Raw genomic sequence first — 57,671 nt, 5'->3', positions numbered from 1 at the left:
TCGCCTGTTGGCCGACGATCCGATTGTTCAGAAGAACGGTCAGTTGTGACGCCTCCGGGGCGACGACGACGGCATTCTGATAGGCGAAGTTGAACTTTGCAGGCGCGGCGGCCTGCTCCGGCGTGATGTAGACCGACCACGACTTGCGATCATACTCGCCATCCAGGCCGAGCTTGGCGAACGGAACAACATATCTCCGAAGCGCGGCGCTTAGGCTTGATTGGACGGCAGGCAGAGGGGGTGGCGTGGCAGTTTGTGGGCGAGGCGCTTCCACCTGCGCGGGCGGCGGCTGAGCCGCGGCTGGCGGTGAGGCGGGTGCGATGGCGAATGGTGGCGTCGGGTTAGCAGCGGGTGCAGGCGGCGTGGAGGGTGTTTGCGGGCCGGTCGCCGGCGCAGGCGTGGCCGGTAATGTCAGGCGCGGCACCATCGGGGCGCTCCCTTGCTCACGCTCGCCCGACATGTCGAAGGGCGCGGTCTGTGCATAGGCAACCGCGGAGGCGGAAAGGAGAAACGCCAGGATTGATGTGATCTTCCTCATCAGTTTCCTGCCTTCGCGACCTGATGCGGGCGCTCGCTCTCAGATCTCGTGCTCCGGAAGAGGTACACGAGGCCACGGCTTGTCTGATAGAGCGAAAGGCCGAGAAACCAGATTGTTCCTCGAATGAGGCCTGGGTTATGGCGTCGCGCCTGCTGGAACTGTGTCCACTGATCGGAATTCGCAAAGATCAGGTCGGCGATCAGGCGGTGGTCGAGCGCGCGCTTCGGAATGTATTGGCAGCCAACGGCCAGGATCTCGCCGGACGGCTGGATATTGCGGACGATTAGGGGGAGTGTTTCCATGCTTGCGCCGCTATGAGGCTGAAAGCGAATTTCCCCCTCGGTCCCGATCACCATGGGATCCAGCTGCTTGTTGAAAACATGCAGTCGCGCGCCGTGCACCGACACGTCTTCGATCGATGCCGTGTACCACTTGCCACCGACCCCGAATTCACAACGCCGGTTCACACGCACGCGTCGGGACGCAGCCCGCTCGCCACGTTCGGACACGACCCCGAGGGCACAGCCGGCCATAATGAGGTTGATGACGTTCCAGCCACCGACCACCAAGGTCACATCGGCCTTATATGGCTCGGCATAGATGCGATAGATGGTCACCGCCAGAGCAATCAGCTGGACAGCAAAGATCACGAAGAACGGCCGGCTGATTTCCGATAAGCGGCTGACGGCAATCGACTCGTCCTTCGCCGTCACCTTGAAGGTTGGCTTGCGCGGATTGAGCATGACCGAAACCACCGCCGGGAGCAGGTGGACCGTCTGGACATACTCGTAGAGCTCCGAGATCCACGGCCAGCGGAAGGACCCGTAGAGGTAGTTCTGCATCATCAGGTTCACGAGCATATAGGCAAGCGTATAGGCCAGGAACTCGCCGCCCGATGCCGTGAAGATCTCAAGATCGAAGAAGAGATAGAAAAGCGGCGCGAACAGGAAAATCGTACGCGGGAAGGGGAAGAGCCAGAAGAGCGTCGACGACATATAGCAAAGGCGTTGCGGCAGTGTCAGGCCACGCTTCAGCAGCGGGAAACGGAAACGCAAGATCTGCATCATTCCCTGCGCCCAGCGGCTGCGCTGGCCGATGAAGCTCGCAAATGTTGCGGGCTGCAGCCCGGCGATCAGCGGCTTGTCCACATAGATGCTGTTCCATCCGCTGCCATGAAGCGCAAGCGCGGTTTCGCAATCCTCGGTGATGCTGATGCCGCTGAAGCCTCCCTGGGATTCGAGCGCCCTCCGGCTAAGGACGGCGGCTGAACCGCAGAAGAAGGCGGCATTCCATTTGTCGAGACCGCGCTGGATGATGCCGTAAAACATCTCGTTCTCGCTCGGCATCCTCTCGAAGGTTCTAAGATTTCGTTCGAGCGGATCCGGATTGATGAAGAAATGCGGGGTCTGGACAAGAAACAGCTTCGGATCGTCGTCGAAATAGCCGACGGTTTCGAGCAGGAAGTCGCGTGCCGGCGCGTGGTCCGCATCGAACACGGCGATCAGCTCGCCGCTTGATTGCTTCATTCCGTTGTTGAGGTTGCCCGCTTTGGCATGCTCATTGCGGTCACGCGTGAGGTAGCGGACGTCGAGATCCTCGCAAAGCTTCTTGAGTTCGTCATGGCGCGCCACCGCGGCCTGGGCTTCGAGAAGCTTGTTGGAATTGCGCTTCTGCAGTGTACCACCGTCATCCAGCAGCCAGACGTGCAGTCTTTCGGCCGGATAATCCATGGCCTTTGCCGCGGCCAGCGTGTTGGCGAGAAGGTGGGAGTCCTCGTTGTAGGAGGGGACGAACACGTCGACATGCGGAAACCGCTCTTCCTTGCTCGCGCGCGATGGACGCGGAGGCAAGGGCGTGGCGACGATGAACAGGCTGAGTGCCAACATCGCCACGCTATACATTTCCGCGAGATAGAGCAGCAGGCCAGGGATGAAATTTTCCGGCTGGTTGATCGGCGGCAGCGTATTGGTCGTTCGCCAATAGACATAGCGAAGAACGATGGAGGTGCCAAAGGCAAGCGCAATCAGTCTCCAGGTGCCTTCAGCCTTCAGCCCCTTGATGATCGCCATCACGGCGACGACAACAAAGCTCGCGATCAGCTGTGTCTGCAGGTTCACAGGCAATGTGATCAGAACGATCACGCACAGAGAAACGAAGGCCCACGTAATGATGCTTCGGGCTTTATGCATCAACATCCCTTTGACAATGCGGGCCGGGCGCTTAGGAACACCGCAGCCGTCTCACGTCTACTTCTTCTGGCACGCGGCCGTCATGGCCGAATCCCCTATGCACTCCGGTGACGGCACCGTCAGGCCGCTCGCCACCGCGGTTCTCGGTTGCGTCTGTTCGGCCGAAGGCGCGGCTGACATGTCTGGCTGCGGCAGACTGCTCGAGCCATCAGGCAACGGAACGCGAGGGCCGGTCGGCGGCGGCAATTGCACGGGCGCCTCCTCGACTCTCGGCTGAACGCTGCGTACGCGAACGACACGAGATTGGATTTCCGGACGGGCTGGTTCATAGCCAAAAGCCATCGGCGTGTTTCTATAGCCGCCCTCGTCTGGATAGATCGGATTGCCGGGGCGCCCGAGCGTCGGATCAGTGCCCTGCGGATGCCCGAACGGATTCCAGATTTCTCCATCCAGCATCCCAACGATCGTGTAGCCGTACATGATTCCGAGCAACTGTCTTTCGGTTGCCCGGGCATCACAGAGGCGCAACCGCACCTGGATCATTCCGAAGTTGCGCGCTTGCGTCTGCGCGGATCTGCTTGAGCGGATCTGCTGCCAGCCATAAATACAGGTATCGCCCGAACCGCTCAGGCCCGAGGCATAGCCGAACGGTCCATAGCTGTTTTGCAGATAAGTCGCCGAGCGCGTCATCTGCACGCCGGGAACGGCCGCAAAGGCTTCGCGGATTATCCCGTCCTCGCTGACCATCCTAAAGGAGGCGTTTCCGATGCCAGGATTGGCTCCTGATGCCCCAAAAAACTGCACCCCGAGAAAATTCTGACCGGACACGGAAGACGACGTGTAGAGCGAAATCGTCTGCTCTGTGCCATTGCCACGCTTGCGCTCGACGACACTGACGATCGAGGGACCACCAGGCGGGGGCAAGGCCAGCGCCCTTTCGGCGGGCACCGTCTCGGAGACGTTTGGGCGCCTGACATTTCCTGACGACTGACATCCGACCACAAGCCCGGCAAGCAGTGCCAAGCATGACGCCTTCAGTACACTGGACGTTTCGGGTCGCCGCAATCGTCTTTCCTCACGTCCATGCGAGATTACGCATTGGACTTCCGAATCAACGACCCTTGAGGCCGCTACCTATGGTAAACGACGATTATGGTTAACCCATAGTTAATGTGCGACAGCGAGTGTTGATCTGGGAAGGGAATGGCACTCGGTGCAGCTGTCCGGCAACGTCGTCGACGGATTCCGATCCTCGCGGTGTTCTCCGTCTGGCGTTGAACACGGTGTGTCGATCATCCTGGATAGACTGCGAAATCACCTCGCGAAACTGATTTGCATTTTATTAAACATGTAACCAAATCGCATTCTTCCTTGAGGACCGATTTGCTCTCCTGGCGCGTTAGACCGGCATCCGAAACGGAGTATGCGAGTAGTGGCAAAGATCCTTATCGTGGAAGATGAACCCCTCATTCGCTTCGTGCTGGCAGACCAACTGCTTGAGGAAGGTTACAGCGTCATCGAATGCGGGAACGTGCTTGAGGCGATCGCGGCACTTGGAGTGAACGATGACGTTGATGCGATCGTGACCGACGTGGAGATGCCTGGGGCACTCAACGGCCTGGATCTCGCGAGGCTCATCAAGGCGACAAAGCCGTTCATCCACGTCTTGGTGACGTCTGGTCGTGAAATCGATCTTACTGACCTGGATTGGGACGCGAGCTTCTTTCCCAAGCCTTACGATCTAAAGGCTATCGCCAACGAAATCGGGCGACGGGTCGGTTCCCACGCGTCGCGTTTTTTGCCGAAGCGGCCAAACGCTGCCAGATAGCGCGAGGATGTCGTGACCATCCTGAAGGTCATGCGGACGCGGAGTCTGGCTGCCCCCATACAATTGATGCCAGCGCCACAACAGAAGCGTTAGCGATCCTGGCGCGAGCTCTCAAATCCCTGACCCGTCGAGCTCCTGTGCGTCGTCGCCTTCCCAGGGTGAGGGCATCGACGCACGATTGAGATTGGCCGAGGGCATCGGCATCCAGCACTTCATTTCGGGCTCGGCATATTCAATGATTCGGCCTGGCGAGGAATCAGAGGCACGCCAGCCTTCCGCACCGAACTGATCGCCATTCGACCAATAGGCGAGGTCGACTTCTGCCGGCCCCTGTTCGGACTGGCGGATCGTGACGAGGATCCGACTGCCGTCTTTCGGCGCGCTTGCCATGTGACGCCAGCGGTCTTGCTCGTCCATCGTTCTCTCTCTCTCTGCCTTGCTGGAGGTTGCAAGTGTCGTCCCGCCATCGAAAACGGTCAACTCATTCTTTGTGGAATCCGTCCTCTATCGGATCTGCTGGTTTACGATCTCCACTGTGACGAAGATGAACGGTTGCGGAGGGGCGGGGGTGCACCAGCATGGTTTCACCTTTCTCACAAAAAAAGCTTGCCAGAATCTCCGGCTCCTCCCAGCAATACCCCGGCGACGGGTGCACTTACTGTCCGTCGAACGGACTTTCCGCCGCAGGAAATTGGCGATTTGATCGATTCGATTGTCAAAAAACCATAATTTGCTTGACCTAGATCGCACATTGACTCTCGGCCTTAAGAATTGGATCAACGCTGAATGCGCATAACCTATGTTTTCCTTGGTGCAGTTCTTGCAATCGTACAGCCTGCATATGCTGACGTCGCGTCTCCGCCTGTTTTGCAGCCGCAAAAGCAACAGGCACAAGCCGCTCAGCTAAGTGCGCAATTCCTCACGCGGTTCAGCTATAAACCCATTCCTCTTGACGACGCCTTGTCGGCCAAGGTCCTGGATCGGTACATCAAGTCCCTCGATCCGGACCACATGCTCTTTCTGCAAACGGATATCGACAAGTTCATGTCTGAACGGAACGAGATCGACGATTCCATCAAACGGGAGGACTTGAAGATCCCGTTTGCGATCTTCAACGTGTATGAGAAGCGCGTTGTCGACCGCATGAACTACGCGCGCACCTTGATTAAGCAGGACTTCGATTTCGGTGCGAAGGAAGATTTTTCCGTCCTGCGCGATAAGGAACCTTGGCCGCAGTCGGAAGCCGACAGCAACGAGCTTTGGCGCAAGCGCGTCAAAAGCGACTGGTTGCGGTTGAAACTAGGCGGTAAAGCCGACGCGGCTATTCGCGAGACGCTCGACAAACGGTACGCAAACACGCTCGAGCGCGCTTACAAGTACAAGAGCGACGACGTTTTCCAGTCGTTCATGGACGCCTATACGACCTCGGTCGACCCGCACACGGACTATTTCGGCGCGACCGCTTCCGCCGACTTCGATATCGCGATGAAGCTTTCGCTGGTTGGCATCGGTGCGGTGCTACAGGAACGCGACGACTACACGACAATCCGTGAACTCGTGCCTGGGGGGCCGGCGCAGCTATCCGGTAAACTCTCGGTCGGAGACCGCATCACCGGTGTCGGTCAAGGCAAGGACGGGGCGATAAAGGACGTGATGGGTACACGCCTCGATGAAGTCGTGCAATTGATACGAGGCAAGAAAGGCTCCGTCGTGCGCTTGGACGTCCTGCCGGCGGATGCCGGAGCAGATGCCACCCATCGCACTATCAGCCTGGTGCGCGACAAAATCAGCCTCGAGAAGCAGGCTGCCAGCAAGACCGTGCTGCCCGTGAAAGTGGGCGACGCCACGCGTAAAGTCGGGGTGATCACCCTACCGGCATTCTATGAGGATTTTGAAGCCAAGCGCAAAGGCGACAAGGACTATAAAAGCGCAACCCGCGACGTCGCAAAGCTTCTCGGCGAACTGGAGCAAGAAAAGGTCGACAGCGTTCTTATTGACCTGCGCAACAATGGCGGCGGCTCTCTAGACGAAGCGGTCGATTTGACCGGTCTGTTCATCGGCAAGGGTCCGGTCGTTCAACAACGCGGCAGCGACGGCAAGGTCGCGGTGAGACGCGCTGATTTTAAGGCGCCAGTCTGGACAGGCCCCGTGGGCGTCCTGATCAATCGCGGATCAGCATCGGCGTCGGAGATCTTTGCCGCGGCGATCCAGGATTACGGTCGAGGCGTGATCGTCGGCGAACCAAGCTTCGGTAAAGGTACCGTTCAAACCGTCGTCGATCTTGATGACATGGTTCGCAACAGCAAACCGGAATTCGGCGAGCTGAAAGTGACGATTGCCCAGTTTTTCCGGATCAACGGCGGTACGACGCAGCTGCGGGGCGTGACGCCTGATATCAGCTTGCCGGGGTTCTCGGATCCGACAAGCTTCGGCGAGACCAGTTATGATAACGCCCTGCCCTGGGCGCAAATCAAGCCTGCGAACTATACGCCGGCAAAGGTTGTAGCGGCATCGCTGCCGACGTTGCAAAGCCGCCATGATGCACGGGTCGAGAGCGACCCGGACTTCCAACGACTGTTGAAAGACATTGCTGACCTGAAGGCGCAGCGCGAGAAAGGGGTTATCTCCCTGAATGAAGCCGAACGTCGCAAGGAAGCGGCTGCTCGCGAGGAGCGGCTCAAGTCTCAAGCGCAAGCAAGCGATAGCGAAGATTCTGGTTCAGATGATGGACTGCAGTCAAACGAGCGCAGCCTGAGCGCTGATATTGCTATGGAAAATGCCCGCAAGAACGCAAAAGACGTCTTGCTGAACGAGACCGCCGCCATTCTTGCCGATGAGGCGGACTTACAAGGGAAGGCAAAGACTGCCGCAAAACTATCGGGAAGCACCGACGGAAAATAGCTCTATCCGATGGCGTGGCAGGCGATAAACCTAACCGAGTTCGGCAAGCGAGTTCTCGTGACTGCCTGCGGCCCCATCGGATACACTTGCGGCGGCCCGCGCTCGTAGCTCGCCGAACGGTAGGCGAAGCCGATTTTATCTTGAGCTGCATTGCTCTAAGCTGTCGGCTGAGCACTCCGTTGGGTTGGTGTATCATGGTCGGCCAGCTAACCATCAAGGTATTGGGCGAACTTAACGTCACGCAGCAGGGACAGCTTTTGCCTCTGCCGCAGTCAAAGAAAACCCGTGCCCTTCTTGCCTATTTGGCTGTCGTCGGAAGAGCCCAACGTCGCGAGCATCTTTGCAAGATGTTCTGGGAAGTTCCGGACGACCCTCGGGCTTCCCTAAGGTGGAGCCTTCACAAGCTGAGGCCAATCGTGAATACGGAAGGTCATGTGCGTCTGCATGCGGACCACAATTCCGTTCTCCTCAGCCCCCAGACGGTCGAGGTGGACTTCAAGGGTATGGCTTCTCTGAGGCCCGCGGACCTCGACCGCTTGGACACGGAGAGATTGGAGTCGCTTGCCGCGACATTTCGTGGTGAATTTCTCGATGGCCTATGCCTCCCGCACTGCCCAAACTTTGAAGCGTGGCGGCTATGTCACCGGGATATTACGCTTCGGGTGCGCATGGAGATTCTGCGCGCCCTTGTTCGACGCCTGCAAGACCGACCTGAGCGAGTAAACGTCTATTCCCTGGTGCTCGATCGCCTTACCAACGAGATTGCCGCCGTCGATCGCCCCGAACAGTGGCCGGAGCCTTCAGTCTCCGGCGTGAGCAACGGGTCTCGCGATGTCCCACTCCGGTCACTTCCACCTTCACAGCCTGGATCAGCTTTCATCTCGCGGAACTTTGAAACGGATGTCCCGTGGCCAGCAGTGACGCCCAGCAAAAGATCGCAGGAAATTCGCTTCTGCAAAACCGCGGATCGGGTAACAATCGCTTACGCGGTGTGTGGGCGGGGATCACCGATCGTAAGAGCCGCACATTGGATGTCGCATCTCCAGTATGATTGGGAAAGTCCGGTGTGGACGCATTGGATCGACGCCCTGTCGGAGAAGACGAAGCTGATACGCTACGACGAGCGCGGCACCGGACTCTCGGACTGGATTGCCGAGGATATCTCGTTTGCGGCGATGATTGCGGACCTGGAGAGCGTGGTCGACGCGGCGGGCCTCGATCGGTTCACGCTGCTGGGTGTATCGCAAAGCTGTGCCGTCTCCGTTGCCTATGCTGTCCGACACCCCGAACGGATTTCGGGGCTCATCCTGTACGGAGGATTTGTAAAAGGCTGGCGAAAGCGAAGCGACAGCCATGAGGTGGCAACGCATGAGGCAATGACCGCTTTGATCAGGGAAGGATGGGGTCAGAACAATCCGGTTTTTCGACATCTGTTCACTGCAATGTTCATTCCAGGGGCGGACGAGGTGCAGATGGATTGGTTTGACGAATTGCAGCACATTTCTGTGTCGCCCAGCAACGCAGGTCGCCTGCACGAGGCGTTCGGAGAGATCGACGTTTCGGATGTCCTGTCGCAGGTGACGATTCCGACGCTGGTCTTGCACGCAAGAAAAGACATGGTCGTTCCCTTTCAGTGCGGAAGGGAGTTTGCGACCGGCATCCCCGGGGCTCGATTTGTCGATCTCGATAGCGCCAACCACATTCTCCTCGCCAACGAACCCGCCTTTGAGCGGTTTGTTCGTGAAGTAACGCGCTTCGTCGCCGAAACAGCGTAGCCTTGTGACTGGCGCCTTGGCGCGCCAGACGGTCTTGGAGACGCTATCAACGAGTTTTGCTCCCGCCTCTCGTTCAAGCGCGATCGCACCCGAGGGGCGCCTTTTCAACGATCCGCCCGGCATTTTCAACGATTCCTCCCACACTCCTTCTCACGCCGGCAGAATAAAGTGCTTCCTACAGTTCTCGACGCTGACGAGGAGGCACGACGATGAAGGTTCACACTGTAACCGGCGGCGCAGGATTGCGACTGCATGTTCGCGAGTGGGGAAAAGAAGACGCTCCTTCGATCCTCTTCATCCACGGGTGGTCACAGAACCATCTCTGCTGGAAGAACCAGTATGAGAGCATGCTTGCCGAGGACTTTCGCCTCGTAGCCCTGGACCTGCGCGGTCACGGCATGTCGGAGGCCCCGCTCGAAACGGAGTATTATACCGAGCCGCAGCTTTGGGCCGACGATATCGCCGCTGTCGTGGATCAACTCAACCTCCGCAGTCCCGTTTTTGTGGGCTGGTCCTACGCCGGCTTCATTATTTGCGACTACCTCCGGGCCCATGGAACGGCGAAGGTTGCGGGCATCAACTTTGTAGGCGCGGCGACCACGCTCAATAAGGCAGCATTCGGCACCTTGATTGGCCCGGGCTTCCTTGATCATGTCATTGGTGCCACGAGCGAGGACCTGCCTGGCAACATCGAAGCAATCCGCAATTTCGTGCGCGGGTGTACGTATTCGCAACTGCCTTCTGAGGTATTCGAAACGGCGATCTGCTGGAACATGGCCGTGCCAGCGAAAATCCGGGCTGCGCTGCTCACCCGCGAGATCGATTCTGACGATGTACTGACCGCTCTTGCGGTGCCCATCCTTGTCACGCACGGCCAAGAGGACACGGTGATCCTGCCGGCGATGGGGCGGCACCTTCTAGCGTTATGTCCTGAAGCCACGGCATCGTGGTATGCGGCAACGGGGCACGCACCTTTTTTGGAGAACCCTACCAGGTTCAACGATGAGCTATGTCGTTTTGCAGATGACGCAAAGGTGTCCCGGGAAGGTATCTCTTCGAGGCTGGAAGGGAGCACATTGGCTGGAACAACTCCCGCTTTCAATCGCACTTGACCGCGCGGACGAGTTTCAGTTCCTCCAGCGGCGAAGGATACGGCACCAGTACACACACAGCTGGCTTCGAATGTCGGATAACTGGCGCGCCCTCGCGGCCATCCGACCTCACACGCCGCCTTCACCGTGCCGCCACTGACCGGTCTCGAAGCTTCCCGTTATCGATTCGACCGCCGCTTTTCGAAGAAGGCGGTTATGCCCGCCTGCGCCTCTGTGGTCTCCCAGCTATCTGCAAGCTGGGAAATCACGCTCTCGATGATCTCTTCCGTGATGGGCGGCGCAAGAGACAGCGCAAGGGCCTTGGCGCGTGTCGCTGCCTCCGGTGAGGCCGCGATGAATTCCGCGATCTCGAGGTCGACAGCACGGTCGAGGTTCGCAGCGGGAACAACAGAGGCGACGAGACCGATGGATTTGGCATGGGCAGCATCGAAGGTTCGACCGGAGACGAAGAGGGATCGTGCCGCAGGGCTGCCGATCCGCGCTACGACGTAAGGGCTGATCGTTGCCGGTATCAACCCAAGCCGAACTTCCGTCAGGCCGAAGCGCGCCGCCTCCGAGGCAATCACTGTATCGCAGACGCTGATCAGCCCGATACCGCCGCCAAAGGCGCTCCCGTGGACGCAGCCAATGAGCGGCTTCGGAAGCTCGTTCAGGGCCTTGAACATCATCGCCAGCCGCCGCGCTTCGGCGATTCTCTCCGCCCGGCTCGCCTTGAACTGGGCTCTTATCCACTCCAGGTCACCGCCGGCACAGAAGCTCTTGCCCGCTCCAGCAAGCACGACGACTCGCACCCGTCCATCCGACCCGAGCGCGCTTGCGGCCTCCGTCAACTCGTCGATCATTTCGGCGGACATGGCATTGTGCTTGTCCTCACGGGTGAGGGTAAGCCGCGCAACGCCGCGTTCGTCGATCGAAATCATCAGCGTTTTCGGCATTATGCCTCGCTCCTTAGGCTCTGGGCAAAATCGGCGGCCTCTTCCAGCTTCTCGGGCGCGAGCCCGGTCCGATAGCCCTTGCGGGTAAGGAACTCAGCGACAGCCAAGGTATCGACATTGCCCTTTGCGCCCGGAGCATAGGGGCAACCGCCCAATCCGCCGACCGACGCGTCGAAAACCCGCAGCCCGTGCTTCAAGGAAACCCCGATATTGTCCAAGGCCCAGCCGTCGGTGTCGTGGAAGTGACCCGCAAGCATCGTCGCCGGCGCACAGGAGAGGACCGTTACCAGCATCTGATCGACCTCTTCCGGTCGTCCCTTGCCGATCGTGTCGCCGAGACTGATCTCGTAGCAGCCCAATGCATGCAGGCTCTCGACGACGCGCGCCGTCGCATCCGGCGAAATGGCGCCCTCATAGGGACATTCGACCACGCAGCTGACATAGCCACGCATTGGAACGCCACGTGCACGGCTTGCTTCGGCAACCGGCTTGAAGCGTTCGATACTCTCGGCGATGGAACAGTTGATATTCTGTTGCGAGAAGCTCTCCGAGGCGGACGCAAAGATCGCGACTTCGTCCGCGCCCGCGGCCATTGCAGCCTCAAACCCCTTCATATTCGGGGTCAAAACGGCATAGCGGACCCCCGGCCTGCGCTTGATGCCGGCCATCACTTCGGCGGCGTCAGCAAGTTGCGGCACCCACTTCGGGCTGACAAAGCTCGTCGCCTCGATCCGCTCGAAACCACATTCCGAGATCATGTCGATGAGGGCGATCTTCGTCGCCGTCGGGATCAGGTTCTTCTCGTTCTGGAGGCCATCGCGCGGTGCCATCTCGACGATCGAGACGTCCCGGGGCAGCAATGACGATTCTCCGGGCTGCATCACGTCTCCTCTACCCGCAGCGTCAGAAGTACGGCGCCTTCGTCGACTTGCTGCCCTTCGCTCACCTCGACGGCTTCCACCGTCCCATCGCGGGCTGCGACAAGCGTCAGCTCCATCTTCATGGCTTCCATGACGACAAGCGCATCACCCTTGGCGACCTCCGCCCCCGAACTCGTCCGCACGATCTTCACAAAGCCCGGCATCGGCGCGATCAGTCTGTTGCCATCAGCAACATCCGTGGCACTGAAATCGAGCGGGTTACCGAGATGGAACACATGCGTTCGGTGGTCGACGCTGACGACCAGGTGATGCGCCGCCATACTGGCCTTGACCTGCACCTGCCGGGCATCGACCTCCACCCGGCAACCATCGTCCTGCCGGCTGACGATCTTCACGGGAATGACCCGCCGTCCATCATGCACGGCGAAGAAATCGAAACCCTTAGCCGCAATCCGTAGCGTTGAATGCCCTCCTTCATAGTTCAGAACGACGATGCGCTGCATCTCGCTCCAAAGCTGCCAATGTCCCAGCGTGAGCCAGGGATCGCCATCCGATGATCGCGCAAGCGTACCCAGTGACAACACGCCGGCAAGCGCGATCACCGTGTCCGCAGGCGGCTCAAGCGCGGTCAGAGATTGAAGATTGCGATCGATCAGCCCGGTATCCGGATGGCCAGCGACAAATTCGTCCTGCTCGCTCAATCTGGCGAGGAAGTCGAGATTGGTGGTGACACCGACGACATGCGAGCTCTGCAAGGCCCTGGTCAGTCGCAACAGGGCGACACTCCGGCTGGGCCCGTGTACGACCATCTTGGCGATCAGGGGATCGTAGTGAGCCGAGACGGTATCGCCCGGACGGATCCCGGCATCGATCCGCGCCGTAACCTCCGGAAAATCCAGATGCCTGATCGTCCCCGTCGCGGGCAGGAAGCCTTTGGCCGCATCCTCCGCGTAGATCCGGGCCTCGAAGGCCCAGCCATAGATCTCAAGCTCCGACTGCTTCTTCGGCAGCGGCTCGCCGAACGCCACACGCAATTGCCACTCGACGAGATCGACCCCGGCAATCGCTTCGGTAACGGCATGCTCGACCTGAAGGCGGGTATTCATCTCCATGAAATAGAAACGATCCGGCCAGAGGCCGTTCGAGACATCCGCGATGAACTCGACGGTGCCGGCACCACGATAGGAAATGGCACGCGCCGCGCGTACCGCGGCTTCACCCATGGCACGACGCATCTCCGGCGTCATTCCCGGCGCCGGCGCTTCTTCGATCACCTTCTGATGGCGGCGCTGGAGCGAACAATCACGTTCGAAAAGATGCACAACATTGCCGTGCCGATCGCCGAAGATCTGAACCTCGATATGGCGCGGGCGAATGAGGTAGCGCTCGATCAGAACGGCATCGTCGCCGAATGCGGCCTTCGCCTCTCGCCGCGCAGCAGCAAGTGCTTCGGGAAAATCCTCCTCGCTGTCGACGCGGCGCATGCCCTTGCCGCCGCCACCCGCGCGTGCCTTGATCAGCACGGGGTACCCGATCAGGGTCGCCTGATCGGCGAGAAACCCGTCGTCTTGTTCCTCGCCATGGTAGCCGGGAACGACCGGCACGCCCGACTGATCCATTAACGCCTTTGCGGCATCCTTCAATCCCATGGCACGAATGGACGACGGCTGCGGCCCAATGAAGACAATGCCGGCGGCCTCTACGGCTGCGGCGAAGTCTGCATTCTCCGAGAGAAACCCGTAACCAGGATGAATGGCTTCGGCGCCAGTTCGCTGCGCCGCAGAAAGGATCCGCTCGATCGAGAGGTAACTCTCCTGCGCGCTCGCGGGCCCCAGCCGAACCGCTTCGTCGGCCATCTCGACGTGCAGCGCCCCAACATCGGCATCCGAATAGACCGCCACCGTGGCGATCCCCATGCGCCTGGCGGTTCGGATCACCCGGCAAGCAATCTCGCCACGGTTTGCGATGAGAATTTTCTGGAACATCGCTACCTCACATCCGGAACAGGCCGAAGCGCGTCTCTTCAATCGGTGCATTCAGCGCCGCAGACAGCGAGAGACCGAGCACGTCGCGGCTCTTGGCCGGGTCGATCACCCCATCGTCCCATAGCCGCGCCGACGCGTAGAGCGGATGGCTTTGCCGTTCGAAAAGATCGAGCACCGGCTGCTTGAAACTGGTCTCCTCCTCCGGTGTCCATGGCGTGCCGGCACGGGAGAGCGCCTCGCCCCGCACAGTCGCAAGCACGCCGGCCGCCTGCTCTCCGCCCATGACCGAGATGCGGCTGTTCGGCCATGTCCAGAGAAAGCGCGGCGAGAAGGCGCGACCGGCCATCCCATAGTTGCCCGCACCGAAGGAACCGCCAACCAGCATCGTCACCTTTGGCACCCCGGTCGTTGCGACTGCGGTAACGAGCTTCGCACCATTCTTCGCGATGCCTTCGGTTTCGTATTTGCGGCCAACCATGAAGCCGGTGATGTTCTGCAGGAAGACGAGCGGTATCCTGCGCTGCGAGCAGAGCTCCACGAAATGGGCGCCCTTCAGGGCCGACTCGGAGAACAGCACGCCGTTGTTGGCGACAATGCCCACCGGGATACCATGGACATGTGCAAAGCCGCAGACCAGCGTCGTCCCGTAGCGCGCCTTGAATTCATCGAAACGCGAGCCGTCGACGATACGGGCGATAACTTCGCGCACGTCGTAGGGCACGCGCAGGTCGGCCGGGACGATCCCTGCGATTTCCGAGGGATCGAACAGTGGTGCCTCAACCGCCTGGCGCTCGACGCCACCCCCCTTGGATCGATTGAGATTGGCGACGGCGCGCCTCGCCAATGCCAGGGCATGCGCGTCATCTCGCGCAAGATGGTCTGCGACACCGGAGAGCCTTGTGTGCACATCGCCACCGCCAAGGTCCTCGGCCGAAACGACTTCGCCGGTTGCGGCCTTCACCAGCGGCGGGCCGGCGAGAAAGATCGTCCCCTGCCCCTCGACGATGATTGCCTCGTCGGACATGGCAGGCACGTAGGCACCACCTGCCGTACACGAGCCCATGACGACGGCGATCTGTGGAATTCCTGCCCCCGACATATTGGCCTGATTGTAGAATATCCGACCGAAATGATCGCGATCCGGAAAGACCTCGTCCTGATTCGGCAAGTTCGCGCCGCCCGAATCCACCAAGTAAATGCAGGGCAGATTGTTCTGGGCCGCGACTTCCTGCGCGCGCAGGTGCTTCTTTACCGTCATCGGAAAGTAGGTGCCGCCTTTGACGGTCGCGTCATTGCAGACGATCATGCAATCGCGGCCTGAAACGCGGCCGATGCCGGTTATCAGCCCAGCACCCGGCGCCTCATTGCCGTACATGCCGTGGGCTGCGGTCAATCCGATTTCGAGAAATGGCGTAGCCGGATCGAGCAGGGCGGCGATCCGATCCCGTGGTAGCATCTTGCCGCGGGCAACGTGACGCTCGCGCGCTGCAAGTCCGCCCCCATTCGCCGCACTCAAGGCTGCGTCCTCGATGGCACGGATAGCTTCGGCCATCGCCGCGCGATTTGTCCTGAAGCTCTCCGAATTCGTCGAAATCTGCGACTTCAAAACCGTCATTGTTCACCAGGATGGTTGTCGGATGAAACGTTCGGATCAGGCCGTTTCGGAAAAGAGCTCGCGGCCAATCAGCATGCGTCTGATCTCAGAGGTTCCGGCACCGATCTCGTAGAGCTTGGCGTCACGCAGCAACCGGCCGGCGGGATAATCGTTCGTGTAGCCATTCCCCCCGAGCGCCTGGATTGTCTCAAGCGCCAACAGCGTCGCCTTCTCGGCGGCATAAAGAATGCAGCCGGCAGCATCCTTGCGCGTCGTCTCGCCGCGATCGCAGGCCGCCGCAACCGCGTAGACATAGGCGCGCGCCGTGTTCATGGTCACGTACATATCGGCGAGTTTTCCCTGCATCAGCTGGAATTCGCCGATCGCCTGGCCGAACTGCTTTCTTTCGTGAAGATAGGGCACGACGACATCCATGCAGGCGGCCATGATGCCGATCGGTCCAGCGGAGAGGACGACACGTTCATAGTCGAGCCCCGACATCAGAACGCGCGCACCACCGCCGAGTGTGCCCAGCACATTTGCCGCGGGAACCTCGCAGTCCTCGAAGATCAATTCGCAGGTGTTGGAGCCGCGCATGCCAAGCTTGTCGAGCTTCGGGCCAGTTGAAAAGCCCTTGAAGCCTTTCTCGACGAGGAAAGCCGTGATGCCACGCGGACCCGCATCAGGGTCTGTCTTCGCGTAAACCACCAGGACATCGGCATCCGGGCCGTTGGTGATCCACATCTTGTTGCCGTTGAGGAGGTAGCTGTCGCCTCGCTTCTTCGCCCGAAGCTTCATCGAAACGACGTCGGATCCGGCGCCCGGCTCGGACATGGCGAGTGCGCCAACATGTTCGCCGGAGATGAGCTTCGGCAAATAACGCGACTTCTGCTCGTCCGTTCCATTGCGGCTGATCTGATTGACGCAAAGGTTGGAATGGGCGCCATAGCTGAGGCCGACGGAGGCGGAAGCGCGGCTGATTTCCTCCATCGCGACGCAATGGGCCAAGTATCCCAAGCCGGCGCCGCCATAGGCCTCCTCGGCCGTGATCCCGAGCAGTCCCATCTCACCCATCTCGCGCCAGAGTGGCGTTGGAAAACTGTTGCTGCTGTCCGTCTCGGCAGCGAGCGGTGCAATGCGCTCCGTCGCGAAACGTCGAACGCTGTCGCGGAGCGCCTCGATCTCGTCCGCCAGACCAAATCTCAAACCACCGGAATACATGCCTTCCCTCCCAAGTCCGGCGCGCGACTACAACAGCGTCCGGTATGCGTGTGCCGTCATTCTCCCGTCATTGTTCTTCACGCGCGTATCTTGTCGGCAGCTCCTCCACTGCCGGTCGGCCTGATAAATCTCGTTGAAGAACGCGAAAATGGCAAGCATTTCCGGTCGGCCAGACGTTTCTGACCGCCAGATTGCCCCAGCGACTATTCGATCGATCTTCCGCCGGCATCCGCCCTTCCTCCCGAGATAGGCGACGCACGGGATCTTTAGAGATCCGCGTGAGAATAAAGGGATGCTAGCACCGGGCGCGCGGAATTTCTGAACCAAGACGGTTCATCCTGCGCAAAATATGGAAAGAATTCGCCGCCGGGACGACGCGTTCAACCGCTCAGGGCCGTCCGACAAAATCGACGGCCCAAGTGGCGATATGAGCCACCTATGACGCTAGCGCTTTATGGCGCGGCCACTGCGGCTTTCGGCGATTGCCCGCACTTGATGACGGCGAACCAGCTCGGCCTGTACCTCGGCCTGAAACGTCATGACCTGTTCGCGGACCTTAGCTTCGGAGCAGCCAAGCGACGTCAGCTCATCAGCCAGCCGGCGGCATTCTGTCTTCCAGAAGCGTACTGCATCCTCGCCGTGGCGACGGTCCAGTTCGGTCGCGCACCGTTCAATGTCTCCGGCGCGTGAAGCGACCGGGAAAAGTACGATCTCGCTTGTCGTCATTGCTTGCAGATTCTTGTTTGACTGTACTGACATCGACTCATTCCGTTGCGTCCGACTCATTCCTAGCTGACCATGGTTAACGCTTTCCTCTTCGCCCCCCACAAACGCGGCGTTCAATTCATCGCGGCGGTCAAAACGGGCATCGACACGGTCTCCGCCACAAGCAGGACTTCCGAACCATCGGAAATGCCGCTAGGCTTCTGCAGGCTGCTTTATTGATGCAGCGAGGGGGCTGAAATCAGTGAGACGTGTAGTTGCGAAGCCTGTTGCGGCGGCAATCGTGGTGTTCGCGCGCGCCATTACCGCGGTTCGCGCTATCTGGCCGAATGACGGCATTCCCCAGGGCCAGTGTGTTTACTTCGCCAATCACTCCAGCCATGGCGATTTCATCCTGGTCTGGGCCGTCCTTCCGCCGAGCTTGAGACGGCAGACACGCCCCGTCGCTGGCGCGGAATATTGGCTGAAGTCATCGATCAACCGCTTCATCGGCTGCAACGTCTTCGACGCAGTTCTTATCGAGCGGGACCGCGACAAGCGCACACGCGATCCGATTGAAGTCATGGCCGAAGTGCTCGATTCCGGAGCGTCGCTGATCCTCTTTCCCGAAGGAACGCGCAACCAGACGGATGCGCCGCTGCTGCCGTTCAAGAGCGGACTGTTCCATCTCGCCTCGACCCGGCCGGACATTCAGCTTGTGCCGGTATGGATCAACAATCTCAATCGGGTCATGCCAAAAGGCGAGATCGTCCCGATCCCCTTCATCTGCACCGTGACCTTCGGCAACGCCATTCGGATCGACGCCGGCGAGACCAAGGAAACCTTCCTCGACAGGGCGCGGACGGCGCTGCTTGATCTGTCACCAAAACACCTGGGCGGTAAAGAATGAACGCAGCGAACGCCGACCTGTGGACACTCGTCCTTGGCATCTTCACGCTCCTGATTGTTTCGTCGACCATCGGCTACCTGCTGCAGCGGCGACTGCCGGCCGGCCAGTCGAATGCCGCGATCGAGAACCTGAACGCACGCATCAAGGCGTGGTGGATCATGGCCATCCTGATCGGCCTTGCCTTTCTTGCCGGTCGGATCGGCGTGCTGCTGCTGTTTGGCTTCTGCTCTTTCGCAGCACTACGCGAGTTCATTACGCTGACCGACACCAAACGCGCCGATCACTGGGCGCTCGCAGCCGCCTTCTTCGTCGTCCTGCCGCTGCAGTATTGGCTGTTGTGGGAGAGGCAATACGGCATCTTCTCGATCTTCATTCCGGTCTACGCGTTCCTCTTGATGCCGATCATCTCCGTACTGCGCGGCGATACCGAGCGTTTCCTGATACGCATTGCCGAAGTCCAATGGGCGCTGATGATTTGCGTATTCTGCGCCTCCCACGTTCCGGCGCTGCTGACGCTGACGATCCCCGGCTACGAAGGCCGCAACGTTCTGCTGATCGCTTTCCTGGTGATCATCGTGCAGCTCAGCGACGTGCTCCAATATGTCTGGGGCAAGCTGTTCGGTCGAACAAAAATCGCACCAAGCCTGTCGCCTTCAAAGACCGTGGAAGGCTTTGTCGGGGGCGTCTTGAGCGCGACGTTGATCGGTGCCGCCCTATGGTGGATCACACCTTTCACGCCGCTCCAGGCCGGGGTCATGGCTTTCGCTATCACCATGATGGGCTTTTTCGGCGGCCTCGTCATGTCGGCGATCAAGCGAGATCGCGGCGTCAAGGACTGGGGTCACCTGATCGAAGGCCACGGCGGACTGATTGATCGGCTCGATTCCGTCGTCTTTTCCGCGCCGATCTTCTTTCACATTGTCCGCTACTGGTGGTCGATCACATGATGACGCCGGTCCGTCGGCTGGCCCAGAGCAGTGCGATGCATGTGCTTTTCGCATTTGTAGCTATGGGCGGCTGGGCGGTCTTCGCCAACAGCAGCCACCTGCTGCAGCGAGCCCTATTTGCCGGCCTTGTGCAGGGCGCACTCTCGGCCGGCCTCACCTTCTTTCTCAAGACGGTTATCGAGCGGCTCGCAAAACAGTTCAAAGGGCGCGCCGGTCTCTGGGCACCGCCGCTGATCGCATGTCTGGCATCGACTGCCGTGCTGATCTCGATCCATGCGTTGAGCGGCACCCCGGAAATCCTGAAAACCATAGCGGTGCCGCTAACCGTCTCGACGACCTACGCGGCAGTCTACAATTACTTTGTCTACCAACAGAGGATCGTGGCATGACGGAAACGGGCGATCGCCGGCCGCTGGCAAGCAGAGACACGCAATGGGCAAAGCGCATTGCGAAATGGCTGGCGACACGGTCGGTCACGCCGAACCAAATCTCTCAGGCAAGCATGATCGCCGCGGCATTGGCCGGCGGCGCGTTCTTCCTTGCGGGACGGGACGACGGGTGGACAAGACCGCTCCTCTTCGTTCTCGCGGCCGCGTTCTGCCAATTGCGGCTGTTGTGCAATCTCTTCGACGGTATGGTTGCCGTTGAGGGCGGCAAGGGCGCAGCGGACGGCCCCTTCTGGAACGAATTCCCCGACCGCGTCGCCGACATCCTGATCCTGGCCGGTGTTGGGTATGGCATCGGATCGCCCGGCCTTGGCTGGGCGGCGGCATCGTTTGCCGTATTGACGGCCTATGTTCGCGAGCTCGGTCGAGCAACCGGGACACCGAGCGACTTCTCCGGCCCGATGGCAAAACAACACCGAATGGCGACAATCACGGCTGCGGCAATCCTCTCGATCCTCGAACCGCTTTGGAGCGGGCACAATCAGGTTCTACTCGCTGCCCTCTGGCTGATTACGATCGGTGCTGCCTTCACGGCGCTGCGACGGGGCAGAAACGTCGTTCGGAATCTGAAAGGTGGCCACGAGGGCAATTGACGCGCTTCACTCAATCCTCGTCAGGCGTACCGAAAAGCTCGAAAGTGCGCTTTGCAGTCGAGCGCACCAGCAATACAACAACCGCGCCGCTTCTTCTTTTCCCCGAAGCGGCCTTGGACTAGCCTCGCTTCGGCGAGGCATTTTTCTTCCATCGGCATTTATAAGATTTTTATATCCGCGGCCCGCCGCCGATCTCGAACGCTTATGCGGTTCGACCGCATATTAATGTCCGAGAGATCCAAGGATCATCTCCAGCCAGAAAGCATAAAAGGTGCCATCCTGAGGATGGCGCCCTTTGTCTTGTCTGACTCCAGAAGAACAACAGGAGTCACGATCGATGATGGACATAGTTCTACTCGCCACAGCAATCGTATTTTTCGCCCTCTGCTTTGCTTACACCAAAGCCTGCGACCGACTTTAACCGGAGAAGCGCCATGACACTCGACTATATTCTCAGTGGTGCCGTCACCGTGTTCCTCACGGTTTACCTCACCTACGCTCTCATTCGCCCCGAACGCTTCTAGCATCGCGCCTCCTCCCAAGGCGCGACCGGCGAAACAAATCGGGTATTGAAAGTTTCCTCCCATGACCCTCAACGGATGGCTTCAGATCCTACTTTACTGCGGGATCATCATTGTGCTCGTCAAACCGCTCGGCGGTTACATGACACGCGTCTTCAATGGCGAACGCACGTTTCTCTCACCCGTCCTCGTTCCGATTGAACGGGGACTTTATGCGCTTGCAGGCACCAGCGAACGCGACGAACAGCACTGGACTTCATACGCGTTCGCCATGCTGATGTTCAACCTGCTCGGCTTCATCGTCCTCTACGCGTTGCTGCGTATGCAGGACATCTTGCCCCTGAACCCGGCCGGAATGGCTGCGGTTGGCCCCGAACTCTCTTTCAACACCGCCACAAGCTTCGTCGCCAACACCAACTGGCAGAACTACGGCGGCGAAAGCACGATGTCCTATCTCACGCAGATGGCTGGCCTCACCGTGCAGAACTTCGTATCTGGCGCGACCGGCATGGCAATCGCCATCGGCCTGATCCGCGCCTTTTCGCGCGCATCCGGTAAGGCGGTCGGCAATTTCTGGGTCGATATGACCCGTGCGACGCTCTACATTCTCCTGCCGATCTGCATCGTGCTGACGCTGGTCTATGTCTACCTCGGCGTGCCGCAGACGCTCGGCCCTTATGTCGACGCGACGACGCTCGAAGGCGCCAAGCAGACGATTGCTCTTGGACCGGTGGCCTCGCAGCTTGCCATCAAGATGCTCGGAACCAACGGCGGCGGCTTCTTCAACGCCAACTCCGCGCACCCCTTCGAAAACCCCGACGCGATTTCCAACCTCCTCCAGATGGTCTCGATCTTCGCAATCGGTGCTGCCTTCACCAATGTCTTTGGACGCATGGTGGGCAACCAGCGCCAGGGCTGGGCAATCCTCGCCACCATGGGCGTACTCTTCATTGTCGGCGTCGGCGTCACCTACTGGGCGGAAGCCGCAGGCAATCCGCTGATGCACGCCTTCGGCCTGCAGGGCGGCAACATGGAAGGCAAGGAAGTGCGCTTCGGCGTCACGTTGTCCTCACTCTTTGCGGTCATAACAACCGCTGCCTCCTGCGGTGCGGTTAACGCAATGCATGGCAGCTTCACGGCACTCGGCGGCTTGATCCCTCTCATCAACATGCAGCTTGGCGAAGTCATCGTCGGCGGTGTTGGCGCGGGCTTCTACGGCATCATGCTTTTCGTGATCATCGCAATCTTTGTCGCAGGGTTGATGGTCGGCCGCACGCCTGAGTACCTTGGCAAGAAGATCGAAGCCAAGGAGATGAAGATGGCCGTGCTTGCCATTCTTTGCCTGCCGCTTGCGATGCTCGTGTTTACTGCGATCGCCAGCGTGCTGCCCTCCGCCGTCGCCTCGATCGGCACGGCAGGACCACATGGCTTCTCCGAGATCCTTTATGCCTACACGTCCGCTGCGGCGAACAACGGCTCGGCTTTCGGTGGCCTGACCGGCAACACACCCTGGTACAACATCACGCTCGGCCTCGGCATGCTGATGGGACGCTTTCTGGTGATCGTCCCGGCGCTCGCAATCGCAGGCTCCCTAGTCGCCAAGAAGACCGTCCCCGCCTCGGCAGGCACGTTCCCGACCGATGGCCTGCTCTTCGTAGGCCTCCTGACGGGCACGATCCTGATTGTCGGCGGACTGACCTTCTTCCCGGCCCTGGCGCTTGGCCCGGTCGTCGAGCACCTGGTCACGATCGCCGGCCAGACCTTTTGAGGTGAAGCAATGATCCTTCGTCACAAGCTTCGCAAATCCTTCAACGCACGTCCCGGTTCGCCGGGACGTGATAGCCAGCGGATGACCCGCGCCTCCGACATCATTCTAGTGATGCTCGCCGGCCTCCTCGTCATCGCCGCGGTACTTCGGATCCTACACGGCTGATCGCAACACGGTCGCCTTACTCTTTTCAAGCTGGAGTCTCTTATGAGCCAGGCAAAATCAGCGAGCATCATGGATTCTCGCATTCTCATTCCGGCCGTGGGCGCCGCCTTCAAGAAGCTGAACCCGCGCACCCTTGCCAAGAACCCCGTCATGTTCGTCGTAGCAACGGTTTCGGCGCTGACCACGATCCTGTTCGTCCGTGATCTCGTCACGGGCGGCGGAAATCTTGGCTTTTCCTTCCAGATCAACCTTTGGCTCTGGTTCACCGTGCTTTTTGCCAACTTCGCCGAAGCCGTTGCCGAAGGCCGCGGCAAGGCGCAGGCGGACTCGCTACGCAAGGCTCGCACCGAAACCCAGGCAAAACTGCTGACGGCCAACAACGGCACCGGCTACCGCCTCGTTCCGGGCACGAGCCTGAAGGTCGGCGATCTTGTCCTCGTCGAGGCTGGCGACATCATTCCCTCGGACGGTGAAGTCATCGAGGGCGTCGCATCTGTCAACGAGGCCGCGATAACAGGCGAGTCCGCCCCTGTCATCCGCGAGTCCGGCGGCGACCGTTCGGCCGTTACCGGCGGTACGCAGGTTTTGTCCGATTGGATTCGCGTTCGTATCAGCGCGGCCGCGGGGCACACCTTCCTCGACCGCATGATCTCGCTCGTCGAAGGTGCCGAACGTCAGAAGACCCCGAACGAGATCGCCCTCAACATCCTGCTTGCCGGCATGACGCTGATCTTCGTTCTGGCCACCGCGACCATCCCCAGCTTTGCAAGCTATGCCGGCGGCTCGATCCCGATCATCATCCTCGTCGCGCTCTTCGTGACGCTGATTCCGACGACCATCGGCGCGCTTCTCTCGGCGATCGGCATCGCCGGCATGGACCGTCTGGTACGCTTCAACGTGCTGGCCATGTCCGGTCGCGCCGTGGAGGCAGCCGGCGACGTCGACACGCTGCTCCTCGACAAGACCGGCACGATCACGCTTGGCAACCGCCAAGCCACGTCCTTCCGCCCCGTTCACGGCATCTCCGAACAGGACCTTGCCGATGCCGCGCAACTGGCATCGCTCGCCGACGAAACACCGGAAGGCCGCTCGATCGTCGTGCTCGCCAAGGAGAAATACGGCATCCGTGGCCGCGACATGGCCAGCCTGAAGGCCGCCTTCGTGCCCTTCACCGCGCAGACGCGCATGAGCGGCGTGGATGTCGATGGCTCTTCGATCCGTAAGGGGGCCGTCGATGCCGTACTCGCCTATGTTGGCGCCGCATCGGCACCGGCTTCAGGCAACGCAGCGATCGCCATCCGCACCAACACCGAGACCGTGCGGGAACTGCAGGCAATTGCCGACGAAATCGCCAAGGCAGGCGGCACGCCGCTGGCAGTCGCCCGTGACGGCAAGCTGCTCGGCATCATCCAGCTCAAGGACATCGTCAAGGGCGGTATCCGCGAGCGCTTCGCCGAACTGCGCCGGATGGGTATCCGCACGGTCATGATAACAGGCGATAACCCGATGACGGCAGCAGCAATCGCCGCCGAAGCCGGCGTGGACGATTTCCTGGCGCAGGCGACACCGGAGAACAAGCTCTCGCTGATCCGCGAGGAGCAGGCCAAAGGCAAGCTCGTCGCCATGTGCGGCGACGGCACGAACGACGCCCCTGCCCTCGCCCAGGCCGACGTCGGCGTGGCCATGAACACCGGCACGGTCGCCGCCCGCGAAGCCGGCAACATGGTCGACCTCGACAGCGATCCGACGAAACTCATCGAGATCGTCGAGATCGGCAAGCAGCTGCTGATGACCCGCGGCGCGCTGACGACCTTCTCGATCGCCAATGACATCGCCAAGTACTTCGCCATCATCCCGGCAATGTTCCTGGCCTTCTATCCGCAACTCGGCGTCCTCAACGTCATGGGGCTAGCGACCCCGCAGAGCGCGATCCTGTCGGCCATCATCTTCAACGCATTGATCATCGTGGCGCTGATCCCGCTCTCGCTCAAAGGCGTCAAATACCGCGCAATCGGCGCCGGCGCGCTCTTGTCCCGCAATCTGCTGATCTACGGTGTCGGCGGCATCATCGTCCCGTTCATCGGCATCAAGGCGATCGACATGGTCATCACGGCCATCGGTCTCGCCTAAGGAGTTGACATCATGTTGAAAGAACTTCGTCCGGCAATCGTTATGATCGTTGCCACCACCGCCATCACCGGGCTGCTCTATCCGCTCGCAATGACGGGCGCTGCACAGGCACTCTTCCCGGCGCAAGCCAATGGCAGCCTGATCGAGAAGGACGGCCACGTGATCGGCTCGACCCTGATCGGCCAGGCCTTCACCGGCGATAAGTACTTCCGCGGCCGTCCCTCGGCAGCAGGCGACGGCTACAATGCCGCCAGCTCCAGCGGTTCGAACCTCGGCCCAACCAGCCAGAAGCTCATCGATCGCGTGAAGACTGATTACGAAGCAGCCAAGGCGACCAACCCGAATGTGGAGGTGCCGATCGACCTCGTGACGGCTTCCGGCAGCGGCCTTGATCCGCACATCTCACCCGAAGCCGCCTACTTCCAGATACCGCGCGTCGCCAAGGCGCGCGGCATGGATGAGGCAAAGCTCAAGACGATTGTCGATGCCGCCGTCAATCACCCCGAACTTGGGTTCCTCGGTGAACGCACGGTCAATGTTCTGGCATTGAATCAGTCTCTTGATGCTTCTATCTCTCAGTAAAATTGAAGGCCCCGGGCGCCTGCGCGCACCGGGGCTTGCTCGTCAGAAAGATTGACCCGCATGCCGGAAGACAACCGCGACAAGGTTGGAAGGCCGTCGCCCGACGCGCTGCTAGAGAAAGCGCGCCAGGAGACACGTGGCCGTCTGAAGATCTTCCTGGGCGCCGCGCCCGGCGTCGGCAAGACCTACGAGATGCTGGAATCGGGCCGTGCCAAGATGTCCGATGGCGTTGACGTGGTGATCGGCATCGTCGAGACCCACGGGCGCAAGGAAACGCAAGCGCTCGTCAATGGCTTCGAAGTCATTCCGCGCGTCAAGATCGACTACAAGGGCCGCCCGCTCGAGGAGATGGATATTGACGCTATCCTCGCCCGCCAACCGCGCCTCGTCCTCGTCGACGAACTTGCCCATACGAACGCCGAGGGCAGCCGCCATCCGAAGCGCTATCTCGACGTGAAGGAGCTGCTTGACCGCGGCATAGACGTCTATTCGACATTGAACATCCAGCACGTCGAGAGCCTGAACGATGTCGTTTCGCAGATTACCCGCATCCGAGTGCGAGAGACCGTCCCGGATTCGATCATCGATATGGCCGATGACGTCGAGATCATCGATCTGACGCCGGATGATCTGATCAAGCGGCTGCACGACGGAAAGGTCTATGTTCCGAAGACTGCCGAACGGGCTCTGACCAATTATTTTACGCCCGGAAACCTGACTGCGCTGCGCGAACTGGCATTGCGCAAAACCGCGCAGCGTGTCGACGACCAACTCCTGACCCACATGCAGGCACATGCCATCGCTGGTCCCTGGGCCGCGGGCGAAAGGGTTCTTGTATCGGTTGATCAGCATCCGCGCTCGGCCTCGCTGGTCCGCTATGCCTCGCGAATGGCCTCGCGACTGCGGGCACCGTGGGCGGCCGTCTATGTCGAGACCGGTCGTTCCATCAATCTGACTGAAACCGACCGTGACACAATTGCGGCCACACTTCGATTGGCCGAACAGCTCGGCGGTGAGGCGATCACCATTCCCGGCCGTGAGGTCTCCGAAGAGCTGGTCCGCCACGCCGCTGCCAACAACGTTACCCACATCGTCATCGGCGCCCCCAACAAGCCGACCTGGCGTGACTGGCTTCACCGCTCCATAGCCGACGATCTGATCCGGACGTCAGGCAATATCAGCGTCCATGTGATTTCCGGCAGCGAGACGGTGGGAACATCCGCGCGCGGCGTCGGAGCCGCACCGTCCGTGCCCGACTTCAACATCCGGGCCTATCTCTCCGCGACAGCCTATGTGGTTGTCGCGCTCATCGCCGGCGTGGTGCTCGATCAGGTTCTTGATGTCCGCAACCTTGCCCTCGTGTTCTTGATGGCGGTGCTAACCTCGGCGGTCATCCACGGGCTGCGCCCAGCGCTCTATACCTGCATCATCAGCGCGCTGTCCTTTAACTTCTTCTTCCTGCCGCCCCGCTACACGCTGACGATCAGCGATCCGGAGAGCGTGCTTGCGTTGTTCTTCTTCCTGGGCGTCGCTGTCATCGCGAGCAACCTGACGGCAACGGTCCAACGCCAGGCGGCTGCTGCCCGGCAGCGTGCCAGGACGACGGAAGACCTCTACCTCTTTTCCAAGAAATTGGCCGGCACCGGCACGCTCGACGACGTTCTCTGGGCCACCGCCTTTCAGCTGGCATCGATGCTCAAGGTCCGCGTCGTCCTTCTGCTGCCGGAAGAAGGCACCATCGCCGTCAAGGCCGGTTATCCGCCGGATGACACCCTCGATGAGGCAGATATTGCCGCCGCCCGCTGGGCGTGGGAGCACAATCACGCCGCAGGCCGTGGCGCCGATACCCTGCCTGGCGCCAAACGCCTCTACGTGCCGCTGCGAACCGGACGTGCCGCCGTTGGTGTGATCGGCTTGGACAATGACCGACGCGACGGCCCTCTGCTGACGCCCGAACAGCAACGCCTTCTCGACGCCTTGGCGGATCAGGCGGCGCTTGCGATAGAGCGCATTCAACTAGTAGCGGATGTTGACCGCGCCAAGCTGGCTGCCGAAGCCGATCGTCTGCGCTCTGCCCTCCTGACCTCGATCTCGCATGACCTGAAGACGCCGCTCGCGGCCATCCTTGGCGCTGCAGGCACTCTGCGGGACTACCGCGATTCCATGTCGGTTGAAGATCGTCTGGATCTGTTGTCGACCGTCGTCGACGAGTCGGAACGGCTCAACCGCTTTATTGCCAACCTGCTCGACATGACGAAGATCGAGTCCGGTGCGATGGAGCCGAACTATGCGCTTCACTACCCGGGCGACATTGCCGGAAGCGCGCTGCGCCGCGCCGAGAAAATTCTTGCGCACCACAAGACCGTCATGACGATTCCTGCAGACCTGCCGATGATCCGCGTCGATCCGGTATTGTTCGAACAGGTGCTTTTCAATTTACTCGACAATGCTGCCAAGTATGCGCCGCAGGGGTCGTCAATCCGTATCGATGGGCGGGCGGACGAATACAATGTTGTGGTTGAGGTTTCAGACGAGGGACCCGGCATTCCGCCGGCGGATGTGGACCGCGTCTTCGACACATTCTATCGAGTAAGCAAAGGGGACCAGGTTCGCGCCGGGACGGGCCTCGGCCTGTCCATCTGTCGCGGTTTTGTCGAGGCGATGGGCGGTGCGATCACTGCCCGAAATCGCTCCGATCGTTCGGGTGCTGTCTTCACCATCCGTCTTCCGAAGCCAAACGAGATTCCTAAATTGGATGAGCTAAAATGACCGGTTCAGCCGTAAAAATCCTCGTCGTTGACGACGAGCCCCCGATCCGCAAGCTGCTTCGCGTTGGTCTCACGGCGCAAGGCTACGAGGTGCACGAAGCGCCAAACGGCGTGGCGGCGCTGCAGGCAGCGAAGGATGATCCGCCGGATCTGATCGTGCTCGACCTTGGCCTGCCGGACAAGTCGGGCCATGAACTGCTGCAGGAATGGAGAGACGCAGGCCTTGCCTTGCCGATCGTGATCCTTTCCAGCCGGACCGATGAAACCGGAATCGTCAAGGCACTGGAAGCGGGCGCCGATGACTATCTGACGAAACCGTTCGGCATGAACGAGCTCGGTGCCCGGCTTCGTGTCGCCTTGCGTCATCGCTTGCAGCAGCAGGGTGAACGAGCGATCTTTCAGGCTGGCGGCCTGTCGATCGACCTCGTCAAGCGCATTGTCAAGATCGACGGCAGGGAAATCAAGCTCTCGCCGAAGGAATACGACATTCTGCGGGTCCTCGCCCAGCATGCGGGAAAGGTCCTCACCCACCAGTTTCTGTTGAAGCAGATCTGGGGGCCCGCTGCCGACGTACAATACCTGCGTGTCTACGTGCGACAGCTGCGCCAAAAGATCGAGCAGAGCCCGGACCAGCCCCAATACATCACGACTGAAACCGGCGTCGGATACAGGCTCAAAGAAGCAGATCCGCCAGCAGCCTAAATCGGCCTATCGGTAAGCGCGCTCCGACAGTGCGCGCATGCCCAATCCGACCATTACTTCATGAGCGATGCGGCGGCGCATCGGATTGTGCAACCGGATCGCCGTCGAGCCGAGGAAATCCGTCTCTATGTGATCGAACGCCTTCAGCTCCGGTGAAGTCATGATCGAACGCGAATAGAATGCGTGGAAAGCGTTGCGGCAGACATAGGTCTTGTATTTCGTCAGGCAGAAAACCGAGAAGCGGCCGGCCTCTTCACGCAGGAAATCGGTCACCCCGACCGTGACCTCCGGCCAGGCGGGATTGAAGGTATCGTCGAAGACGATAATCCCATGCTCCGCAAGCGACCCGGCAGCAAGACGACTGTCGGCCGCGACGTGGTGCAGCATGTGGCCGCCGTCGATACTGAAAAAGCGGACCTTGCCGGCCCTTTCAATAATGTCCTCCGGCCTGAGCAGCGTGCTGTCGCTCTTGACGACGCGCTCTGCATCCACGGAAAGGCCCAGTTGGCGGCCACCCGCCACGAAACGGTCATATTGCGTCGCGCCGTGCTCGGGTTTCAGGATATCGAAGGGATCGATCGCCACGATCTTCTCGGCCTCTCCGCAGATCTTTCGCATCAGGAAGTAGGATCGGCCGTAGTAAACGCCGATCTCGGCCAAGCCACCTTGCAAGGATGCTGATTGCTGTGCCCGCAGAACAGCAAGAAATACCAGCGCGTCAGGCGGATCAATGTATCCCTCAATCGCCTGAAGATCATGGAAGATGAATTTTCTTATCGATGAATTCATTGAACTGTGCTTCCAGATTCATCAACAGAGGCACCGAAGAAGACAATTTCTCGCAGAAATCACGAAGAGAAGTCAATTCTATTTAAAATCACGCGAAAGCAGTATTTATAGATACGCTTGGTTGCAGGAATGATCAAAAGGAGTCTGCTGTTCTATTTAAAAATATTGTCGTGTCGAGCATTGCCGAACAGTCGATCGCGCCTGAAAAGCTTTGCGCGATCAATTTGCTAATGCCATCGTCGACAAAACGAGGCCAGCGTCCCTCCCCCGTTCGTTTCTTTCTTTTTCTTGCCATCGACCTGCCTTAAGTCTTCTCTTCATCCGAAACGAGAATTGAAGGTGGTGCATGGCAGGTGAAACGGTTCTGGTCGTTGGCGGCGCTGGGTATATTGGCTCGCACACGTGTCTCGATCTTGCGAACAAGGGCTTCAAACCGGTCGTTTTCGACAATTTCTCAAACGGTCACCGCGAGTTCGTAAAGTGGGGACCCGCGGAAGAAGGGGATATCAGGGATCGGGCGCGCCTTGACGAGGTCCTGGCAACACACAAGCCAGCCGCCATCCTGCACTTTGCCGCGCTCATCGAAGTCGGCGAATCGGTCAAGGATCCGGTTGCCTTCTACGAGAACAACGTCATCGGCACACTGACACTCCTAGCAGCTGCCCAGACGGCTGGCGTCAAGGCATTCGTCTTCTCGTCGACCTGCGCGACTTATGGCTTGCCGCAGAGCGTGCCGCTCGACGAGACGCATCGCCAGGTGCCGATCAATCCGTACGGTCGCACGAAGTACATCGTCGAGCAGGCGCTTTCCGACTACGACAAGTACACGGGCTTTCGATCGGTCGTGCTTCGCTATTTCAACGCTGCCGGGGCCGATTTCGAAGGCAGGATCGGCGAGTGGCACCAGCCGGAAACGCACGCCATACCGTTGGCGATCGACGCCGCCCTTGGCCGCCGCGAAGGCTTCAGGGTGTTCGGAACCGACTACGAGACGCGCGACGGCACCTGCGTCCGCGACTACATCCACGTCCTCGACCTCGCCGATGCCCATGTCCGTGCCGTCGAGCATCTGTTGCGCGGCGGCGAGTCGGTTGCTCTCAACCTCGGCACCGGCACCGGGACGACCGTGAAGGAGTTGCTCGACACCATCGAGCGCGTCTCCGAGCGGCCGTTTCCTGTGGAATATGTCGGCCGCCGCGAGGGCGACTCGCACACGCTGGTTGCCAACAACGACAAGGCGCGGGAGATTCTCGGCTGGACGCCGCAGTATGATTTGTCTCAAATCATCCGCTCGGCGTGGAACTGGCACGCAAAATCAAACCAGCACTGAATGCATCCATGACCGGTCGACCGAACATTCTCCTGATCACCGCGGACCAGTGGCGTGGCGATTGTCTGTCAGCGACCGGGCATGCCTGCCTCAGGACGCCGAACGTAGATGCGCTGGCGGCAGAAGGCGTGTTGTTTGCGCGCCACTACGCCGGCGCGGCTCCATGTTCGCCGGCACGAGCCACGCTCTACACTGGCCTCTATCAGATGAACCACCGGGTTTGCCGGAACGGCTCACCCCTCGATGCCCGATTTGACAATCTGGCGTTGGCGGCGCGGCGGGCGGGCTATGATCCGACGCTGTTCGGTTACACGGACACCGCACCCGACCCCCGCGGCCTGGATCAAAACGACCCGCATCTGACGACCTATGAGGGATTGTTGCCCGGTTTCACGGCCCGGCAACTCCTTCCCGAACATGAAAAGCAATGGCTCTCCTGGTTGCGCTCGCGGGGGCACGCTGAAGCGCATACCCGCGACATCCACATTCCTGTTGGCGCGCGGCGCGGCGAGATCTCGAACGCGGCAACAGCCTATTCGAAGGACGAGACGCAGACGGCGTTTCTCGCAGGAGAGTTTATCCGCTGGCTGGGCGAGCAAGATGCGCCGTGGTTCGCGCATGTTTCGTTCCTGCGTCCCCATCCGCCATTTTCGGCCCCGCCTCGATACAACGACCTGTTCAGCCCGGAGGACGGTCCGCATTTCGCCCGGGCGAAAAACCATGAAATAGAACAGAGCGCACATCCTTACCTGTCCTATGCCATGCCGAGGGCAAAGAAGGGTAACTTCATCTACGGCGCAGCGGGTCGCGTCAACGACTGGGAAGACAGCGACTTCGGCGCGATCCGCGCCATCTATTATGGCATGATTGCCGAGGTCGACGCGCAGCTCGGGCAAGTTTGGAGCGCATTGAAGGAAGCCAGGGCCTGGGATAACACGCTGATCATCTTCACCTCCGACCACGCCGAGATGGCGGGCGATCACTGGACGCTCGGCAAGGGCGGCTTCTTCGACGGCAGCTATCATATCCCGCTTGTCATCCGCGACCCGCAGGCCGCCACGCGGGGCAGCGTTGTCGAGCGGTTCACGTCCGCGGCAGACATCTTCCCGACATTGTGCGACCGCCTGAATATCGAGCCGGAGAATGGTGTGGACGGACAATCGCTCCTGCCGCTCATGCGGCGCGAGCCCGGAAATTGGCGCGAAGCAGCCTTCTGGGAATTTGACTTCCGCGATATCGCCACTCAGGAGCCGGAAACTCATTTCGGATTGCGGTCGAACGAATGCAATCTTGCCGTCATCAGGGATGAGCGCTTCAAATACGTGCATTTCACAGCATTGTCACCGCTGCTGTTCGATCTGCAGGCTGATCCGATGGAATTGAACAACCTCGCGTCAGACGAAGCCTATCTGCCGGTGCGGCTTGCCTATGCCGAGAAACTTCTCTCGCTGCGTGCCCGCCATCTGGATCAGACGCTAGCCTTCACCGAACTTACCGAGAAAGGGCCGGTGAAGCACCGGCCCTGAGCTTCGTCACGCGAAGCGACCGAGATAGTCCATCTTGCCGACCGGAACGCCCTGGTTGCGCAGGATCGCGTGAGCCGTCGCAATATGGAAGAAGAAGTTCGGCAGTGCGAAGGTCATGACATACTCGTCGCCGCGGAACGTGATCTTGTTGCCCCCTGGAGACAGAGTGATTTCGCGCGTTTCCGTTCCCTCGAGTGCAGCCGGCGTAACGGCCGCAAGGTAGGCTTCTGTCTTGGCAACACGCGCACGCAACTCGGCGATCGTCGCTTCGTTATCCTCGAATTTCGGCGCCTCGCTGGCGGTCAGTCGCGCAATCGCCAACTTGGCGCTGTCGGTCGCGCGCTGATACTGGCCTGCAAACGGCAGCATGTCCGAAGATAGCCGCGCCGCAACGAGATCCGCGCCATCGACGCCTTTTTCTTTGGCGAAGGCCTCGGCTTTGTCGAGATAGGTCTTCAACGTCTCAAGGCCACGTTGGAAGACCGGAACGGTTGATCGATACATCGAGATCGGCATCAGTTTCTCCTTGGAAGGGCAGCGAAACGGCTGCCGCTGGCGCGGCCAATATAGTCATCGACATCGCGCTTTTCAGTGCCTGGCAGCCGTTTTGGCGAGATTTTCGCCAAGCGCCGGCGGCCTCATCCTTCAATTGGACTTGACGCCTCCCATAGAAAATGGAATGAATATTCCGTGATACAAATTTCACGGTTCGTTTGTTCCGTTTCTTGACGGATGGCCAACGGGAGATGGCACGCAGCGAACAAGATACTGGCTTTTGGGCATGGCCCGAAGCTCCGGCGTGAGGAGGGTGCAGCCGGACACCGCTTTGTGGAGGAAAACAAAATGAAGAAATTTATCATGGGTACTGCCCTGGCGCTCGTCCTGTCGACGGCCGCTCACGCTGAAACCGTTGGCGTCTCGATGGCGCTGTTTGACGACAACTTCCTGACCGTCCTGCGCAACGGGATGCAGGACTATTCCAAGACCCTGAAGGGCGTGACGCTGCAGGTTGAAGACGCCCAGAACGACGTCGCGAAGCAGCAGAGCCAGATCCAGAACTTCATCGCATCCAAGGTTGACGCGATCATCGTCAATCCGGTCGACACCGACGCTACCGCCGCCATGTCGAAAATCGCGGCTGATGCCGGCATTCCGCTCGTTTACGTCAACCGCGAACCGGTCAACGTCGACAGCCTTCCGGATAAACAGGCCTTCGTCGCTTCGAACGAGCAGGAATCCGGTACGCTTGAAGCCAAGGAAGTTTGCCGCCTGTTGGGAGGCAAGGGTAAGGCCGTTGTCATGATGGGCGAACTCTCCAACCAGGCTGCACGCATGCGCACCAAGGACGTCCATGACGTCATTGCGACGGACGAATGCAAGGGCATCCAGATCATCGAAGAGCAGACGGCCAACTGGTCCCGTACTCAGGGGTCCGACCTTCTGACCAACTGGCTCTCCAGCGGTCTCGAGTTCGATGCCGTCATTTCGAACAACGACGAAATGGCGATCGGCGCCATTCAGGCGCTCAAGGCGGCCGGCAAGGACCTCAGCAAGATCGTGATCGGCGGCGTTGACGCTACGCAGGACGCACTCGCCGCGATGCAGGCCGGTGATCTCGATGTGACGGTCTTCCAGGATGCCGCAGGGCAGGGCAAGGGCGCGCTTGATGCGGCCCTGAAGCTCGCGAAGGGCGAAAAGATAGAGAAGAAGGTTTACATTCCTTTCCAGCTCGTCACGCCTGAGAACGTCAAGGACTTCGTCGCGAAGAACTAACGTTCGGAGAAATCGGGATGCGGGACAGGGTTCCGCATTCCTTCCCTCAGTCCGTGTCCGGGAGGAGATGAGATGGTTGTCAGCCCGTCTACAATGGCTGCAGTGCGCCAGAGCGGCGCTGTTCCGAATGCGGAATACCTGTTGAGCGCCGAAGGTGTCCGGAAGGAGTTCCCGGGCGTTGTCGCACTTGATGATGTTCAGTTCCGGCTGAGGCGCGGCACCGTGCATGCCTTGATGGGCGAAAACGGCGCCGGCAAGTCGACGCTGATGAAAATCCTCGCCGGCATCTATATTCCCGACAAGGGCGAAGTACGCCTCAAGGGCGTTGAGATCCAGCTCAAATCGCCGCTCGACGCCTTGGAAAATGGCATTGCGATGATTCATCAGGAGCTGAACCTGATGCCCTATATGACCGTCGCCGAGAACATTTGGATCCGTCGCGAGCCGACGAACAAGTTTGGCTTTGTCGACCACGCAGCCATGTTCCGCCAGACCGACGAGCTGTTTCGCCGGCTGAACATCGACATCGACCCGGAGATCCAGGTCCGCGAACTTTCCGTCGCCAGCCGGCAGATGGTCGAGATCGCCAAGGCTGTCTCCTACAATTCCGACGTCCTGATCATGGACGAGCCAACCTCGGCGCTGACCGAGCGCGAGGTCGAACACCTCTTTCGGATCATTCGCGACCTCAGAGCTCAAGGCATCGGTATCGTCTACATCACGCACAAGATGAACGAGCTGTTCGAGATTGCCGACGAGTTCTCGGTGTTCCGCGATGGCCGCTATATCGGCACTCATGCCTCAACAGATGTCACCCGCGATGACATCATCCGCATGATGGTCGGCCGCGAGATCACCCAGATGTTCCCCAAAGAGGACGTGCCGATCGGCGACGTCGTCCTCTCGGTCAAGAACCTGTCGCTCAACGACGTCTTCCGTGACGTTTCCTTTGACGTGCGATCGGGCGAAATCCTCGGCGTAGCCGGCCTTGTCGGCTCAGGCCGATCAAACGTCGCCGAGACCTTATTCGGCGTGACGCCCGCAACATCGGGCACGATCGAACTCTTCGGCAAGAAGACGACGATCGCCTCGCCGACCGTCGCAATCCGGAATCACATGGCGTTCCTGACCGAGGACCGCAAAGACACGGGCTGTTTGCTGATCCTCAGCGTTCTCGAGAACATGCAGATCGCCGTTCTCCAGGACAGGTTCGTCAAGGGGGGCTTTGTGCAGGAAAGCTCGATCGAGGCGACCTGCGAGGACATGGCCAAGAAACTCCGAGTGAAGACGCCCAACCTCGATGAGCGCGTGGAAAACCTGTCCGGCGGCAATCAGCAGAAGGTTCTGATCGGTCGCTGGCTGCTGACCAATCCGAAAATCCTCATTCTCGACGAGCCGACCCGTGGCATCGACGTCGGCGCCAAGGCTGAAATCCATCGCCTGGTGACAGAGATGGCGAAAAACGGAGTGGCGGTGCTCATGATCTCGTCGGAGATGCCCGAAGTACTGGGCATGAGCGACCGCATCATGGTGATGCACGAGGGTCGGGTGACCGGTTTTCTCAATCGCGACGAAGCAACGCAGATCAAGGTCATGGAGCTTGCCGCGCAGTAACGCGGCGTCCGGCAACCGAAGGGAGGATATCATGAATACCAACGCAGCTGAGGTAGCGGCCCCGCTTGCAACGCGCGCGCGCAGACGGCGTGTCCCGCCCGAGCTCAGCATTTTCCTTGTCCTGGTCGGCATTGCACTTGTCTATGAAATTCTCGGCTGGATCTTCATCGGCCAGAGCTTTCTGTTCAATTCGCAGCGCCTGACGATCATGATCCTTCAGGTCTCCGTCATCGGCATCATCTCGGTGGGTGTGACGCAGGTCATCATTACCGGCGGCATCGACCTCTCATCCGGCTCCGTCGTCGGCATGACGGCGATGATTGCGGCAAGCTTCGCGCAGGCATCGACCTGGCCACGGGCGCTCTATCCTTCGCTGACCGACCTGCCATTCTTCATCCCGATCGGCGTCGGCCTCCTCATCGGCCTTGCGGCCGGCTTTATCAACGGGCAGCTGATTGCAAAGACCAAGATCCCGCCATTCATCGCCACGCTCGGCATGATGGTTTCGGCACGCGGCATTTCGAAGTGGTACACCAAGGGCCAGCCGGTCTCGGGACTCACCGAGCAGTTCAATTTCATCGGCACCGGCATTTGGCCCGTCATCGTCTTTCTGGTCGTGGCGCTAATCTTCCACATTGCGCTTCGCTATACGCGCTACGGCAAGTTCACCTATGCGATCGGTGCCAACGTCCAGGCTGCGCGCGTTTCCGGTATCAATATCGAAGCTCACCTGATCAAGGTTTACGCCATTGCCGGTCTCCTTGCGGGCCTTGCGGGCGTCGTTACGGCAGCCCGCGCCCAGACTGCGCAAGCTGGCATGGGCGTCATGTACGAACTGGACGCCATTGCCGCGGCTGTCATCGGCGGTACGTCTCTGACCGGCGGCGTCGGCCGCATCACCGGCACGGTTATCGGTACGATCATTCTTGGCGTGATGACCTCTGGCTTCACCTTCTTAAGAGTCGACGCCTACTACCAGGAGATCGTCAAAGGCCTGATCATTGTGGCCGCCGTCGTGATCGACGTCTACCGCCAAAAGAAACGCGCCAAGCACTGATAGAAAACCCTTCGGAACGGGAGCCTCGGCTCCCGTTTCTCGTTTCTGCTAACTATTGCTGCGGAACAGCAAAATTTCTGAAAAAAGAGGTGGCGTATTCTGCCAGCTTTTCTATTCTGCGCTCTTCGTATCGCCCGCCCGGGCACACAGGAACGCAGATGCAATTCGTATTCGACGGCCATAACGACGTCCTCCTTCGGCTTTGGACACATGAAAGGGATGGCGGCGATCCAGTCGCTGAATTTTCAAACGGAACAGATTTGGGCCACATAGATGGCCCGCGCGCCAAGGCTGGCGGACTGGCCGGTGGCCTCTGCGCAATCTACGTGCCCTCCGGCGATCTCGTTTTTGCCGATCCCGACAAGAACGGCCACTACGTCACGCCGCTCGCTGCGCCCCTCGAGCCGCTGTCCTCGCTGAACATCGCCGCGGAAATGGCCGCCATCGCGCTTCGCCTGGACCGCGCCGGCGCCTGGCGCCTTTGCCGCACGGTAAAGGATATCCGCAAGGCCATGGCTGACGGGCTCTTCGCGGCCGTGATGCACATGGAAGGCTGCGAGGCCATCGGACCTGACCTGGCGGCGCTCGAAGTATTTTATGCCGCCGGCCTGCGCTCGTTGGGACCGGTATGGAGCCGCCACAATATCTTCGGACACGGCGTGCCCTTCGCCTTCCCTATGTCCCCGGACACCGCGCCCGGTCTTACCGAGGCAGGCTTTGCCCTCGTGCGCGAATGCAACCGCCTAGGCATCCTGATCGATCTGGCGCACATCACCGAGAAGGGCTTCTGGGACGTCGCCAAGACGACCGATCAGCCGCTTGTTGCCAGCCATTCCAACGCTCACGCGTTGACGCCAGTCGCCCGCAACCTCACCGACAAGCAGCTCGACGCCATCAGGGAAAGCCGCGGTCTCGTCGGCGTGAACTATGCGACCGCGATGCTGCGCAGCGACGGTCGCTCCGATGGCGATACGCCGCTGATCGATATGGTTCGCCACATCGACTACCTCGTGGAGCGCGTCGGCATCGACTGTGTGGCGCTCGGTTCGGACTTTGACGGCGCAACGATCCCCGAAGAAATAGGGGACGCCGCAGGGAACCAGAAGCTGATTGCCGCCCTCCAGCGCGTTGGCTATGGTGCGCGAGATCTCGAAAAATTGGCCAGCGGGAACTGGCTGAGGATTCTGGCTTCGGCGTGGGGAGAAGAAAACGCCTGAGCCCGCCTAAAGCTTTGCATTGAAATGGAAAACAGGGGAACCAAAAACCATGATAGTCAGCAAATTCAACCGCACATTCCGTCAACTTTCGGCAGGCGCTGCTCTGTCGATCATGATGGCAGCTGCACCGGCCGCTTTCGCGGAAACGCCGAAGGACACGCTGGTTGAAGGCTTTGCCTTCGACGACATCATCACCATGGATCCGGGCGAGGCGTTCGAACTGTCGACGGCCGAAGTCACGAGCAACACCTACAGCTTGCTCGTCCGTCTTGACATGAACGACACGTCCAAGGTCAAGGGCGACCTCGCCGACAGCTGGACGGTATCGGATGATGGCCTGACCTACACCTTCAAGCTCAAGCCCGGTCTGAAGTTTGCCTCCGGTAACCCGATCACTGCTGACGACGTCGCATGGTCCTTCGAACGCGCCGTGAAGCTCGACAAGAGCCCCGCCTTCATCATCACCCAGTTCGGCATCAATGGCGACAACGTCACCGAAAAGGCGAAGGCGACGGATGAAAACACCTTCGTCTTTACCGTCGACAAGCCCTATGCGCCGAGCTTCGTGCTGAACTGCCTGACGGCAACCGTTGCCTCTGTTGTCGACAAGAAGCTCGTTATGGATCACGTCAAGTCCGTGACGCCGAGCGCCGATTACAAGTATGACAACGACTTCGGCAACGAATGGCTGAAGACCGGTTACGCGGGCTCGGGCGTTTTCAAGCTGCGCGAGTGGCGCGCCAATGAAGTTGTCGTGATGGAGCGCAATGACAACTACTACGGCGACAAGGCGAAGCTCAATCGCGTGATCTATCGCTTCATGAAGGAAAGCTCGGCGCAGCGCCTGGCGCTGGAAGCCGGCGATATCGACACCGCCCGCAACCTGGAGCCCGGCGATCTCGATGCAGTCGCCAAGAACGCCGATCTGACGACCGTCAGCGCCCCGAAGGGTACGGTCTATTACGTTAGCCTGAACTCCAAGAACGAAAACCTGAAGAAGCCGGAAGTCCAGGAAGCCTTCAAGTACCTCGTCGACTATGACGCGATTGGTTCGACGCTGATCAAGGGCATCGGCGAAATCCACCAGACCTTCCTGCCGAAAGGCCAGCTCGGTGCGCTGGATGAGAAACCGTATAAGCTCGATGTGGCCAAGGCCAAGGAACTGCTGGCGAAGGCTGGCCTGAAGGACGGCTTCTCGGTGACGATGGACGTTCGCAATACGCAGCCGGTAACGGGTATTGCCGAATCCATGCAGCAGTCGCTCGCCCAGGCTGGCGTCAAGATGGAAATCATCCCCGGCGACGGCAAGCAGACCCTGACGAAGTTCCGCGCGCGTACACACGACATGTACATTGGCCAGTGGGGCTCGGACTATTTCGATCCGAACTCGAATGCCGATACCTTCACCACGAACCCGGACAACTCGGACGCCGGTACCGTCAAGACGCTCGCATGGCGCAACACCTGGGAAGCGCCCGAACTCGACAAGGAAACGAAGGCTGCACTGCTGGAACGTGACGGCGCGAAGCGCGCGGCCATGTACGAGGACATCCAGAAGAAGTTCCTCGCCAACAGCCCCTTCGTGATCATCTTCCAGCAGATCGAAGTGGCAGGCGCCCGCAAGAGCCTCAAGGACTTCAAACTCGGCCCGAGCTTCGACACCAACTATGTCGGCCCGGTCGGCAAGGAATGATCCGGCAGGATTGATCCGTTGAGCATCGTTGAAACAAAGATGGAGGCACGGCCCAAACGGGGCCGTGCTGTTCCCATTGCCAAGGCGGTCGGGCGATTTCTTGTCGCCGCCGTCACGACTTATCTTGGCCTTCTGGCCGTAACCTTTTTCATCGGCCGCGTCGTACCGATCGATCCCGTCCTTGCCATTCTCGGTGATCGTGCGCCTACGCATGTCGTCGAGCGCGTCCGTCGCGAGCTCGGTTTCGACCTGCCGCTCTACCAGCAGTTCTTTGTTTATCTGAAGAGCATCCTGTCGGGTGACTTCGGGACCTCCGTCCTGACCACCAATCCCGTCATGGTCGACATTAAGCGCGTGTTTCCAGCAACGATCGAGCTCGCGACACTCGGGACCATCATCGGCTCGGTCATCGGCGTGCCGCTCGGCGTGCTGGCTGCCGTTCGGCGGGGCAGCGTCGCCGACCAGGTTGTCCGCGTCATAGGTCTGATCGGTTATTCCGTTCCGATCTTCTGGCTTGCGCTGATCTCGCTCGTGATCTTCTACGCGCAATTGCGATGGGTGGCCTTCCCGGGCCGCATCGATATCGTCTTCGAGTACAGTTTTACGCCGGTAACTGGCTTCTATCTGATCGACAGCGCCATGCAGGGGCAGTGGGACGTCTTCTACGATGTCTTCCGCCACATCATTCTGCCGGCCTCGCTGCTCGGCTACTTTTCGCTTGCCTACATCAGCCGCATGACCCGAAGCTTCATGCTCAATGAGCTCAGCCAGGAATATGTGGTTGCCGCACGCGCCAAGGGGTTGTCGGAGACGAGGGTCATCTGGGGCCATGCACTGCGCAACGCCGCCGTGCCGCTCGTCACCGTCATCGCGCTCTCCTACGCCGGTCTGCTCGAGGGCTCGGTACTGACGGAGACGGTTTTCTCCTGGCCGGGCATCGGGCTCTACATCACCAATTCCCTTCAGAATGCGGACATGAACGCTGTTCTCGGTGGCACCATCGTCATCGGCACGGTTTTCATCGGCATCAACCTTTTGTCCGATCTTCTCTATCGGACGCTCGACCCTAGGACGCGAAGCCGATGACGGTTCCCGCAAATCAATCAGCGCCGATGAGCCGCCGCGAGTGGCTGCTTTCAGATCGGCCGCAGTCGCGCAGACAGGCGCGATTGGGCCGAGCCTACGTGACCTGGCGCCAGTTCACCGCAAATCGCCTAGCCGTCGTCGGTTTGCTGATCATTATCGCCCTCCTGTTCATGGCTGCCTTTGCGAACGTGCTGGCAACCCATTCGCCTATCGTTGGCGACCTGAAGAATGCGCGTCTTCTGCCGCCCGGCTCTGAAGGCTACTGGCTTGGCACGGACGATCAGGGCCGTGATATCTATTCACGCCTTGTCTATGGCACCCGCTTGACGTTGCTGGTCGTCGTTCTCGTTGCTGCCATCTCGGCGCCGATCGGTCTGATCGTCGGGACCGTGTCGGGCTACGCCGGCGGCTGGGTCGACGCGACGCTGATGCGCATCACCGATATCTTCCTGGCTTTCCCCAAGCTGGTTCTGGCCCTCGCCTTCGTTGCAGCGCTCGGACCTGGTATCCAGAACGCGATCATCGCGATTGCGATTACATCTTGGCCGCCCTACGCTCGCATTGCACGCGCGGAAACGCTGACCGTTCGTCGCTCTGACTACATCTCCGCGGTCAAGCTGATGGGTGCATCGCCTCTGCGGATTGTGGTCCGGCATGTGATGCCGCTTTGTCTTTCCTCGCTCATCGTGCGCGTGACGCTCGATATGGCTGGCATCATCCTGACAGCCGCCGGTCTCGGTTTCCTCGGTCTCGGGGCGCAGCCCCCGCTTCCGGAATGGGGCGCAATGATCGCGTCAGGCCGGCGTTTCATCCTCGACCAGTGGTGGGTGGCAGCCATGCCGGGCTTTGCGATTCTCATCGTTAGCCTCGGCTTTAATCTTCTCGGCGACGGCCTGCGCGATGCGCTCGACCCCAAGGAGAGCGGCCAATGACCGATCTCCTCACCGTTCAAAACCTCAAGGTCAGCTATCCCACACGCACGGGCGTCATCGAAGCCGTTCGCGGCGTCTCGTTTACCCTTGGCAAGGAACGCCTCGGCATCGTCGGCGAATCCGGTTCCGGCAAGTCCCAGACGGGGCGCGCCATTATGGGTCTGACGCCGAAGCACGGCATCGTTTCGGCCGACAAACTCGACTTCAACGGCATTGACCTTCTCGCCGCATCCGCCAAGCAGCGCCGGCAATTGCGCGGCAAGCGCATCGCGATGGTCCTGCAGGATCCGAAATATTCACTCGATCCCGTCATGTCGATTGGCCGGCAGATCTGCGAAACGCTGAGGACGCACGAGAAAGTCGGCAAGGCGGAGGCGCGCGACCGCGCTCTCGCGATGTTGGAGGCAGTGCAGATCCGCGATCCGAAGCGAGTGTTCGACCTCTATCCGCACGAGGTCTCGGGCGGCATGGGTCAGCGCGCCATGATCGCCATGATGCTGATCGCCGATCCGGAACTGTTGATTGCCGACGAACCGACCTCCGCACTGGATGTCACGGTTCAGCTCGACGTCCTCAGGATTATGGACCGGCTTGTGTCGGAGCGCGGCATGGGGCTGATCTTCGTGTCTCACGATCTGCGTCTTGTGTCGTCCTTCTGCGACCGAGTCATTGTTATGTATGCCGGCAAGGTCGTCGAGGAACTCAAGGCATCCGATCTCAAGAATGCGCGCCACCCGTACACGCAGGGCCTGTTGAACTGCATGCCCCAAATCGGAGAAAGCAGGCATCCCCTGCCGGTTCTGGATCGCAAGCCGGAGTGGGCAGCATGAGCATTGCACTTTCTGTCGACAAGCTGAGCGTGATCTATGATCACTTCCACGCCCTGAAGGACGTCAGCGTCGATATCGAGACCGGCGAGTCATTCGGCCTGGTCGGCGAATCCGGATCCGGAAAATCGACGCTGCTCCGTGCCGTTGCCGGCTTGGCGCCGGTAGCAAGCGGTTCCATCAAGATCCATGACGATCCGCTCGTCGGCACGAAGCGATCGAAGGCCTTTTACAGGCAGGTGCAGATGGTCTTCCAGGATCCATACGGATCCCTGCACCCGCGCCAGACCATCGATCGCCTCCTGCTCGAGCCGCTGGCAATCCATGGCATCAGCGACAGCGACACGCGGATCGCGCGCGCCCTCGACGAGGTCGGACTTGGAAACGGCTTCCGCTTCCGCTACCCGCACCAGCTTTCCGGCGGTCAGCGCCAACGCGTTGCGATCGCCCGTGCGTTGATTGTCGAGCCCTCCATCCTCTTGCTTGACGAGCCGACCTCGGCGCTTGACGCTTCCGTGCAAGCCGAGGTTCTGAACCTCCTCGAACAAGTGCGGCGTGATCGCAATCTGACCTTCGTTATGGTCAGCCATGATCTCGGCGTCGTCACCCATATGTGCGATCGCCTTGCTGTGATGCGAAATGGGACCGTCGTCGAGCGCCTGACCTCGGCCCAGCTGGCGCAGGCGGCCGTGACCGAGGACTACACGCGAAATTTGATGGTTGCCAGCAAGGGCTTCGTCAAAGCCTGAAAGGCAATCCTTTCAACGAATTGATTTTGCTGAGGCTCGCCGGGCCTCAGCGTTAACAATTAGCTAAAACACGACCATTCAACTAGACTATTGACACTCGCCTTACTTCTGTCATGATCCGGTTAACGCCCGTTAATTTTCGTGATCATGGAGATCAGGCATGTTTTTTCTCGGCGGCATGACCATGGGATACCTGCACCCCCCGGCCAAGACCGATAGAGAAGCTGCAACCACGACATCCATTCCCGCGGAGAAGGATCGGCGGCTTTTGGAAACACAGGCGGCAACGGTCAAGCCGCACCAGGGTGCAATAGAGGACCGTTCCTTGCTTTGGGCGTGGCGAACCCTCGTCTGATTACCGGAGGCAGATTTTTTATCGCGCACTGGCAGGACAGAATTTTATCTCTACTTATCAGATAGAGAAAATACGAAAATACGATCTACAAAAAAGAAAAGCGGAGAAAACGGAGGCAGCACATGGCAGATCTGGGTATCTCGCACGCTCATGTAAATCAGTATCGTCCCGCGCAGACCGCGCGACCGGCCACGAGGCGCGGCAAGATTCAGCTTGTTGTTCACGCTACGCTTGTTACGGCGGCATTTGTCTTCGTTGCTGCTCTCGTCTTTGGCATCTTAGGATAAGGCAAGAGCGCTGCGGCTGCTGCGCTGAAGATGCCGCTTCGGGAACCATCCGTTCCCCCGTTCATTCCCTTAGCACACTCGATGTGAGAAGGAGAATGACGATGAAAGGCATTTTACTCTGGTTGATCGGCATCCCAATCCCTGTGATTATTTTGCTCTATCTCTTCCATGCCTTTTAGAGCGGCGTTCTTTTCCCAGATTTTTGTGAAGGCGCGTCCATCTCGGCGCGCCTTTTTCGTTGACGGATCCAGCGGGCCTGAAGTTCCGACGGAACCAATAAGGCGACCTGCCGTTATTTGAGCAGCAAAAACAAAGGAGATCGCCATGCTTTACTATGCACTCGTATTTCTCGTAGTGGCGCTCATTGCCGGCGTATTGGGCTTCGGCGGTATTGCAGGTGCATCCGCATCCATCGCCCAGGTTCTTTTCTTCCTGTTCCTGATCCTGTTCGTTGTCTCGCTGATCATGCGCCTCGTGCGTCGCACCTGAGGACGAGTTGAAAGCCGGCGCTCTTGAGCGCCGGTTTTTTCGTCGGCACGCGAGATTAGCCGAGCGAGCTCCGCATCCTTTGAAACATCTTGACTTGAATTATCGCAATGGTGTCCAACTTTCCCGGAATGGCTTCAGAAGGGTGGAGGGCGCAGCGGAGCCGTTTACGCAAATAGCCCACACAGGTCGCGTTTAAACCGATTCGCATCGTCGGTTGATCGTCGTTTTGATTGTGTTGTCCGGGATCAAGAAACCCCGGCGCTGTTCATGCGGCAGTCATATTTGGCAGTGCAAAAGGCTACGCAAATCATCATAACTTTGCTTGGATCCAGAACCGAACCCATGTCAATTTCCGCCACGTCTCCGAGCCCGTCCCGCGAGTCCGAACCGAAGCAGATCGACCACAACGACTCGATCCGCTCGACCTACCTTTCCATCGAGAACATCAAGGCGATGGCCGCCACCGTGGCCGCCCGCGGCATCGACTCGCTGCCCGCCTTTGCGCCCTTCGATTTCTTCGCGCGGCATAAGGAAAACGAGAAGGAGATCCTGCGGGTCTACCGCACCACGGCAACGGACGTGGAATCCGGGGAAACGATCACCCCCGCGGCGGAATGGCTGCTCGATAACCACTACATCGTTGAGGAAGCGATCCAAGAGATCCGTCGCGACTTCCCGCGGCGCTTCTATCGGGAACTGCCGACGATCAACGTGAACGGCGTCCAGATCCCACGCACCCTGGCGTTGGCTTGGCTTTATGTTGCCCACACTCAAAGCACGATTTCGCAGGAAAGCCTGACGGCCCTTGTCGATGGCTTCCAGCAGGGTGAAACGCTGAGGATCGGTGAGCTCTGGGCGCTGCCATCGCTCGTGCGCTACGTGCTCGTTGAAAACCTGCGCCGTATTTCGATCCGCGTCGAACGCAGCCGCCGGATGCGCCGGCGCGCCAATGAGGCTGCAGATGAGCTTGTGCGGCTGACGGAGCCGGCACAGGCGGCCGACTATCTCAGGTCGCTCGAGTCGCTCGCCGAAGACAACACCTTCGCGACGCAGTTCCTCTACCGCATGCGCGATGGCTCGCAGGCGTCGAGCGTGGCGATCGCATGGCTGGACGAACGCCTTGAAGCGCTCGGTCGCGACACCGAAGAGACGACAATGGCGGAGCACAGCCGCCTGTCCTCCGGCAACGTCACCATGGGCAACATCATTCGCAGCCTTCGCGAGATCGACGACACCGAGTGGTCGGTCTGGGTTGAACAGGTCAGCCACGTCGACAAGCTGCTCTGGGATCATTCCGACTACGGCGATCTCGATTCCGGCTCACGCAACAAGTATCGCAAGCAGATCGAAAAACTCGCCAAGCGCTCGCAGCTCTCGGAAATGGAGATCGCCCAGCTGGCGCTCGACATGACCGAGGAGGCGAAGGCCTCCGACGAGCCGCAACCGCACGAACCAAACGTCGGCGGCTTCCTGACCGGCGCCCAAAGACCCAAGCTCGAAGCGCGATCGAACTATCGCCCAACTCTGACCCAGCATTTCGTCCGCACGGTCCGCCGATTCAACTGGCTATCGATCGCCGTTCCGGTGATCCTGCTCACCATCATCGCCATGGCGATTGTTGGGAAATTCATGGCGCATGCGGGCATGGGACCACTTGAGATCGCAATCCTGCTGATCATGTTCTCCCTTCCGGCTTCGGAAGGAGCAACCGGTCTCTTCAACACTGTGCTGTCGTTTTTCGTCACACCGGCCCGCTTGGTCGGCTACGAGTTCAAGGAGGGCATCCCCGAGGAAGCCCGTACGCTTCTGGTCGTTCCCTGCCTCATCTCGAACCGCGACAGCGTCGATGAGCTGGTCCGCAATCTGGAAGTTCATTATCTCGCGAATCCGCGCGGCGAAATCTACTTCGCACTGCTCAGCGACTGGCCGGACAGCCAAGTCGAGGAAACCTCGGCCGATCTCGAGGTTCTGGACTATGCCCGCCGCGAGGTCGCGAACCTCTCGGCACGCTATGCCTTCGACGGCAAGACACGCTTCTACCTCTTGCACCGCCGTCGTCTTTACAATCCATCCGAGGGCGCCTGGATGGGATGGGAGCGCAAGCGCGGCAAGCTGCACGAATTGAACCTGCTGCTTCGCGGCGACCGCGATACGACCTACCTTCCCGGTGCAAATATCGTACCGGCAAACATTCAGTACGTGATGACGCTCGATGCCGACACCCGCCTCATGCGCGATACGGTCACGAAGCTCGCTGGCAAGCTTTACCATCCGATCAACCGTCCGGTCATCAATCCGGCCACGGGTCGCGTCGAAAGCGGCTACGGCGTGCTGCAGCCGCGTGTCACCCCATCGCTGACAACAGGCAAGGATGCATCGGTCTTCCAACGTGTCTTCTCGATCAACCGCGGCCTCGACCCATACGTCTTCACCGTCTCCGACGTCTATCAGGATCTGGCAGGTGAGGGCACGTTCACCGGCAAGGGCCTCTATCATGTCGACGCCTTCGAAGGATCCTTGAAGGGTCGCATCGAGGAAAACTCGGTGCTCAGCCACGATTTGCTCGAGGGCTCGATGGCCCGGTGCGCGCTCGTCACCGATCTAGAACTCGTCGAAGATTTCCCGACCCGCTACGAGGTCGAAACGTCGCGCCAGCATCGCTGGGCGCGTGGCGACTGGCAGCTGCTGCCGTACATGTTCAACCCGACGCACGGTGTGACCGGGCTCGGCCGCTGGAAGATGTTCGATAACCTGCGGCGCTCTTTGACGCCGATCGCATGGTTCTTCGCTTCGGTGCTCGGCTGGTATTTCATGAGCCCGCTCGGCGCGCTCGTCTGGCAGATCCTCTTGATTTTCTGCCTTTTCGTCGCTCCGACCCTCTCGCTGATCCACGGCATCATTCCACGCAGCAGCGATATCGTCGCCAGTGCTCACCTTTACACGGTCTGGTCCGATATTCGCGCGGCCAACGCTCAGGTAGCCTTGCGGATCGTGTTCATCGCCGATTCCGCTTGCATGATGGCTGATGCCATCGGTCGCTCGCTCTATCGCCTGCTTTTCAGCCACAAACTGATGCTGCAGTGGCGAACGGCAGCCAGCGTCCAGGCCGGCAAGCAGGGAACGATCCCGTCTTACTACAAGGCAATGTGGCACGCGCCGGTGCTGGCCCTCCTCGCACTCGGTTTAGCGGCCCTCTCCGGCGACAACGCCTACCTCGTCGGCGTTCCTTTCGCGTTCCTGTGGATCATCTCGCCGCTGGTCGCCTACTATGTCAGCCAGTCCGCCGAGACCGAGGACCGGCTTGAGGTTGCCGATTCCGTTTCCAGCGAGCTCCGCAAGATCGCGCGCCGCACCTGGCGCTATTTCGCGACGTTCACCACCGCCGAGCAGAACTATCTACCGCCGGACAACGTTCAGGAAACGCCGCACGTGATCGTGGCGACGCGCACGTCGCCGACCAACATCGGGGTCTACCTGCTGTCGGTCGTCTCGGGCCGCCATTTCGGTTGGTTCTCTTTCGAGGAAACCATAGAGCGGCTCGAACAGACGATCGCAACAATCGACAAGATGGAGAAATTCCGCGGGCATCTCTTCAACTGGTATCACACGGATACGCTGGAGACGCTTGGACCGCGTTATGTTTCCGCAGTCGACAGCGGCAACCTCGCCGGCCACCTGATCGCGATCTCGTCTGCCTGCCGCAACTGGGCGGAAGCGCCTTCGGCCCATATGCAGGGCAATCTCGATGGCGTCGGCGATACTGCCGGCATCCTCGCGGAAGTGCTGTCGGAGCTGCCGGACGATCGCAAGACGGTCCGTCCGCTGCGCCGTCGCCTGGAGGAACGCATCATCGGCTTCCAGAATGCGTTGGCTGCGGTAAAGCGCGAGCATGAGTTCGCATCCATCCGCATCATCAACCTGGCCGTACTGGCGCGCGACATTCAGAAACTCGCGGCCAACCTCGATCACGAGGTGAAGTCTGCGCTGAGCGCCGAAGTCACGCGCTGGGCTGAGTCTCTGGTCAAGGTCTGCGAAGCCCACATTTCAGATAGCACCTTCGATCTGTCCAACATCGATGCGTTGCGTCCGCGCCTGATTGCCTTGCGTGACAAGGCCCGCGACCTCGCCTTCTCGATGGATTTCGGCTTCCTGTTCCGACCCGAGCGGCGCCTGCTCTCGATCGGATATCGCGTCGAAAGCGGCGAGCTCGATCAGGCCTGCTACGACCTCCTGGCGTCCGAATGCCGGCTCACCAGCCTGTTCGGCATCGCCAAGGGCGATCTGCCGACGGAACATTGGTACCGCCTCGGCCGCCAGGTCGTCCCGGTTGGCTCGCGCGGTGCGCTTGTCTCCTGGTCCGGCTCGATGTTCGAATACCTCATGCCACCGCTCGTCATGCAGGAGCGTGGCGGCGGTATCCTCAACCAGACCAACAATCTGGTCGTGGTCGAGCAGATGAACCATGCGCGCAAGCTGGGGATTCCGTGGGGTATTTCGGAAGCGGCCTTCAATGCCCGCGACCATAACCTGAATTACCAGTACACCAACTTCGGCGTACCGTCGCTCGGCCTGAAGCGTGGCCTCGGCCACAACGCAGTCATCGCGCCCTATGCGTCGATCCTTGCCAGCCAGTACGATCCTGACGCGGCGCTTGAGAACCTGCAGCGTCTGCGCAAGCTCGGTGCGCTCGGCAAGTTCGGCTTCCACGACGCCGTGGACTTTACGCCGACGCGCCTGCCGGAAGGCAAGACTTGCGCGGTCGTCTATAACTACTATGCTCACCACCACGGCATGTCGATCGCCGCGGTCGCGAACGTTGCCTTCAACGGCCATCTGCGCGAACTATTCCACTCGGATCCAGTGATCGAGGCTGCCGAGCTCCTTCTTCAAGAGAAGGCACCGAGGGATATTCCGGTCATGAGCGGCAAGCACGAGTCCGATACCCCAGCCAGCATCCAGGACGATCTCTTGCGCCCTGAACTGCGCAAGATCTACGACCCCGCCTCGCGCGATCGCGAGCTGGTCTTCCTCTCGAACGGCCACTACTCTCTGATGCTGACCGCAACGGGCGCCGGCTATTCGCGGTGGAACGGCCAGTCGGTCGCCCGCTGGAAAGCCGACCCGACAGAGGATCGCTGGGGCACCTTTATCTTCCTTCGCGATACGGCAACCAACGAATGGTGGTCGACAACGGCGGAGCCAAAGAGTGTCGAAGGCGAACAAGCTAAGGTTCTCTTCGCCGACGAAAAGGCGGAGTTCACCAAGACTGTCGGAGATATCACCAGCGAAGTCGAATGCATCGTTGCGACCGAGCATGATGCCGAGGCTCGACGCCTAACGCTCGTCAACACCGGAACGGAAGATCGCTTCATCGAGGTGACGTCGTATCTCGAACCGGTTCTGGCGACGGACGATGTCGATAACGCCCATCCGGCATTTGCGCGGATGTTCGTCAAGACGGAGATCGGCAAGCGTGGTGACGTCATCCGGGTCGAGCGCAACAAGCGTGATCCGAACGAGCCGAATATGGCCGTTGCCCACCTTATCGTCGACAACTCCGGCTCGACGCGGGACACGGAGTTCGAAACCGATCGCCGCAAGTTCCTCGGTCGGGGACGCAGCCTCGCAAACGCTGCTGCCTTCGATCCGGGCGCGACCCTTTCCGGCACGGACGGCTTCACCCTTGATCCGGTTCTCTCGCTTCGCCGCATCGTCCGCGTACCGCCCGGCAAGAAGGTCACGGTCACTTTCTGGACCATTGCCGCCCCGAGCCGCAATGAGGTGGACCAGGCAGTTGATCGCTACCGCCACGCCGACGCCTTCAACAACGAGCTCGTCCAGGCCTGGACCCGCACGCAGGTGCAGATGCGCCACGTCGGTGTCACGTCGCAGCAGGCAGCAGCCTTCCAGCACCTCGGCCGCCACCTGGTTTATCCGGATATGTATTTGCGAGCCGATGCTGCCGCGGTCGCGGCCGGGATGCAGTCGCAGTCGTCGCTTTGGCCGCTTGCGATCTCAGGCGATTTCCCGATCTTCACGTTGCGCGTCAACGATGACATGGATCTCGAAATCGTCAGGGAGGCCTTGCTTGCGCAGGAATACCTGCGCTCGCGCGGCGTCACCGCCGACTTGGTCATCATGAACGAGCGCGCGTCGTCCTACGCACAGGACATGCAGCACGCCGTCGACCAGATGGCCGAGAATGTCCGCCGCTTGGGTCAGGCCGATGGCTTGCGCCAGCACATCTTCACGGTCCGCAAGGATCTGATGGAAGAATCGACGTATCACGCGCTGATCTCGGCCTCCCGCGTGACGCTCCATGCCAAGAACGGCAAGATTATCGATCAGATCAATCGTGCCGCCGCACTCTTTTCTCCAAGCAAGGAAGAGCAGCAGGAACTGGAGCGCGCCGATCGCACGAGGACGTCAATCAAGCGGAGCGCCCCGAAACCCGCCGCACGGCCATCGAAGGTGGTCATCGAGGAAGAAGGCGATCTCAACTACTGGAACGGCATCGGCGGTTTTGCCGGCGACGGTCGCGAATACGTCGTGCGCCTTCCCGGGGGCCACGCAACGCCGCATCCGTGGATCAATGTAATCTCGAACGAAAAGTTCGGCTTCCATGTCTCCGCGGAAGGTGCGGGGTTCACCTGGAGCGCAAACTCCCGCGATTATCAGCTGACGTCGTGGTCGAATGATGCAGTCATCAACCGCGCCGGTGAAGCGATCTACGTCGTCGATCAAGATAGCGGCGCGGTCATGACCCCGTTCGCAAACCTCTCAGATCGCCAAGACATACGATTCGAAGCGCGACATGGTCTGGGCTATTCGGCCTTCTCCAGCGTCCAGAACGAGATCGCACTCGAGGTTACGCAGACCGTCGATCGCGAGAAACCGGTCAAGTTGCAGCGAATCCGGCTACGCAATACAGGCTCCAAGCCAAGAAAGCTGCGGATCTACGGCTACGTCGAATGGATTCTCGGCAACAATTCGCAAAAGTCCGCACCGTTCATCCTCTCGGAACACGACGCGGAAACCGGAGCGCTGTTTGCAAGCAATAACTACAGCATCGACTATTCCGGTCGTGTCGCTTTCTTTGTGGCCAGCGAGAAACCATCGAGCTTTACCGCCAGCCGCCGGGAATTCATCGGCAAGACAGGTACGATCCAGGCACCGCGTGCACTGAGCTTGGGAACCAGCCTTTCAGGCGCTACAGAACTCGACGGCGACCCGGCAGCGGTTCTGGCGTTCGATATCGAGATTGCACCGGACGAGGAGCGCGACGTCTGCTTCTTCCTCGGCGATACCAAGACGAAGGCGGAAGCGCGGGCGGTGATCAACGATATCCGCAAGGTCGCCTTTGACGACGTTGTCCAGGCAAATCGTTCGTTCTGGCAGGCGTTCACCGGAAAGGTGCAGGTTTCCACGCCCGATCAGGGCATGAACAATCTGATCAACACGTGGCTCCCCTACCAGAGCCTCGGCTGCCGCATCATGGCGCGCACGGCCTTCTATCAGGCAAGCGGTGCCTTCGGCTTCCGCGATCAGCTGCAGGACACGTTGGCATTCGTCATCCATGAGCCGTCGATTGCTCGCAAGCAGATCCTGAACGCCGCCTCGCGTCAATTCCGCGAGGGCGATGTGCAGCACTGGTGGCTGCCAGGCACTGGTGCCGGCGTTCGGACGATGATTTCAGACGACGTGGTTTGGCTCGCTTACGCGATCCATCACTATTGCAGCGTTACGGGAGACAAGAGCGTCCTCGACGAACAGCTCGCTTTCCTCGAAGGGCCGGCACTCCTCGAAGGGCAGCACGACTCCTTCTATCTGCCGGAAGTCTCCGAAGACAAGGTGAGCGTTTACGAACACGCGGCCCTCGCGCTCGATCTCGCCATCGCCCGAACAGGCAAGAACGGCCTGCCGCTCTTCCTCGGAGGCGACTGGAACGACGGCATGAACCGCGTCGGTATTGGCGGACAGGGCACCAGTGTGTGGCTTGGCTGGTTCCTGGCGGGCGCGCTCCGTTCATTCTCGGCGTATGCTGAGGAACGCGGCGACAAGGCGCGCGTCGAGCGGTGGACACAGCACCTGACCACCCTCAAGGCCGCACTCGAGACCGTTGCCTGGGATGGCACTCACTACCGGCGTGGCACGTTCGACGACGGCAGCTTGCTTGGCTCCAAGGAAAGCCTCGAATGCCAGATCGATTCCATCGCCCAATCCTGGAGCGTGCTATCAGGGGAGGGAGATCCGGCGCACTCGGCGAAGGCGATGAATTCCGTGCTGGAGAAATTGGTCGATCCGGAAGCGCGGATCATCCGGCTCTTCACGCCGCCCTTTGCAAACTCGGCTAAGGATCCTGGTTACATCAAGGCCTACCCGCCGGGTGTTCGTGAAAACGGCGGGCAATACACCCATGCCGCGACCTGGGTTGTGCTGGCACTGGCTGAACTTGGCCGCGGCGATGATGCCCTCCGTTGCTTCGATCTGCTCAATCCGATCAGCCATGCGCGCGATCCGGCTTCGGCGGAACACTATCGCGTCGAACCCTACATCATCGCAGCTGACGTCTACGGTGAGGGCGCGCTCAGCGGGCGCGGCGGTTGGACCTGGTATACTGGCTCGGCCGGTTGGCTCTACCGCTCGGTGATCGAGGGCATCCTCGGCATCAGGGTGAGGGATGGCCGCTTGTACGTGCGTCCAGCACTGGCAAGCACATGGGACGGCTTCTCCGCCGATATTGAACGCGCAGGTGCTAAATACCTCATTTCGGTCTCAAAATCGTCCCATCCGAGGGGTTACGATGTGACCATCAACGGACGCGAAGTCACCGATCCCGACGAGGGATATCCGGTCGGATAACAGCATTTTTCCTGGCTAATGATCCGGCGATTCGTTGCGGCCAAAAGGGAACCCTTTTGGCCGCAACTGTGTTTGCATATCGGAAGAGCAGGAGAATTCCATGGCAATAGCGCGCGGGGCACCGATCGGCGCCAAGCAGAGTTCTGTGACGGTAGCGCCGGCGAAACGCGATACGCGGTTGGACGTTCTGCGCGGGCTCGCGCTCATCACGATTTTCATCAATCATGTTCCCGGTCAGATTTTCGAGAACCTTACAACCAAGAATTTCGGCTTCTCGGATGCCGCCGAGGCGTTCGTTCTGATTTCAGGTATTGCCGTCGGCTTGGCCTATGGCACGCGGTTTGAGCCAAGCGCGTGGCTTCACACCGCAGTGAAGGCCACGAAGCGGGCGTTCACTCTTTACCTGGCTCACATGATAACGACGTTCATGACGCTTGCCTTGTTCCTGACGGGCGCCTGGGTCTTCCACCGCCCCGGCCTGCTGTGCGAGATCAATATTCTTGCCGTCCTAACCAATCTGAAGGCTGGTATTCCCGCGCTCGTGCTGCTGGGACATCAGATCGGCTACAACAACATCCTCCCGTTGTATGGGGCCTTGATGCTGATGGTGCCGGTCATTCTGTTGCTCAACGCGGCAAGCCCTCTTCTCGCTTTGGCCGTCTCCGGCACCGTTTGGCTCTTTGCAGGCACCTACGAGATTGCGCCCCATAACATGCTGATCGAGGGCTATTGGTTCCTCAATCCACTGTCCTGGCAGTTCCTCTTCACGATCGGCATCGTCGGTATGATGCATGTCTGCCGCGGCGGCAAACTGCCGCAGCACCCGGTCCTTTTTGCTGCTGCCGCCGCTTACGTCGCATTGTCCTTCGCCTGGGTGGTCGGTCAACTCTGGAGCTTCGGGACTGCGTTGGCAGCGCTCGGTCTGCCGCCGGTGCTGACCGGTTTCGACAAAACGTTCCTGTCCCTGCCAAGACTGTTGCACGTTCTGGCGCTGACGTATCTCGTCATCAATATTCCGGCAATCTCGCGCCTGCTTCGCCGGTCCGCAGACAATCCGCTGACCATTCTCGGCCGCCACTCGCTGAACATCTTTGTCGCCGGCACCATTCTGGCGATGGTTGGCCAGGTGGTGCTCTACATCAACAACCACGACCGGATCGTCGGCCCGGTCTTCGTGGTTATCGGCATCGCCATCCAGTTTGCCTACGCCTACCATCTTGAGCGTAAGCGCAAGCTCGAGACAGGCGGCCGAAACAGGTTGCCCAACCGAACGCTGGTGCCGGTTCCTGTCCGCATCGATCGTTCGCGGGATCGGCGCTAGACGGCGGTGGCATCAGGCTCCTGGAAGATCGCAAGTCCGCCGCCACGCCGCCGCATCTGATCGCAAAAACCTTGACTCCTGTGGAAAACCTTCTAAGAGCAACGGCGGAAAAGGAATATCCATGGTTCGCGACGAACACGCCATTGCTGCATGCAATGACCGGGCACAAGGTGCCGGGATGGATATTGCCGTTCCGGTTTCTTCCAAAACCAAGGCCAAAACGACGACGAAAACCGTCTGACGTCTCTGGCCTGCCGCTCTCTCCCCGGCCCGGCTGGGGACAAGGAAGCCGCGATATTTGCGCGCTTTCCCCCTCACCGGACAAGAGGAGAGAAGAGAAAGAGAGCTTGAGAAATGGGTTTTAAAGTTGCAGTTGCGGGAGCGACCGGGAATGTTGGCCGGGAAATGCTCAATATCCTCTCCGAGCGCGGTTTTCCTGCCGATGAAGTCGTGGCGCTTGCGTCCGCGCGCTCGCAGGGCACCGAAGTGTCCTACGGCGACAAGACGCTGAAGGTCGCCAACCTCGAGAATTACGATTTCTCCGACACGGACATCTGCCTGATGTCGGCCGGCGGCGAAGTTTCCAAGAAGTGGTCGCCCAAGATCGGCGCCCAGGGCTGCGTTGTCATCGACAACTCCTCGGCGTGGCGTTACGACGCAGACGTGCCGCTGATCGTTCCGGAAGTGAACCCGGACGCCGTAACCCAGTTCAGCAAGCGCAACATTATCGCAAATCCCAACTGCTCGACTGCGCAACTTGTCGTCGCTCTCAAGCCGCTGCACGACTTCGCCAAGATCAAGCGCGTCGTCGTTTCGACCTACCAGTCCGTTTCCGGCGCAGGCAAGGACGGTATGGACGAGCTGTTCAACCAGACGCGCGCCGTCTTCGTCGCGGATCCGATCGAGAACAAGAAGTTCACGAAGCGTATTGCCTTCAACGTCATCCCGCACATCGACGCCTTCATGGAAGACGGCTACACGAAGGAAGAGTGGAAGGTTCTCGCCGAGACCAAGAAGATGCTCGACCCGAAGATCAAGGTGACCTGCACGGCAGTTCGCGTTCCAGTCTTCATCGGCCACTCTGAATCGGTCAACATCGAATTCGAAAGCGAGATCACGGCCGATCAGGCACGCGACATTCTGCGCGAAGCTCCCGGCTGCCTCGTCATCGACAAGCACGAGAACGGTGGTTACATCACGCCTTACGAATCCGCTGGCGAAGACGCGACCTTTATCTCGCGCATCCGCGAGGACGCGACGGTCGAGAACGGCCTGAATATGTGGGTGGTTTCCGACAACCTCCGCAAGGGTGCCGCTCTGAACGCGATCCAGATCGCCGAGTTGCTTGTCAATCGCGGACTTGTGAAGCCGCGCAAGCAGGCAGCCTGAACCAGTTGTTAACTATGGTTTGTTAAGCCCGGCTAAATAAGGTAAGGGCTTTTCTTGGCGCGGGTTGGTCGTTTCGGCTTCCCGCGCTTGCCAAATCAAAGACGGTGACAATATTGCCGAAAGCGGGGCCGCTGGCCCGGTTTGAAGGCCAGTCAGATCGGGATATCTCCATGCGCATGACGAAATTTTTGCTGGCAGCTGCCGCCGCCTGCATGCTCCACGCAGTTCCTGCAGCCGCCACGGCAGCCCAGTGCGGCAACAACGGCGCCGGCTTCAACGCCTGGGTGGACGAGTTCAAGCAAGAAGCCGTTGCAAACGGTGTCAGCCCCTCGGTTCTGGATCGCGCCTTCGCAAACGTCTCCTACAACAGGCCGACCATTGCCGCCGACCGCGGCCAGAAGAGCTTCAAGCTTTCCTTTGATGCCTTCATGCAGAAGCGCGGTGGTGCCGCGATCATCTCGCGCGGCAAGAGCATGAAGCGCTCCAATGCAGCTCTTTTTGCATCGGTCGAGCGTCGCTTCGGTGTTCCTGCCGGCCCGTTGATCGCGATTTGGGGCATGGAAACCGGATTCGGCAGCTACATGGGCAACCAGCATACGCTGTCGGCCGTCTCCACGCTCGCCTATGACTGCCGTCGCTCCGACTATTTCACCGACCAGCTTTATGCCGCGCTGCAGCTGGTCTCTGAGGGTTATCTCAATACGCAGGCGCGTGGAGCAGCGCATGGTGAAATCGGCCAGACGCAGTTCCTGCCGCGCAATGTCGTGCGCTTCGGCGCCGATGGCGACGGCGACGGCCGCGTCGATATGGTCGGTTCTCGCGCTGACGCGCTTGCCTCGACTGCCAACTTCCTGAAGGGCCATGGCTGGCAGGCCGGTGCGGGTTATCAGCCGGGCGAGCCCAACTTCGCGGCCATCGCCGGCTGGAACGCGGCGACGGTCTACCAGCAGGCGATCGCCTACATTGGACAGCAGATCGACGGAAATTGAGAACAGCGTAGCGTAAGCCAAAAGCGCCGAACCGAAGTTCGGCGCTCAGACTGCTGACAAACCCGCCGATATTTTCGGCGGGTTTGTTTTTTGGACGTTGGTTGTTTTAGTTGGGTTCTGAGGCGGGGCGAAGTTGGCGGCCTCTGGCGCTCATGCCATGGCTGGTCTGGGTGGCTTGGTGAGCGCCATGGCG

At 59.9% G+C, this 57,671-nt stretch carries 46 protein-coding genes (1 of these 46 running past the window's edge); 33 read left to right on the top strand and 13 right to left on the bottom strand.

Annotated elements, in window-relative coordinates; translation table 11 throughout:
* The 3 genes in view from IB248_RS16030 to bcsN are tightly spaced (at most 57 nt apart) and all read right to left on the bottom strand, a layout consistent with a single transcriptional unit that may run on beyond the window.
* A protein-coding gene (locus IB248_RS16030) for a cellulose biosynthesis cyclic di-GMP-binding regulatory protein BcsB (RefSeq protein WP_018855957.1) crosses the window boundary here: on the bottom strand, positions 1-538 show its start. Its footprint begins 1,937 nt before the window's first position; 538 of the gene's 2,475 nt are visible here — the first part of the coding sequence; it begins with the start codon at positions 536-538; its stop codon lies beyond the left edge, outside the window.
* Positions 538-2,727, bottom strand: a complete 2,190-nt coding sequence (gene bcsA, locus IB248_RS16025; protein WP_018855958.1) for a UDP-forming cellulose synthase catalytic subunit — start codon at positions 2,725-2,727, stop codon at positions 538-540. Before bcsA ends, IB248_RS16030 begins: the two co-directional genes overlap by 1 nt.
* 57 nt (positions 2,728-2,784) lie before the next feature.
* Complete coding sequence (bcsN, locus tag IB248_RS16020; protein ID WP_246779253.1) at positions 2,785-3,750, bottom strand: cellulose biosynthesis protein BcsN; 966 nt, start codon at positions 3,748-3,750, stop codon at positions 2,785-2,787.
* 400 nt (positions 3,751-4,150) lie between these two features.
* Between bcsN and IB248_RS16015 the strand changes: the two genes are divergently transcribed.
* Positions 4,151-4,555, top strand: coding sequence for a response regulator (locus IB248_RS16015; RefSeq protein ID WP_192241214.1), 405 nt, complete (start codon positions 4,151-4,153; stop codon positions 4,553-4,555).
* A 111-nt stretch (positions 4,556-4,666) separates the two neighbouring features.
* On the opposite strand, the gene IB248_RS16010 is transcribed toward IB248_RS16015, so the two are convergent.
* Positions 4,667-4,972 carry a hypothetical protein gene (locus tag IB248_RS16010; protein WP_018855961.1) on the bottom strand — a complete coding sequence of 102 codons (306 nt, stop codon included), beginning with the start codon at positions 4,970-4,972 and terminating at the stop codon, positions 4,667-4,669.
* Positions 4,973-5,341: 369 nt separating this feature from the next.
* Here IB248_RS16010 and IB248_RS16005 point away from each other — a divergent pair, with 369 nt between their 5' ends.
* The 3 genes from IB248_RS16005 (at position 5,342) to IB248_RS15995 (ending at position 10,343) form a co-directional block, all read left to right on the top strand.
* Positions 5,342-7,456 carry a carboxy terminal-processing peptidase gene (locus tag IB248_RS16005; protein WP_018855962.1) on the top strand — a complete coding sequence of 705 codons (2,115 nt, stop codon included), beginning with the start codon at positions 5,342-5,344 and terminating at the stop codon, positions 7,454-7,456.
* Between the two features lie 551 nt (positions 7,457-8,007).
* Positions 8,008-9,231: an alpha/beta hydrolase gene (locus IB248_RS31780; RefSeq protein WP_246779252.1), complete on the top strand. Its 1,224-nt coding sequence runs from the start codon at positions 8,008-8,010 to the stop codon at positions 9,229-9,231.
* A 209-nt stretch (positions 9,232-9,440) separates the two neighbouring features.
* Positions 9,441-10,343, top strand: a complete 903-nt coding sequence (locus IB248_RS15995) for an alpha/beta hydrolase (RefSeq protein ID WP_192241213.1) — start codon at positions 9,441-9,443, stop codon at positions 10,341-10,343.
* Positions 10,344-10,501: 158 nt separating this feature from the next.
* On the opposite strand, the gene IB248_RS15990 is transcribed toward IB248_RS15995, so the two are convergent.
* The 6 genes from IB248_RS15990 to IB248_RS31775 all read right to left on the bottom strand — a co-directional run bounded on the left by IB248_RS15990 (position 10,502) and on the right by IB248_RS31775 (position 17,685).
* Positions 10,502-11,278 carry a crotonase/enoyl-CoA hydratase family protein gene (locus IB248_RS15990; protein WP_192241212.1) on the bottom strand — a complete coding sequence of 259 codons (777 nt, stop codon included), beginning with the start codon at positions 11,276-11,278 and terminating at the stop codon, positions 10,502-10,504.
* Positions 11,278-12,159 (bottom strand): hydroxymethylglutaryl-CoA lyase, encoded by an 882-nt coding sequence (locus IB248_RS15985; RefSeq protein WP_113162049.1) that lies wholly within the window; start codon positions 12,157-12,159, stop codon positions 11,278-11,280. The genes IB248_RS15990 and IB248_RS15985 overlap by 1 nt, the downstream gene beginning before the upstream one ends.
* The gene (locus IB248_RS15980; protein WP_029792564.1) at positions 12,159-14,144 is read right to left on the bottom strand and encodes an acetyl/propionyl/methylcrotonyl-CoA carboxylase subunit alpha; all 1,986 of its coding nucleotides are present in this window, start codon (positions 14,142-14,144) and stop codon (positions 12,159-12,161) included. Before IB248_RS15980 ends, IB248_RS15985 begins: the two co-directional genes overlap by 1 nt.
* A 7-nt stretch (positions 14,145-14,151) precedes the next feature.
* Complete coding sequence (locus IB248_RS15975) at positions 14,152-15,759, bottom strand: carboxyl transferase domain-containing protein (protein WP_018855968.1); 1,608 nt, start codon at positions 15,757-15,759, stop codon at positions 14,152-14,154.
* A 36-nt stretch (positions 15,760-15,795) separates the two neighbouring features.
* Positions 15,796-16,959 carry an isovaleryl-CoA dehydrogenase gene (locus IB248_RS15970; protein ID WP_025657988.1) on the bottom strand — a complete coding sequence of 388 codons (1,164 nt, stop codon included), beginning with the start codon at positions 16,957-16,959 and terminating at the stop codon, positions 15,796-15,798.
* Positions 16,960-17,403: 444 nt separating this feature from the next.
* Positions 17,404-17,685, bottom strand: a complete 282-nt coding sequence (locus tag IB248_RS31775) for a DUF6074 family protein (RefSeq protein ID WP_312867209.1) — start codon at positions 17,683-17,685, stop codon at positions 17,404-17,406.
* Between the two features lie 241 nt (positions 17,686-17,926).
* On the opposite strand from IB248_RS31775, the gene IB248_RS15960 reads away from it, so the two are divergent.
* From IB248_RS15960 to IB248_RS15910, 11 genes are all read left to right on the top strand, one after another.
* Complete coding sequence (locus tag IB248_RS15960) at positions 17,927-18,571, top strand: lysophospholipid acyltransferase family protein (RefSeq protein WP_026371622.1); 645 nt, start codon at positions 17,927-17,929, stop codon at positions 18,569-18,571.
* Complete coding sequence (locus tag IB248_RS15955; RefSeq protein WP_192241211.1) at positions 18,568-19,518, top strand: phosphatidate cytidylyltransferase; 951 nt, start codon at positions 18,568-18,570, stop codon at positions 19,516-19,518. The genes IB248_RS15960 and IB248_RS15955 overlap by 4 nt, the downstream gene beginning before the upstream one ends.
* Positions 19,515-19,907 (top strand): hypothetical protein, encoded by a 393-nt coding sequence (locus tag IB248_RS15950; protein WP_026371623.1) that lies wholly within the window; start codon positions 19,515-19,517, stop codon positions 19,905-19,907. Before IB248_RS15955 ends, IB248_RS15950 begins: the two co-directional genes overlap by 4 nt.
* Positions 19,904-20,557: a CDP-alcohol phosphatidyltransferase family protein gene (locus tag IB248_RS15945; RefSeq protein ID WP_113469673.1), complete on the top strand. Its 654-nt coding sequence runs from the start codon at positions 19,904-19,906 to the stop codon at positions 20,555-20,557. Before IB248_RS15950 ends, IB248_RS15945 begins: the two co-directional genes overlap by 4 nt.
* A 434-nt stretch (positions 20,558-20,991) precedes the next feature.
* On the top strand, positions 20,992-21,081 hold the full coding sequence (locus IB248_RS15940; protein ID WP_016556800.1) for a K(+)-transporting ATPase subunit F: 90 nt from the start codon (positions 20,992-20,994) through the stop codon (positions 21,079-21,081).
* Between the two features lie 61 nt (positions 21,082-21,142).
* Complete coding sequence (kdpA, locus tag IB248_RS15935; RefSeq protein ID WP_018855976.1) at positions 21,143-22,846, top strand: potassium-transporting ATPase subunit KdpA; 1,704 nt, start codon at positions 21,143-21,145, stop codon at positions 22,844-22,846.
* A 9-nt stretch (positions 22,847-22,855) separates the two neighbouring features.
* On the top strand, positions 22,856-23,011 hold the full coding sequence (locus IB248_RS15930; protein ID WP_018855977.1) for a hypothetical protein: 156 nt from the start codon (positions 22,856-22,858) through the stop codon (positions 23,009-23,011).
* A gap of 42 nt (positions 23,012-23,053) precedes the next feature.
* Positions 23,054-25,141 carry a potassium-transporting ATPase subunit KdpB gene (gene kdpB / locus IB248_RS15925; RefSeq protein WP_192241210.1) on the top strand — a complete coding sequence of 696 codons (2,088 nt, stop codon included), beginning with the start codon at positions 23,054-23,056 and terminating at the stop codon, positions 25,139-25,141.
* Positions 25,142-25,153: 12 nt separating this feature from the next.
* Positions 25,154-25,723: a potassium-transporting ATPase subunit KdpC gene (gene kdpC, locus IB248_RS15920; protein ID WP_018855979.1), complete on the top strand. Its 570-nt coding sequence runs from the start codon at positions 25,154-25,156 to the stop codon at positions 25,721-25,723.
* 60 nt (positions 25,724-25,783) lie between these two features.
* The gene (locus IB248_RS15915; protein ID WP_018855980.1) at positions 25,784-28,492 is read left to right on the top strand and encodes a sensor histidine kinase KdpD; all 2,709 of its coding nucleotides are present in this window, start codon (positions 25,784-25,786) and stop codon (positions 28,490-28,492) included.
* Positions 28,489-29,193 carry a response regulator transcription factor gene (locus IB248_RS15910; RefSeq protein WP_018855981.1) on the top strand — a complete coding sequence of 235 codons (705 nt, stop codon included), beginning with the start codon at positions 28,489-28,491 and terminating at the stop codon, positions 29,191-29,193. Before IB248_RS15915 ends, IB248_RS15910 begins: the two co-directional genes overlap by 4 nt.
* Positions 29,194-29,199: 6 nt before the next feature.
* Here IB248_RS15910 and IB248_RS15905 read toward each other — a convergent pair whose 3' ends face one another.
* On the bottom strand, positions 29,200-29,982 hold the full coding sequence (locus IB248_RS15905; protein ID WP_018855982.1) for a class I SAM-dependent methyltransferase: 783 nt from the start codon (positions 29,980-29,982) through the stop codon (positions 29,200-29,202).
* A 346-nt stretch (positions 29,983-30,328) separates the two neighbouring features.
* Here IB248_RS15905 and galE point away from each other — a divergent pair, with 346 nt between their 5' ends.
* Both galE and IB248_RS15895 read left to right on the top strand, forming a co-directional pair.
* Positions 30,329-31,312 (top strand): UDP-glucose 4-epimerase GalE, encoded by a 984-nt coding sequence (galE, locus tag IB248_RS15900; RefSeq protein WP_113469672.1) that lies wholly within the window; start codon positions 30,329-30,331, stop codon positions 31,310-31,312.
* An 8-nt stretch (positions 31,313-31,320) separates the two neighbouring features.
* Complete coding sequence (locus IB248_RS15895) at positions 31,321-32,838, top strand: alkaline phosphatase family protein (protein ID WP_192241209.1); 1,518 nt, start codon at positions 31,321-31,323, stop codon at positions 32,836-32,838.
* A gap of 6 nt (positions 32,839-32,844) precedes the next feature.
* On the opposite strand, the gene IB248_RS15890 is transcribed toward IB248_RS15895, so the two are convergent.
* Positions 32,845-33,354 carry a DUF1993 domain-containing protein gene (locus tag IB248_RS15890; protein ID WP_192241208.1) on the bottom strand — a complete coding sequence of 170 codons (510 nt, stop codon included), beginning with the start codon at positions 33,352-33,354 and terminating at the stop codon, positions 32,845-32,847.
* 327 nt (positions 33,355-33,681) lie between these two features.
* Between IB248_RS15890 and IB248_RS15885 the strand changes: the two genes are divergently transcribed.
* The 10 genes from IB248_RS15885 to IB248_RS15840 all read left to right on the top strand — a co-directional run bounded on the left by IB248_RS15885 (position 33,682) and on the right by IB248_RS15840 (position 44,141).
* Positions 33,682-34,611 carry a sugar ABC transporter substrate-binding protein gene (locus IB248_RS15885; protein ID WP_018858912.1) on the top strand — a complete coding sequence of 310 codons (930 nt, stop codon included), beginning with the start codon at positions 33,682-33,684 and terminating at the stop codon, positions 34,609-34,611.
* A 72-nt stretch (positions 34,612-34,683) separates the two neighbouring features.
* The gene (locus tag IB248_RS15880; RefSeq protein ID WP_026372010.1) at positions 34,684-36,225 is read left to right on the top strand and encodes a sugar ABC transporter ATP-binding protein; all 1,542 of its coding nucleotides are present in this window, start codon (positions 34,684-34,686) and stop codon (positions 36,223-36,225) included.
* Between the two features lie 31 nt (positions 36,226-36,256).
* Positions 36,257-37,282, top strand: a complete 1,026-nt coding sequence (locus tag IB248_RS15875; RefSeq protein ID WP_018858914.1) for an ABC transporter permease — start codon at positions 36,257-36,259, stop codon at positions 37,280-37,282.
* Between the two features lie 158 nt (positions 37,283-37,440).
* On the top strand, positions 37,441-38,499 hold the full coding sequence (locus tag IB248_RS15870) for a dipeptidase (RefSeq protein ID WP_018858915.1): 1,059 nt from the start codon (positions 37,441-37,443) through the stop codon (positions 38,497-38,499).
* A gap of 49 nt (positions 38,500-38,548) precedes the next feature.
* Entirely contained in the window at positions 38,549-40,192 is a 1,644-nt protein-coding gene (locus IB248_RS15865) for an ABC transporter substrate-binding protein (RefSeq protein ID WP_169681908.1), read from the top strand.
* Between the two features lie 18 nt (positions 40,193-40,210).
* Entirely contained in the window at positions 40,211-41,278 is a 1,068-nt protein-coding gene (locus IB248_RS15860; RefSeq protein ID WP_192241207.1) for an ABC transporter permease, read from the top strand.
* On the top strand, positions 41,275-42,210 hold the full coding sequence (locus tag IB248_RS15855) for an ABC transporter permease (RefSeq protein WP_192241206.1): 936 nt from the start codon (positions 41,275-41,277) through the stop codon (positions 42,208-42,210). Before IB248_RS15860 ends, IB248_RS15855 begins: the two co-directional genes overlap by 4 nt.
* Positions 42,207-43,040: an ABC transporter ATP-binding protein gene (locus IB248_RS15850; protein ID WP_192241205.1), complete on the top strand. Its 834-nt coding sequence runs from the start codon at positions 42,207-42,209 to the stop codon at positions 43,038-43,040. The genes IB248_RS15855 and IB248_RS15850 overlap by 4 nt, the downstream gene beginning before the upstream one ends.
* The gene (locus tag IB248_RS15845; protein WP_192241204.1) at positions 43,037-43,786 is read left to right on the top strand and encodes an ABC transporter ATP-binding protein; all 750 of its coding nucleotides are present in this window, start codon (positions 43,037-43,039) and stop codon (positions 43,784-43,786) included. Before IB248_RS15850 ends, IB248_RS15845 begins: the two co-directional genes overlap by 4 nt.
* Positions 43,787-43,946: 160 nt before the next feature.
* Positions 43,947-44,141: a hypothetical protein gene (locus tag IB248_RS15840; RefSeq protein WP_018858920.1), complete on the top strand. Its 195-nt coding sequence runs from the start codon at positions 43,947-43,949 to the stop codon at positions 44,139-44,141.
* Positions 44,142-44,541: 400 nt separating this feature from the next.
* On the opposite strand, the gene IB248_RS15835 is transcribed toward IB248_RS15840, so the two are convergent.
* The gene (locus IB248_RS15835; protein WP_162763371.1) at positions 44,542-44,754 is read right to left on the bottom strand and encodes a hypothetical protein; all 213 of its coding nucleotides are present in this window, start codon (positions 44,752-44,754) and stop codon (positions 44,542-44,544) included.
* On the opposite strand from IB248_RS15835, the gene IB248_RS15830 reads away from it, so the two are divergent.
* The 6 genes from IB248_RS15830 (at position 44,753) to IB248_RS15805 (ending at position 57,478) form a co-directional block, all read left to right on the top strand.
* Positions 44,753-44,917 (top strand): DUF1328 domain-containing protein, encoded by a 165-nt coding sequence (locus IB248_RS15830; RefSeq protein ID WP_018858923.1) that lies wholly within the window; start codon positions 44,753-44,755, stop codon positions 44,915-44,917. The two genes, IB248_RS15835 and IB248_RS15830, sit on opposite strands and share 2 nt — an antisense overlap.
* Positions 44,918-45,259: 342 nt before the next feature.
* The gene (locus IB248_RS15825; protein WP_192241203.1) at positions 45,260-53,779 is read left to right on the top strand and encodes a glucoamylase family protein; all 8,520 of its coding nucleotides are present in this window, start codon (positions 45,260-45,262) and stop codon (positions 53,777-53,779) included.
* Between the two features lie 100 nt (positions 53,780-53,879).
* Positions 53,880-55,100, top strand: coding sequence for an OpgC domain-containing protein (gene opgC, locus IB248_RS15820; RefSeq protein ID WP_192241202.1), 1,221 nt, complete (start codon positions 53,880-53,882; stop codon positions 55,098-55,100).
* Positions 55,090-55,341: a hypothetical protein gene (locus tag IB248_RS15815; RefSeq protein ID WP_192241239.1), complete on the top strand. Its 252-nt coding sequence runs from the start codon at positions 55,090-55,092 to the stop codon at positions 55,339-55,341. The genes opgC and IB248_RS15815 overlap by 11 nt, the downstream gene beginning before the upstream one ends.
* Positions 55,342-55,454: 113 nt before the next feature.
* A complete protein-coding gene (locus IB248_RS15810; RefSeq protein WP_192241201.1) occupies positions 55,455-56,489 on the top strand; it encodes an aspartate-semialdehyde dehydrogenase in 1,035 nt (344 codons plus the stop codon).
* A 170-nt stretch (positions 56,490-56,659) separates the two neighbouring features.
* Positions 56,660-57,478 (top strand): lytic transglycosylase domain-containing protein, encoded by an 819-nt coding sequence (locus IB248_RS15805; RefSeq protein ID WP_192241200.1) that lies wholly within the window; start codon positions 56,660-56,662, stop codon positions 57,476-57,478.
* Positions 57,479-57,671 lie beyond the last annotated feature (193 nt).

It is taken from the genome of Rhizobium sp. RHZ01 (assembly GCF_014851595.1).
Lineage (GTDB): Bacteria > Pseudomonadota > Alphaproteobacteria > Rhizobiales > Rhizobiaceae > Rhizobium > Rhizobium altiplani.
The sequence above is the reverse complement of the archived record's forward strand: the minus strand, read 5'-3'. Positions and strand labels throughout refer to the sequence as shown.

What these genes read in the sequence shown, in the direction of transcription:
- IB248_RS31775 (WP_312867209.1), bottom strand. Translation starts at nt 17,685, where the DNA reads ATGACGACAAGCGAGATCGTACTTTTCCCGGTCGCTTCACGCGCCGGA.
- IB248_RS15985 (WP_113162049.1), bottom strand. Translation starts at nt 12,159, where the DNA reads ATGCAGCCCGGAGAATCGTCATTGCTGCCCCGGGACGTCTCGATCGTC.
- IB248_RS15910 (WP_018855981.1), top strand. Translation starts at nt 28,489, where the DNA reads ATGACCGGTTCAGCCGTAAAAATCCTCGTCGTTGACGACGAGCCCCCG.
- kdpB (WP_192241210.1), top strand. Translation starts at nt 23,054, where the DNA reads ATGAGCCAGGCAAAATCAGCGAGCATCATGGATTCTCGCATTCTCATT.
- IB248_RS15995 (WP_192241213.1), top strand. Translation starts at nt 9,441, where the DNA reads ATGAAGGTTCACACTGTAACCGGCGGCGCAGGATTGCGACTGCATGTT.
- IB248_RS15805 (WP_192241200.1), top strand. Translation starts at nt 56,660, where the DNA reads ATGCGCATGACGAAATTTTTGCTGGCAGCTGCCGCCGCCTGCATGCTC.
- IB248_RS15970 (WP_025657988.1), bottom strand. Translation starts at nt 16,959, where the DNA reads ATGTATTCCGGTGGTTTGAGATTTGGTCTGGCGGACGAGATCGAGGCG.
- IB248_RS15810 (WP_192241201.1), top strand. Translation starts at nt 55,455, where the DNA reads ATGGGTTTTAAAGTTGCAGTTGCGGGAGCGACCGGGAATGTTGGCCGG.
- galE (WP_113469672.1), top strand. Translation starts at nt 30,329, where the DNA reads ATGGCAGGTGAAACGGTTCTGGTCGTTGGCGGCGCTGGGTATATTGGC.
- IB248_RS15945 (WP_113469673.1), top strand. Translation starts at nt 19,904, where the DNA reads ATGACGGAAACGGGCGATCGCCGGCCGCTGGCAAGCAGAGACACGCAA.
- IB248_RS15845 (WP_192241204.1), top strand. Translation starts at nt 43,037, where the DNA reads ATGAGCATTGCACTTTCTGTCGACAAGCTGAGCGTGATCTATGATCAC.
- IB248_RS15980 (WP_029792564.1), bottom strand. Translation starts at nt 14,144, where the DNA reads ATGTTCCAGAAAATTCTCATCGCAAACCGTGGCGAGATTGCTTGCCGG.
- IB248_RS15895 (WP_192241209.1), top strand. Translation starts at nt 31,321, where the DNA reads ATGACCGGTCGACCGAACATTCTCCTGATCACCGCGGACCAGTGGCGT.
- kdpA (WP_018855976.1), top strand. Translation starts at nt 21,143, where the DNA reads ATGACCCTCAACGGATGGCTTCAGATCCTACTTTACTGCGGGATCATC.
- IB248_RS15825 (WP_192241203.1), top strand. Translation starts at nt 45,260, where the DNA reads ATGTCAATTTCCGCCACGTCTCCGAGCCCGTCCCGCGAGTCCGAACCG.
- IB248_RS15880 (WP_026372010.1), top strand. Translation starts at nt 34,684, where the DNA reads ATGGTTGTCAGCCCGTCTACAATGGCTGCAGTGCGCCAGAGCGGCGCT.
- IB248_RS15975 (WP_018855968.1), bottom strand. Translation starts at nt 15,759, where the DNA reads ATGACGGTTTTGAAGTCGCAGATTTCGACGAATTCGGAGAGCTTCAGG.
- IB248_RS15885 (WP_018858912.1), top strand. Translation starts at nt 33,682, where the DNA reads ATGAAGAAATTTATCATGGGTACTGCCCTGGCGCTCGTCCTGTCGACG.
- IB248_RS15870 (WP_018858915.1), top strand. Translation starts at nt 37,441, where the DNA reads ATGCAATTCGTATTCGACGGCCATAACGACGTCCTCCTTCGGCTTTGG.
- IB248_RS16010 (WP_018855961.1), bottom strand. Translation starts at nt 4,972, where the DNA reads ATGGACGAGCAAGACCGCTGGCGTCACATGGCAAGCGCGCCGAAAGAC.
- IB248_RS15865 (WP_169681908.1), top strand. Translation starts at nt 38,549, where the DNA reads ATGATAGTCAGCAAATTCAACCGCACATTCCGTCAACTTTCGGCAGGC.
- IB248_RS15855 (WP_192241206.1), top strand. Translation starts at nt 41,275, where the DNA reads ATGACGGTTCCCGCAAATCAATCAGCGCCGATGAGCCGCCGCGAGTGG.
- IB248_RS15930 (WP_018855977.1), top strand. Translation starts at nt 22,856, where the DNA reads ATGATCCTTCGTCACAAGCTTCGCAAATCCTTCAACGCACGTCCCGGT.
- IB248_RS15915 (WP_018855980.1), top strand. Translation starts at nt 25,784, where the DNA reads ATGCCGGAAGACAACCGCGACAAGGTTGGAAGGCCGTCGCCCGACGCG.
- IB248_RS16015 (WP_192241214.1), top strand. Translation starts at nt 4,151, where the DNA reads ATGCGAGTAGTGGCAAAGATCCTTATCGTGGAAGATGAACCCCTCATT.
- IB248_RS15955 (WP_192241211.1), top strand. Translation starts at nt 18,568, where the DNA reads ATGAACGCAGCGAACGCCGACCTGTGGACACTCGTCCTTGGCATCTTC.
- IB248_RS15835 (WP_162763371.1), bottom strand. Translation starts at nt 44,754, where the DNA reads ATGGCGATCTCCTTTGTTTTTGCTGCTCAAATAACGGCAGGTCGCCTT.
- IB248_RS15840 (WP_018858920.1), top strand. Translation starts at nt 43,947, where the DNA reads ATGTTTTTTCTCGGCGGCATGACCATGGGATACCTGCACCCCCCGGCC.
- IB248_RS16005 (WP_018855962.1), top strand. Translation starts at nt 5,342, where the DNA reads ATGCGCATAACCTATGTTTTCCTTGGTGCAGTTCTTGCAATCGTACAG.
- IB248_RS15950 (WP_026371623.1), top strand. Translation starts at nt 19,515, where the DNA reads ATGATGACGCCGGTCCGTCGGCTGGCCCAGAGCAGTGCGATGCATGTG.
- IB248_RS15905 (WP_018855982.1), bottom strand. Translation starts at nt 29,982, where the DNA reads ATGAATTCATCGATAAGAAAATTCATCTTCCATGATCTTCAGGCGATT.
- IB248_RS15890 (WP_192241208.1), bottom strand. Translation starts at nt 33,354, where the DNA reads ATGCCGATCTCGATGTATCGATCAACCGTTCCGGTCTTCCAACGTGGC.
- IB248_RS15990 (WP_192241212.1), bottom strand. Translation starts at nt 11,278, where the DNA reads ATGCCGAAAACGCTGATGATTTCGATCGACGAACGCGGCGTTGCGCGG.
- IB248_RS15940 (WP_016556800.1), top strand. Translation starts at nt 20,992, where the DNA reads ATGACACTCGACTATATTCTCAGTGGTGCCGTCACCGTGTTCCTCACG.
- kdpC (WP_018855979.1), top strand. Translation starts at nt 25,154, where the DNA reads ATGTTGAAAGAACTTCGTCCGGCAATCGTTATGATCGTTGCCACCACC.
- bcsA (WP_018855958.1), bottom strand. Translation starts at nt 2,727, where the DNA reads ATGCATAAAGCCCGAAGCATCATTACGTGGGCCTTCGTTTCTCTGTGC.
- IB248_RS15850 (WP_192241205.1), top strand. Translation starts at nt 42,207, where the DNA reads ATGACCGATCTCCTCACCGTTCAAAACCTCAAGGTCAGCTATCCCACA.
- IB248_RS15875 (WP_018858914.1), top strand. Translation starts at nt 36,257, where the DNA reads ATGAATACCAACGCAGCTGAGGTAGCGGCCCCGCTTGCAACGCGCGCG.
- IB248_RS15830 (WP_018858923.1), top strand. Translation starts at nt 44,753, where the DNA reads ATGCTTTACTATGCACTCGTATTTCTCGTAGTGGCGCTCATTGCCGGC.
- opgC (WP_192241202.1), top strand. Translation starts at nt 53,880, where the DNA reads ATGGCAATAGCGCGCGGGGCACCGATCGGCGCCAAGCAGAGTTCTGTG.